The following is a 56386-nucleotide window of genomic DNA, read 5'->3' on the forward strand; positions in this document are numbered from 1 at the left end:
ACCTCAGCTTCGACACATACGCGGAGGGGCTGGCCGACGGGCTGGCCGAGGAGGACTATCGCGGACCTGAGGCGACATTGCTTTCCGGCGAGGTGCGGCTCAACTGCAGCCAGGCCATGCTGCAGTGCCTGGCCAGGGACGAGCGTGTCGCCTTCGTGCTCGGCGAGGTGTTCGACCTGAATTCCACCGAGGCGGCGTGGATCCTGGAGGTGACGCCCGCCGCGTATCGAAAGCGCCTGGAGCGGGCCAAGAAACGGATCGGCGCCTTCCTGACCGCCACCTGCGGAGTGGCGAATCCGCAAGCCTTCTGCCGCTGCCCGCGCCGGGTGGACAAGGCGGTGGCGCTCGGCCGGGTCGATCCGCGCAAGCCGCAATACATGTCGCATCCGGTCAGCCCCGGCGGGCGGACCGCCGCGGTAGCGGAGGAGCAGATGATCCGGCTGCACGACGCGGCCGCCGTCCTGCGCTCGCACCCGGACTATGCCGCGCCGCAAGCGAAAATGGACGCCATCGCTGGTCTGCTCCACTCCCATCGCTTCCCGCTCCTCGACTGACCTCGCCTGCGCCGTGATCGGGCCGAATTCGAGTGGCGCAGATCACAGTGCGGGCCTGTCGGAGTCGGCCGGGTTCGTGTGTCGAAACGGAATGAAGGCAACAAAGCCGGATCACCGAAGGGACACCTCATGGCCACCGTCGACGTGCTCGACTCGTTCATCAACTACCGCGATACCGGCGCGCGAACCAACCCGGTGGTTTTCCTGCACGGCAACCCCACCTCGTCGTACCTGTGGCGCACTGTGATTCCGCACGTCAGCGAGCATGCCCGCTGCGTGGCACCGGATCTCATCGGTATGGGTGAATCCGGTAAGCCCGACAGCGCCTACCGCTTCGCCGACCACGCCCGCTACCTGGACGCGTGGTTCGACGCGCTCGGCTTGGACGACGTCGTCCTGGTCGGCCACGACTGGGGCGGCGCACTCGCCATGGACTGGGCGGCAAGGCATTCCGGCCGGGTGCGCGGTATCGCGATCATCGAGACCTTCCTGCGCCCGATGCGCTGGGACGAACTTCCCGAGGGGTCGGCCGCCATGTTCCGTAAGTTCCGCTCCCCGGAGGGCGAACAGGCTGTTCTCCAGGACAACCTCTTCATCGAATTCAACCTCCCCGAACTCATCACCGGCCTGCGCGATGCCGACCTCGACGCCTACCGAGCGCCCTTCCCGACCCCGGACTCGCGCAAGCCGATGCTGGCCTGGGCCCGCGAATTCCCGCTCGACGGCGCGCCCGCCGATGTCGCCCAGCGAGTCACCGACTACGGCACCTGGATGACCGAAAGCGCCGACACGCCGAAACTCCTGATGCACGTCGAACCCGGCGCCGTCCTCGGCTCCCCGGAGCTGATCTCCTGGGCCGCAGCCACATTCAGCAACATCGATATCGAATCCGTCGGCCCCGGCAACCACCACAGCCCCGAAGACCAACCCGAAGCCATCGGCAAATCCATCGCCACCTGGCTCCACCGCCACGACCTAGTCGCCGCCCCGAACTGAGCAGAGAGCATCGGGCGGGTGCGGGCGACAATGTGCTGATGAGCGGTGGTGGCCATGCGGACGGCGGTGCGGAATTCGCGCAGGGCGCGGGGGCGGCCGACGAGGTAGGCGTTGCCGTCGCGGCGGCGGAAGCGGAGCTGGTTGCTCGGGCCGTGGACGGGGATGCGGGGGCCGTGGCCGAGGTGGTGCGGCGGTTGCAGGATCCGCTGTATCGGCTGGCGTTGCGGATGGTGAGCATGCCCGCCGATGCCGAGGATGCGGTGCAGGAGATCATGATTCGGGTGATCACCCGGTTGTCGACCTGGCGTGGCGAGGCGAAGCTGCTGACCTGGGCGTACCGGGTCGGGGTGAACTATCTGCTCAACCTGCGCAGGCGGTCACCGCAGGAGCGGCAGCAGGTGAGCCTGGACGACTTCCGTGCCGATCTCGCGGATGGTCTTGCCGCCGAGGACTATCGGGGCCCCGAAGCCACCGTCATGGCGGAGGAGGTGCGGCTCGGCTGCACCCAGGCGATGCTGCAATGTCTCAGCCGCGACGAGCGGGTCGCCTTCGTACTCGGCGACCTCTTCGACCTGAAAGCCGCCGACGCCGCCTGGATACTCGACATCTCACCGGCCGCCTTCCAGAAGCGTGCCGAGCGAGCCAAGCATCGCCTCGCCACCTTCATGCGCTCCACCTGCGGCCTCGCCGACCCGAAAGCCTTCTGCCACTGCCCACGTCGCGTCGAGAAGGCCATCGCCCTCGGCCGTGTCGACCCCGCCCGCCCGGCCTTCACCGCGCACCCGATCACCCCCACCGGCCGCACCATCGCCGAAGCCGCGGCCGAGATGCTCCGCCTCGACGACGCCGCCGCCATCCTGCGCGCCCACCCCGATTACGCCGCGCCCCAAGCGAAAATGGACGCCATCACCGGCCTGCTCCACTCCGGCCGCTTCCCGATCCTGGATTGAGCGGGCGCGGTACCGCAGCGGCCGCCGGCACCGGCCTGCTCGGTTGCGGCAGCCTCGCGTCGATTCACTCCGCCGGGACGGCGCTGGATCGAGCGAACGAGAGCTTGACGGCTCCGGGTAGTCGCCGAGCAGGCCGATCAGTTGGTGACGGGCGCAATGCTGTACCGCGGCTGCCTCGAGGGTCGCGAACAGCCACGGCGATCCAGGTGGAGGTGCTGTGGCCGCAGCGTGTTTCGGTTCAGTTGGGGACAGGGGCGGGTGCCGGGCGGAGGAGGGTGCCTGCGGCCAGGCCGCGGGCGGTGCGGACGGCGACGGTGGCCCACAGGCTGACCAGCAGGATGTACAGCGCCACCGCGGCGGCGGCGAAAAGGTAGGCGCCGGTGTGGGTGTAGAGGACGGTGCTGCCGGTGATGCAGGTGCCGAGGGGGAAGGTGAAGCCCCACCAGGTGAGGTTGAACTTCAGTTCGCCTGCGCGGTAGGTCTTTACGGTGACCGCACCGGCCAGCGCCAGCCACAGCATGGCGAAGCCCCAGGCGACGATGCCGAAGATGACGGCGAAGACGCTCATCCCCTTGGCGTAGAGATCGGGCAGCGCCTCGGGTGCGACGTTCGCGAGCAGCCCTGCGGCGGTGACGGATTGGCCGAGTGGGCCGAGCACGATCCACAGGGTGGGCACCATGCCCGAAGGGGGAGTGCCGTGGTGGACGAGCCGCGACCAGATCAGGGTGGTGGTGATCAGCGCGGCGATCAGGCTGATGCCGAACATGGCCAAGCACAGCAGGGTCATGGTGAGCCGCCACTGGCCCGCGGGGGTGTGGGGGATGAGCAGCGCGCCCATCGCGGCCGAGACCATCGGGGGCACCACCGGCATCAGCCAGCCACCGAAGGCGGCGTCCGGAGCGACGCGGTGCTTGGTGAACATCTGGTAGGGCACGGCGAAGGCGGTCATCAGGCCGAGCACGGTTCCGGCCGACCACAGCACCCAGTCGATGGCGACGGCGGCGGACAGGCCGATCACGTCGCGGCCGAGCAGCAGGGTGCCCGCGCCGACGGTCATCAGCGCCATCGGGGGTGCGCCGAGGAACTGCGACATCACCGGATGGGTGCGGTGGTCGCGGGCATTCTCGGGGAAGCGCACCCACTGCACGGCCCATGCGGTGCTCAGCGCGACCAGCATCAGCGCGGCCAGCGCCCACACACCGGTCGCGGCGCCGCGCAGGCCGGGGAACTGCAGCGGCAGGGTGGCGGCCGCGTTGGCGACGATGCCGGTGCCCATCACCGCGGCGAACCAGTTCGGCCCGAGGTGGCGAAGCGCGTCGAAGTCGCCGAAGAGACGCCGCGAGTTGCTCGCGGGGCGGAAGGTCACTGTGGCGGTCATGAATTCAGCATCGCGGCGGACTGGCGTGTGGAGTAGCCCACATCCGCCTATGCATGCATAGACTCATCCTATGACTTTGTCGCCGCGGGTCCCCGACCTGGCCGCGCTGGATCTGCTCCTCTCGGTCATCGAGCTCGGCAGCCTCGGTCGCGCCGCGGAAGCGCACGGGATCAGCCAACCGTCGGCCTCTTCGCGCATCAGGTATCTGGAGAAGCTGGTCGGCATGCCGGTGCTGGAGCGCACCACCCTCGGTTCGAAGGCGACACCCGCCGGGGCATTGATCGCCGAATGGGCCCGCGCGGTAGTCGACGCGGCCGAGCAGTTGGACGCCGGGATCGACACGTTGCGCGCCGAGCGCGATTCGCACCTGCGGGTGGCGGCGAGTCAGACCATCGCCGAATACCTCTTCCCCGGCTGGCTGATGACCCTGCGCGCGATGGTGCCCGAGGCGGCCATCGCGCTGGAGTCCGGCAATTCGGTGCTGGTGGCCCGCGAGGTGCTCGACGGCAAGGCGACCATCGGTTTCATCGAGAGCCCGCAGAACTTCCGTGGCTTGGAGAGTCACGCGGTCGCCAAGGACAAGCTGGTCGTCGTTGTCGCGCCGCAACACAAATGGGCCCGCCGTGGCCGGGTCACCCTCGACGAGCTCGCGAAAACCCCACTGATCCAACGTGAAACGGGCTCCGGCACCCGAAACTGGTTCGAGCACGCCGTCTCTCGCCAACTCCCCGGCTGGCACGCCGAGGTAGCCCTCGAGCTGTCCTCCACCACCGCCATCAAAACCGCGGTGGCCAACGACGTCGCCCCCGCCGTCCTGAGCTCCCTGGCCGTCGCCGCCGAAGTGGCCGCGGGCACCCTCGCCTCCCCCGACGTCACCGGCCTCGACCTCGACCGCACGCTGCGCGCCGTCTGGCCCACCGGCCAACGCCTCACCGGGCCAGCCCGCGACCTCTACTCCATCGCCCGCCGCACCCCGACCCCCTGACACCTGCTGCCCAACTGTCGAGCGCAGTCAACTGGCCCCTCCCAACGGCGTGTCGCAGGGCCATTTGACTGCGCTCGGCGTTATCGCTGCCGCCCACCGGCGATCCGAGCGGCTACTCGGTCAGGTGTTTTCGGCCGGTTGGGCGGTTGGGGGGATTCCGGTGTCCAGGAAGCGGATCAGGCGATCTATGCGGTCGGTGTGGTCGATGCAGCGTTCCAGGTGACTGCCGAGCAGTGCGATGTCGATCGCGGCGTCGGTCGGTTCGGTCCAGGCGCCGAGTGCGTTGTGTAATCGCTGGTGCAGCTCGTCCATTGCCCGGGAGGGGAATCCGTGTTCCTGGCCGTGCTGCCCGGTGGCCACGCCCTCGCCCGCGATGGACGTCCGATGCGCCGCGAGCCTGCCCATATCGGTCAGAATGGTCAGAATCGGCTGGGGCGCGACATGTTCGGGATGACTCTTGTAGACCTGATCCGCCGCCCGGCTGATGAGCCACCCGATCCGGGACAGTTCGCTGGCGATCTGGATCGCCGTCACCACGTGGCGCAGGTCCCGTGCCACCGGCGCCTGCAGCGCGAGCAGCACCACGGTGCGCGCCTCGCACGCCCCATACATCTTCTGTAGTTGCTCGTCCAGTGCGAATACCTCATAGGTCGCGGTGAGATCGGCGCCGACGAGCGCATCGGTGACCCGCTCGGCCGCGTCGTGCGCGAGCCGGCACATCAGCGTCAAGTCGTTGGTCAACGCGATGAGCTCGCGAGTGAACTGAGTCCGCACCTGCCAAATTCTCGCCCATATTCGGCCCGGCGGGTACTCGAATCCGGCTGGGACAGTGGATTCGCGTGGGGCGCTCCGCCGCACGGCTGGCAATATTGTGTGGTGAAGCGCGATCTTTCGGCTCAGCTAGATATCGCGGTCACGGGGCCGACCACGCTCGAGTTCCAGATCGCCGCCGCCAGGCAACCGGGCCTGGATGTGCGCGAATCGCTGACGTTCGCGCTGGACGGCCGGGCGATCACCCCGCAGGAGATCATCGGCCCGCACGGCAGCCGCATCCACAAATTCGCCTGTGGCACCGGCAATTTGCAGGTCAGCTACGGCGCGACCGTATTCGGCAACGCCATGAGGGAACTCGTCTCCGACTACGATCTCGCCGTCTATCTCCGCCCGAGCCGCTTCGCCGAATCCGACAAGCTGCTCGGTTACGTGATGACCGAATTCCCCACCGGCGCTTCCCATGCCGAGTTGGCCGCACAGGTGTCGTCCTGGGTGGGCAGGCGGTTACGCTACGTGACGGGCAGCAGCGATCCCACCGACGGCGCGGTGGAGACGCTCCTGTCCGGCACCGGCGTCTGCCGCGATTTCGCACATCTGGTCGTCGCACTGCTGCGCGCGGTCAAGGTGCCTGCGCGCCTCGCCTCGGTGTACGCGCCGGGTTGTGTGCCGATGGATTTCCACACCGTCGTCGAGGCCTATGTCGAGGGGACTTGGCGGGCGTTCGACGCCACCCGCCTCGCCCCGCGTTCGACCATGGTCCGGATCGCCACCGGCCGCGACGCCTCCGATGTGGCCTTCCTGGACAACCACGGCGGCGACATCATCGTGAACAGCATGTGGGTCAACGCCATCGTCGAGGGACCGCTGCCGTTCGACGACCACCACTCGCCGCTGTCGGTCTGGTGATCGTCAGGAGATGTTCTTCAGGAACGACACCGCGTTCGCGCTGCCCGCGACCACGATGTCGGGCTTGCCGTCCTTGTCGAAGTCGGCGACCACCGGTGTCTGCGGCTGCGAGGTGACATCGAATTCGCCGTCCTTGGTGACGCTGCCGTCGCCCTTGCCGGTGAAGATCACCATCTTCGAGTTCAGCACCGCCGACATGCACGCGTCGAGCTTGCCGTCGGCGTTGAAATCGCCGACCGCGATGCTGGTCGGCCCGAGCCCGGACAGGTTGACCCGGTTGGTCTTCTTGAATCCGCCCTGACCGTCGGAAACCAGCAGCGTGGTGCTGAAGGAGAACGAGTCGGCGGTGATGATGTCGTCGATGCCGTCGCCGTCGAAGTCACCGGCCCTGATGTCCTCGGTGATCAAACCCGAAGTGCTGGAACCACGCTGGGTGAAGCTGCCGTCGCCGTCGCCGGTGAACACCTGCACCTGCTGCAGTGCGTCGTTGTTGATGGCGATGTCGATTTTGTTGTCGCCGTTGAACTTTCCGACGGTGAACGCGCCCGGCGTGCCGGGGATGGTGGTCGCCGCGCCGGCGGTGAGCGTGCCGTCGCCCTTGTTGATCCAGGTCTGCACGCCCGCGGGCAGCAGGCTGAGCGCATCAGGCTTACCGTCGCCGTTGACGTCGGCGACGATCACTTCCTGTTGTGCGCCTTCGATGGTCGGATAGGTCTTGGCGGCCTTGAAGGTGCCGTTGCCGTTGTTGAGGAAGACCGCGAGGAAGGTCCACGCCTGCGCGACGACGTCCGGCTTGCCGTCGCCGTTGAGATCACCGGCAGCCACCGCGCCGTAGCCGTTGCCGACATCGCCGACCCTGGTGCCCGCGTTGAAGGTGCCATCTCCCTTGCCGGTCATCAGGATCGGGCCCGCGCCGGAGAAATCGGCGGCGACGATATCGGCCTTGCCGTCGCCGTTGAAGTCGGCGGTGACGGTGCCGATGGGTGATGGCCCAGGCCCCCACGACGGAAATTGGCCGCCCGACGGTGAATCCACCTTCGGTGCGAAATTGATCGAGCCCGCCGCATGGGCGACGGACGGAATGGTCAGGCATAACGCGGCGGTGGCTGCGGCCAGGACGACGCCGCGAGGATGTAGTGAATTGCGCATGGGACTTCCTGAGGTCGGGCAGGTTTGATACCGAGGGCCAGGACTCTATGGCGCTCATCACAGGAAATCGTTGGCATTCATCGGAATTCGTGTGAGTGCCCAGCGCGGACGCGAATTGATCCGGCACAGTGCCAGTGGCATTTCCCGCCACCGGGCCGTCGCGGTGTTACCGTCGCCCCATGCCGAAGAAGGACGATGTGCAGCACCGGCTCGTCACCACATTGCAGCGCAGGGTCATCAACCCGATCCAGCGCCGACTGTCCACCCAGCAGTTGCTGGAAACCACCGGACGCAAGAGCGGGCAGCCGCGCATCACGCCGATCGGCGGACGCCTGGTCGGCAATCAGTTCTGGCTGGTTTCCGAATTCGGCGAGCGCTCGCAGTACATCCGCAATATCAAGGCGGACAACCGGGTTCGGCTGCGCCTGCGCGGCCACTGGCACGCAGGCACCGCCCATCCGGTGCCCGAGGACGACGCACTCGCCCGGCTGCGCGAACTGCCGCGCGGGAACAGCGCGGCAGTTCGCCTGTTCGGCACGAACCTGCTGACCGTCCGTATCGACCTGGACTAGACGGGCACCTTGTTCACGATCTTGATCAGCCGGTAGGACACCGAGGAGGCGTCGGCGGGTGGATTCGCCACCGGCGTTTCCTCCACCTCGAGCTGGTAGTGGTAGCCAGGCTGATACTCGAACCCGGCGATCTGGTTGTAGAACAGCTCCCACTCACTGTCCGGATTACGTTTGACCTGTAGGCACGTCATCGGCGCGACACCGGTGCACGGCTTGGTCTGATCCGCGACCCACAGCCCGATCACCTTCGAGTGAGCCGCGGAAGTGCTGCTGGGAGCGGCGGATTCGGCCGGTTTACCGCTACCGCACGCGGCGAGTGCCGGCGCGAGCAGCAGGCAGGCCAGTACCGCTCTACCACGTCGTAGCTGCATCACTCGAGCATACGTACGACGAATGCGGATCATTAGCTGACACGATGGAGGCATGATCCGCACCCTCACTACCCGATGGACCGTCATAGTTCCCTTACTAGCCGCCGTGGCGCTCGCCGTCACCTGGGGGCGGAGTTTGCCCTCGGTGGCGGTGGTCGTCGTGGTGGTCGCGCTGGCAGGCGCGGTGCTCGCGGCGGTCTATCACGCGGAGGTGGTCGCGCACCGGGTCGGCGAGCCGTTCGGGTCGCTGGTGCTCGCGGTCGCGGTCACGGTGATCGAGGTGGCGCTGATCGTGACACTGATGATTTCCGGCGGCGACAAGGCCGCGTCACTGGCCCGCGACACCGTCTTCGCCGCGGTGATGATCACCTGCAACGGCATCTTCGGGCTCTCGCTGCTTGTCGGCGCGCTGCGGCGCCGGGTGGCGGTGTTCAATGCCGAGGGCACCGGCGCGGCGCTCGCCACCGTCGCGACCCTGGCCACGCTCACGCTGGTGGTGCCGACCTTCACCTCGACCAAGCAGGGCCCCGAATTCACCCCGGGACAGCTCGCCTTCGCCGCGGTGGCCTCGCTGCTGCTCTACGGATTGTTCGTGATGGTGCAGACGGTGCGTCATCCGGACGACTTCCTGCCGGTCGAGGGCGACGGCGCCGTCGGCGAGGACGACGCGCACGACGAGCGCCCGACGGTGCGCGCCACGCTGATCAGCCTCGCGCTGCTGCTCGTCGCGCTGGTCGGTGTGGTCGGCCTGGCCAAGCAGGTGTCGCCCGCGATCGAATCCGGGATCGCCTCGGCGGGGCTGCCGCCCTCGGCGGTCGGCGTGGTGATCGCACTGCTCGTACTGCTGCCGGAGACGCTGGCCGCGGTGCGCGCCGCGCGCCGCGACCGCGTGCAGATCAGCCTCAACCTGGCGCTCGGCTCGGCCATGGCGAGTATCGGCCTGACCATCCCGGCCATCGCGGTGGCAACTATCTGGCTAAAGGGTCCGCTGGTGCTCGGATTGGGTGCGACGCAGATGGTTCTGCTCGCGCTGACGGTCGTCGTCGGCGTGCTCACAGTGGTACCCGGTCGAGCCACTTTGCTGCAGGGCGGTGTCCATTTGGCCGTGTTCTCGGCGTTTGTGTTCCTCGCCGCAAGTCCCTAATTGTCGTGATTCGGATCACGCATAACCAGCCGTCATGGTCGATTCGCCATGCGAGTGGCCGGGATCACAGCTGGCCGATTTTGTTGTGACGATTCGTAACGATTAGCTTGCAGTTAGTTGGCATCGACGCCGGATTCGGAGAGTGCGCCATGAATTTCGACACAACACGTGCCGTCGGTGCGCTGCGGGAAACCTGCCGATGACCCCGGATCTACAAGACTCGGCCGCCGCCGTTGTCCGCCAGAACTTCTCCGACACCGTTGTGTCCTCGCTGCGCACCTTCGGGCGTGCCGTCGGCCTCGCGCACGAAGCGGTGACCGGTGGCCTCGGCGATGTCGTGCGCGGCAAGTTCCAATGGCGCGAGGCGGTGCTGCAGGCCTGGCGGCTGGTGACCGTCACGACCATCCCGGCCATCCTGATGGCGATCCCGTTCGGCGTGATCGTCTCGGTGCAGGTGGGCAACCTCATCCACACCCTCGGCGCGGATTCGCTGCTCGGCGCGACCGGCGGCCTCGGCGTGATCAAACAGGGTGCGCCGATGGCCACCGGCTTCCTGCTCGGCGGCGCGGGCGCCGCGGCCATCGCGGCCGACCTCGGCGCGCGCACCATCCGCGAGGAGATCGACGCGCTCAACACCATGGGCATCAATCCGGTGCACCGGCTGGTGATCCCGCGGATGGCGGCCATGCTCGTGATCGCGCCGCTGCTGAACGTACTGATCATCTTCGTCGGCGTGCTCGCCGGATACGCGGTGGCGATCGCCGGGCAGGGCGTCACCCCGGGCAGCTACTGGGCGACCTTCGGATCGTTCACCACGACCGCCGATGTGTGGGTCTCGCTGGTGAAGGCGCTCATCTTCGGATTTCTCGTTGTCGTCATCGCCTGCCAGCGCGGGCTCGAGGCGAAGGGCGGCCCGCGTGGCGTCGCCGACGCGGTGAACGCGGCGGTTGTGCTCTCGGTGGTGTCGATCGTGCTGGTGAACCTGGTCGCCACCCAGATCACCGCGATGTTCCTGCCGACCAGGCTGGCCTGATGGCTACTTCGTACGCCCCCAAGGGGTTTCACTGGCTGCGGCGTTACTTCCGCAGGGGCAGCCGGGTTTTGCGCGCGGTCGACTCATTCGGGTTCGTCGCCGTGTTCGTCTGGCAGGTGCTCTCGGCGATTCCGTTGACGCTGAAGCGGTATCGCGGCGAGACCATGCGCGCCATCACCGATATGACCTGGGGCCGTGGCTCGGTCGTCGTCGGCGGCGGCACGGTGCCGATGATGATCGTGCTCGGGCTGGTGATGGGCGCCTCGGTCGCGGTGGAATCCTTCGCGACGCTGAGCATGCTCGGCATGGGCCCGGTCACCGGCATCGTCTCGGCCTACGCGACCACCCGCGAGCTCGCGCCGATCGCGGCCGCGGTCGGCTTCGCCGCGCAGGCCGGCTGCCGGATCACCGCGGAGATCGGCGCGATGCGTATCTCCGAGGAGATCGACGCGCTGGAGGCGCTCGGCCTGCGGTCGGTGCCGTTCGTGGTGACCACCCGCGTGGTCGCGGGCGCGCTGGCCATCATCCCGACCTTCCTGATCGCGCTGATCCTGTCCTACGCGGCATGCCGCGGGCTGATCACGCTGGTGCACGGCCAATCCGCCGGCGTCTACGACCACTACTTCTTCCAGTTCGTCTCCAGCTTCGACGTGATCGCCGCGGTGATCAAGGTTGCCATCTTCGGGACGGTGGTGATCCTCGTGCACAGCTATTACGGGTTCTTCGCCACCGGCGGGCCCGAGGGTGTCGGCATCGCGTCGGGCCGCGCGGTGCGCACCAGCTTCGTGGCGATCATCGCCATCGACATGGTGCTGTCCATCGCGCTGTGGGGTTTCAACGCGGCGATCAGTTTCACGGGGTAGGGGCGATGGCGAAGTACGGAATGCCGGGAGTCGCCGCCGACCAACGCAAGTCGCGCTTGGTCGGCGGGCTGATCCTGCTGCTCGTCGCGGTGGTGGCGCTGGCGACGACGATCTACCGCAACGCGCGTTCGGAGGACGGACTCCGCATCGCGTTGCACACCGAGCAGATCGGCGACGGCGTCGCGGAGGGCACCCAGGTGCGCCTGGACGGCGTGCTGGTCGGCAAGGTCGCGCGGATCACCCCCGACGCACGCGGCACGCAGCGAATCAGCTTGCAGCTGGACCAGTCCCGGCTCTACGGCATCGATGACAGCCTGCGCGTCGACTACGCGCCGGCGAACCTGTTCGGCATCAGCGAGCTCGAATTGCACCGCGGCGCAGGCGGATCCCCGCTGAAGAACGACGCCGTGATCGATCTGACCGGCAAGCGCTCCGACGCCGTGTACGACGCGACCATGGGCAGCCTGCTGCGCAGTCTGTCCCAGGTGGGCGCGAATGTGCTGACCCCGCAGATGGCCACGGTCATCGCGCAGGTGTCCGCGGACTTCCAGGCGTTCACGCCGCTGGTGCAGGCGCTGATCACGGTGGCGCGCACGGTCGCCGACAACCAGACCATGAAACCGTCCGAGCTGGTTGGCAATCTCGGCCCCGCCTTCGACGGCGGCGGTCAGTTCGCCGGCGCGGTGATCCAGCTGCTCGACCAGATCCATGACATCCGGATTCTGAAGGACGGCAAGGACCGCGAACGCTACGACGCGGGCGTCGCCGCGCTCACCGACCGCATCCTGCCGGAACTGGCCAAGACCGCGAGTACGGCGGGCGGCTACTTCAGCGAGACCACCGACATGCTCGCGCCGGTACTCGCCGTGCTCGCGCGGATGGTGCCGCGCCCGCAGCAGTCCGCCGTCGAACTGCGCGCGCTGCTGGAGCGGCTGCGCGCGGCCATGCCGGATTCGGCAGGCGGTCCGGTGCTCAACCTGGAGGTCGACCTGCGCGGCGTGCCCGCGCTCGCGGTACCGCTGCTCGGGCTACCCCCAGCACAGGGAGGTGGAAAGTGACAATCCGTGGCGCCGCTTGGCGGCTAGGTCTTTTCGCCGCCGTGATGGTGGTGGTGCTGTCGCTGGTGCTCACCGCGATCAAGCGGCCGGTGGCCGGTGACACCGAGGCGCACGACGCGCTGTTCACCGACGCGAACGGCCTCAAGGTCGGCGACGACGTGCGCATGTACGGCGTGCAGGTCGGCAAGGTGGAGCGCATCTCGCTCGATGGCGACAAGGCGAAAGTCCGTCTGACGGTGCGGACTTCGACGCCGATCTACGACAACAGCACGCTGGCCATCCGGTATCAGAACCTCACCGGCCAGCGCTATATCGATCTGCAGCAGCGGCCGAATCCGGGTACGCGGCTGGCGGCCGACGCACGCGTCGGCGCCGATATGACGATCCCGTCCTTCGATGTCACCAGCCTGTTCAACGGCCTGAAACCGGTGCTGGCCACCATGTCTCCCGAATCGGTCAACCAGTTCACCGAGAGCATGCTCGCGGTGATCGAGGGCGACGGTTCCGGGCTCGGGCCCGCGATGGACGCGATCGGCAAGCTCGCCAAGTACGCGGGGGATCGCCAACAAGTGATCGCCACCCTGGTGCGCAACATGTCCGAGATCTCCGACAAGGTCGGCGGGCGGGTGCACAATCTGGTGCCGTTGCTCGCCCGGCTCACCGATGTCTTCGAGGCGCTGCGCCAGAACATCGGCGGGCTGGCCGATTTCGCGATGTCGGCGCCCTCGGTGCTCGGTCCGATCGATCGGCTGCTCGGCACCGTCGGGCTCACCAAGGACAGCGGCCAGGACATCGACGCGCTGATCCGCAGCATCTTCCCGGATCCGAAGCAGGCGGTCGAGGTCTTCGGCAGGTTGCCAGGACTGCTCAGCGCGCTCGACGCGGCGATGCCGCGCGGGACGGCGGGCTGGCAGCCTGAATGCAGCAACGGCACCGCGCAGCTGCCCAAGCAGTTGCAGGTGCTGATCGCGGGACAGCGGGTGACACTGTGCAACGGATGATGTTCTGGCGCGGCTGGTTCGGTGACAAACCGGTGCTCGACGAGCCGTCGCGGCTGCGCAGGGAGGTGCGGCTCGGCATCGTCGGCGCGGTGCTCGTGGTGATCGGCCTGATCGTCGCCGGGCTGCTGTACGTGGTGCCGTTCGGCAAGACCACCTACACCGCCGAGCTGTCCGAGGCGCAGTCGGTGAAGCCGGGCGACGATGTGCGCCTGGCCGGTATCTCGGTGGGCACGGTGAAATCGCTGGAGCTGCAGCCGGATCGGGTGATCATGCGGTTCACCGTGAACTCGGACGTCTTCGTCGGCGATCAGTCCTCGCTGGACGTGCGGATGCTGACGGTGGTCGGCGGGCATTACGTCGCGCTGTTCCCCGCGGGCACGAAGCCGCTGGGGGACAAGCCGATTCCGCAGGACCGGGTGCGGCTGCCCTACAGCCTGGTGCAGACCTTCCAGGACGCGACGGCGCCGCTCAGCAAGATCGACGGCGATACCTTGCGCAAGAACCTTGCCGCACTGGACAAGTCGGTGAGCGGCGCGCCGGAGAGCCTGCGCACCACCCTGGATACCGTCGGCTCCTACATCGACGCGATCGATCGTCAGCGCACCCAGGTGTCCAATGCCATCGCGGTGGCCGACGAATACGTGTCGATGTACGACGGCGCCAAGAGCGATCTGCGCAGGCTGATGGACAACGCCAACCTGCTGGAGACCGTGCTCGTCGACAAGCGCGCCGAAATGCGCGAGGCCGTCGCCCTGCTCGCGAGCGTGGTGCAGCGGGTCGCCGCGCTCGCGCCGACGTGGGACCGCGAATTGAAGCCGAAGGCGCAGCAGCTTGCCGACGCGCTGCCGCGGCTCGAACAGCTCGGGCAGCAGCTCGAGCCGGTCATCGGCACGGTGCGCAGCCTCGAAGAGAAGCTGCGGCAGTTGGTGATTCCCGAGAGCGGCGTCGTGGTCGATCGCTCCGGCGACACGGTCACCGCGCCGGGTGGCGTCGACCTGAGCAAGATCTGTATCCCGCTGCCAGGAAGGCCGTGCTGATGCTGAAGAAGGTGCTCGGCTCGCAGGCGTTCATGTCGATCGCCGGTGCGGTGGTCATCGCTGTCGTCGCGGTCGCGGGCTATTTCATCGCGTTCGATCCGCTGAAGAAGACCGAATCGTATTGCGCCGTCATGTCCGACAGCATCGGGCTGTACCCGGGCAATCAGGTGACCATGCGCGGTATCGCCGTCGGCTCGGTGACCTCGGTGCGCAACCAGGGCAAGGATGTGCGCGTCGACTTCGAGGTCGACGCGAAATACCCGGTCTACGTGGACTCTTCGGCCACCACCGTCTCCGATACCGTGGTCGCCGACCGGAATCTCGCGGTGCTGGCCAGTGGTAAGAACACCCAGCGCTGGACCGGCGGATGCATCACCAAGACGCTGACGCCGAAGAGCCTCACCGAAACGCTCACCGCGCTCGCCGATCTGTCCGCGCAACTCAACGGACCCGATCCGGCACAACCGAATTCGCTGGCCGACGGCCTGGCCGCGCTGGACAAGGCGTCGGCGGGCACCGGGCCGCAGATCAACGACCTGGTACGCAAGCTCGGGTCGGCACTGCAGGCGCCGGACGCCGATATCGCCCATCTCGCGGGCATTTTCGACGCGTTCGCCTCGGTATCGAAGAAGGTCAACCAGTACTGGGGTGATCTGCGCAGCATGCTGGTGCGTATCGGCCCCGCGCTGGCGCAGGCCAGCGAGGAACTGCTCGGCCCGGCGGTCGAGGTGTTCGACGGGCTGCGCCAGGTGCTGCCGATGCTCAACGACATCACCACGCTCTTCGGCGACCCCATCCTGAAGGCGCTCGACGCCACCGTGCCGCTGGTGAAGCTGTTGCGCGCCAACATCGGTTCGCTGCGTGACGTGGTGCTGATGACACCGGCGCTCGCGTCCGCGTTCCGGACCGTCACCGACCCGTCGACCGGCGCGCCCGCGCTCACCTACGCGCCGCCGCGGGTGCGGATACCGCAGCAGAACGCCGATCAGGTGTGCGCGGCGATCAACGCGATCGCGCCGGGCCGCTGCGGCGGCGCGCAGAACGGCATGGTCGATGTCCAGCTGACCCAGCTGGTCCTGGGATTGGCAGGTGCTCGATGAAACGAATCTCGTTGCGGCACATTGCCGTCGCGCTGACCGCGGCGGCCACGCTCGCGGTCGGCGGCTGCGCGTTCGATCCGTCGTCCGTTCCGGTGCCAGGCACCTCGGTGGCCGGGCGCACCTACGACATCCGGATCGAATTCGCGAACGTGCTGAATCTGCCTGCCCGCGCCAAGGTGATCGCCAACGGCGCGCAGGTCGGCACCGTGAAGGCGGTGACGGTGGTGCCTGCGGCCGAGGCGCCGCCGGGCCGCGGCGGCTATGTCGTCGTCGACGCCGAGATTTCGGAGTCGGTGCGGCTGCCCACCACGACCATCGCCGAGCTGCGGCAGAACACCGTGCTCGGTGACATCCACATCGCGCTGACGACTCCACCGGACGGATTCGGCGCGCTGCTGCCGCGCGGCGGCACCATCGGGATCGACCGGACCAAGCCGCCGGTGCAACTCGAGGACACCATGGCCGCCATGGCCTTCTTCGTTCAGGGCGGCGCGGTCGGCCAGTTGCAGGACATCATTGCCCGGTTCAATTCGGTACTGCCGCAGGATCCCAAGGAGACCGCGCGCATCGCCAACGTGATGGGCGGCGACTTCACGGATCTGGCCGCCAATCTCGACCAGGTGGACAAGCTGCTCTACGGTCTCGGCACCAATGCCCAGGTGCTGCGCGATGTCCGGCCGGAGCTGGAGGACATCCTCAATCCCGAAGCGGTGCAGCAGGTTACCGCCGCGGTGAATTCGATCAAGGGCGTCACCAAGATTTTCGGCGTGCTCGGCCCTGTCGGCCAGTCGCTGGCCTGGCTCGCTCCGCTGCTGCAGTCCTCCGACGCGGCATTGCAGGCCTACGTACCGCTGCTGACCGGCGGTCCGCTCGATCTGCGGCAGCCGTCGAATATGGCGCTGCTCGTCGCGCTGTTGCGGGACAAGATCATTCCGTTCGCGGAGCACGGACCGAAGGTGAATATCACCGGCGTGCAGGTGAATTCGGGAGTGTCCGAACAGGAACAGGTGGATCGGATCGTGGCAACCCTGCGGATGATCGGAGCGGTGCGATGAAGCTGGGTCCGATGAAGCTGAGTTCGCTGGCCTCGCTCGGCGGTATCGCCGCCATCACCGTGCTCGGCGCGAGCTACCTGACCTTCGGCGTGATCCGCGCGGATCCGTTCGCCGAGTACACCAATGCCTCGATGGTGCTGAAGGATTCGGGCGGTCTCGGCGTCGGATCGCCGATCCTGCTCACCGGCATCCCGGTCGGCAAGGTCACCGCGGTGGACAACACCGCCGCGGGCGTCGAGGTGCGGTTCCGGGTGAACAGCACGCAGCGGGTGCCGACCGACAGCACCATCACCATCGAGCAGCTGTCCGCGCTCGGCGAGCCGTATGTGCAATTCGTGCCCAAGACGGGTGACGGGCCGTATCTGAAGGACGGTCAGCGGCTCGACACCAAGACGGTCACCTCGCCGCTGTCCATTCCCGAGGTGGCCAGGCTGGTCACCAAGACCATGAACCAGCTCGACCCCAAGGTGATCGGCTCGCTCGTCGACACACTGGGCCGGTCCATCTCGGGCACCCAGTCGGTGATGCCCGAGCTCGCGCGCTCCGGCGACCTGCTCGCCTCGACCATCATGACCAGGGCGCCGCGGATCGCCGACCTGCTCAACAGCTTCCAGCTGGCGGCGGGCGATATCGCCTGGGCCGGGCCCGCCACCGCGGCCGCCGCGCCCGACCTGGTGCAGTTCGGCAAGGCGCTCGACAACCTGGTTGAGGCGGTCGGCAGGCTGGCCGAGACCGGGAACAGCCCGCAGATGTACCTGGAGGGCAACGGGCTGGTGCCGTTCCTGCAGCAGGTGACCGAATGGATGGACAAGGTCGGTCCCGAGCTCAGGTCGCTGCTGCCCGGGTTGCGTCCGCTCACCGACGCCGTCGTCGGCGCGGCGCCGCAGATCGATCTGAGCGCGCTGATCTCGCAGGCGCTGCATCAGACCGGCGACGATGCGGTACGGGTGCGGGTCGGCATCAAATAGCTCGCTTGGTTACTTAATGGCATCCATTTCTGAATAGGCTTGAACTGGGCTTACGCCGGATGGAAATGTTGCTCTTCGGATCAGCAAACTCGATCGCGTCCATTGCGGATGTGCTTTTCGTGACGGTAGTTCTCTACTCGGAAGCGAGGGCCTGACGATGACGGAGCCGACCGATGGACCGAAGGGCGGCGGCGCGCCGACCAACACCCGCGTCCTGACCATCGCTGCCGTCCTCGTCGCCGCGCTCGCCCTCGTCGTCGCGATCGGCCTGACGCTGCGGTCCAACCAGGACTCGGTGGACAGGTACGCGCGGACCACCTACCCGACCGCCACCATCCCGACCACCGTCGCCCCGGCCGCGGCCTCGCCGCTGCCCGCCGCTACCTCCGGCCCCAACCGCCCGGTGCCGCCGCCGACACCGGCCCGCCGCATCGGCGACGACTGCTCCACCGTCGGCACCGTCGCGCAATGGCGCCTGCACAACGCGGAATGGGTCTGCGTCCCCCAGGGCCAGGGCGGCGATCACCAGATGGGCGAGGACTGCTCCCACGACGGCATAGTCGCGCAGTGGGGACAGGCACCGGACGGGAGCCGGATCTGCATCCCGCAGCAGCAGGGTGGAAGCGAACCTCAGGGCAACGAACCGCCGCCCGGAATTCCCGGCGCCGAACTCGTCCCGCCGAACCCGGGCGAGCCGCCATCCCTCCCCGCACCGCCCGGCTTCCCGTAGAAAACCGTTGGACACGGCTGAGATGCTCGGTCGGTGACCCTTGTCCCTGCGTATTTCGCCGAACGACTCGCCGATCAGGAGGGCGCGCCCGCGCGTGCCTGGCTCGATCAATTGCCCACGCTGGCAGCGCGATTCACCGATCGTTGGCGGCTGACCGTCGACGGTCCATCGATGCACGGCTACGGTGGCCTGGTCCTGCCGGTGCGCCGTGACGACGGTACCGCCGCCATCCTCAAGCTGAATTACCTGACACCCGAGACCCGCGATGAACCGGTCGCGCTGGCGGCCTGGGCCGGTGACGGCGCGGTGCTGCTGTTCGACAGCGACGCCGAACACGGTGCGCTGCTGATGGAACGCCTCGAATCCGATCGTTCGCTGGAGCACGAGCCGATCGATGACGCGGTGCGCATCACCGCGCAACTCATGCGCAGGCTCGCCATCGCCGCACCGCCGGGCATCTCCCGCGACCTGCGCGCCGAGTCGGCGGTCTGGGCCGGGGAACTGCCCGCGGACTGGGCGCGGCTCGGTGAACCGTTCCCGCGCAAGATGCTCGACGCCGCCGTCGAAGCCTGCGCGCACTTCGGCGCCACCGCCGATCGGCTGCTGGTGAGCGAGGACCTGCACTTCGAGAACGTACTCGCCGCGACGCGCGAACCGTGGCTTGCCATCGATCCCCAGCCGCTGGCGGGCGATCTCGAATTCACCACCCTGTCGCTGCTGTGGAGCCGCCGGACCGAATCGGCGCTCGACGATCGCTTCGCCGCCGTGGTCGACATCGCCGGTCTCGACGCCGACCGGGCGCGTGCCTGGACATTGGTGCAGGCGGTGCGGAACTGGCTGTGGTTCGTCGAGGACCAGGACAGCACCGACCCGGGCTATCCGTCGGTCCGCGAGATCGGCCCGTGGGCGATGCGCTGAAACCCCACCGGAAAATTGGTGTGCGTGGCACCGATTAATCGGCGCGGCAAGGGGAGTCGACACAGCGACAGAGTTCGACTCACGCTGGAGGATTTCCATGACCACGACCGTTCCCGTCACCGCAGGCACACTGGCCGCCGAGGGTGGCAGGCTGTACTACGAGGTGCGCGGCAGCGGCCCGCTGCTGGTGATCGTCGGAAACCCGATGCATTCGGCGCCGTTCGCGCCGCTGGCGGAGCTGATGGCCGCCGACCACACGGTGCTGACCACCGATCCGCGCGGGCACTTCGGCAGCGCGCTCGCCGACGCGGACACCGTCACCGTGCCGGAACAGCGCGCCGAGGATCTGGCCGCCCTCATCCGGCACGTCGACGCCGGACCCGCGGTGGTGTTCGGCTCCTCCGGCGGCGCGATCACGACAACGGCTCTCCTGCAGGCGCATCCGGACCTGGTGCACACCGCCGTCCTGCACGAGCCGCCGCTGGTTCAGCTGCTCGACGACCCTGACGTACAGCGCGCGACCATCGACGACCTGGTCGCCACCTTCGCGGGCGGTGACGAGCTCGGCGCCGTGCGCAAGTTCATGCGCTACATCGGGCTCGAGCTGCCCGAGGACATGTTCCTGCAGGTGTTCGGCGGGGAGAAGTCGCAGGAGGAGGCCGCGAGCGAGGCCTACTTCTACCGCAACGACCTGCCGCGCACCGCGCTCTGGCGGCCCGACACCGAGGGGCTGCGCGCCGTGCCGGCCCGGATCGTCATCGGCATCGGTGACACCTCCGCCGGTCAGCTCTGCGACCGCACCTCGCGGGCGCTCGGCCGGCTGCTCGATATCGAGCCGACGGCGTTCCCCGGCGGGCACGGCGGGTTCATGGAGGATCCGACCGCATTCGCCGCCCGCTTGCGCGCGATCCTCGTCTGATCGTCCGTCCCGCGCGGCCCGTCCCAGCTCAGGCGGTACGGGCCGCGCGGTACTCGACTGATATTCGTTGGACATGGCTGCGATGCTCGGAGTGTGACATTCGTACCGCAAGGTTTTGCCGAGCAATTGGTCGACCATGACGGCGACGCGGCGCGCGCCTGGCTCGACGGACTCCCCGAACTCGCCGCCCGCTATGCCGACCGCTGGCGACTGACCTTCGACGGCGCCCCGATGCACGGCTACGCCGGGCTGATCCTGCCCGCCGTGCGCGACGACGACACCCGCGTCGTGCTCAAACTCAGTTATCCGGGCCCGGAAACCAAGGATGAACCGGTCGCGCTCGCCGCATGGGACGGCGAGGGCGCGGTCCGCCTGCTCGACTGCGATCGCGCCGATGACGTGCTGCTGCTCGAGCGGTTGGATTCGACCAGATCGCTGGACGACGAACCGATCGATTCCGCCGTCCGCACCGCCGCCGCACTCCTGCGCAGGCTCGCCGTTCCCGCGCCGCCCGGACTGTCGCGTGACCTGCGCACCGAGGCCGCGGCCATGGTCGAGGAACTGCCCGCGGACTGGGCGAATCTCGGCGAGCCCTTCCCGCGCAAGCTGCTCGACGCCGCGGTCGACGCCTGCGCGCAGCTCGGCCCGACCGCCGACCGGCTGCTGGTCAACGAGGATCTGCACTACGAGAACGTGCTCGCGGGCGAGCGGGAACCATGGCTCGTCATCGATCCCAAACCGCTCATCGGCGACCTCGAGTTCACCACCTTGGCGCTGCTCTGGAATCGCATGCCCGAATCCGGCCTCGACGACCGCTTCGCCGCACTCGTCGATATCGCCTGCCTCGATCCGGACCGGGCCCGCGCCTGGACCCTGGTGCGCGCGGTCCGCAATTGGCTGTGGTTCCTCGACGACGAGGACACCGAAGACGACGGCTACCTCGCCGTCCAGACGATCGCCCCCTGGGCGCTGTGCTGAACGACCATGCGCCGCAAGCCAGGCCCACGCAGCCGCCGCCCCGCCCACGCCCCGTGGCGCGACCGGCTCCGCGCCACTCCCACGGCCACCAGGCCGCCCACCCGCCCCACCTTCCGATTCCGCCGCAAGCGCTGACGGCCACGCAGCGCCGGTGATCGGGCCGCGGCGGTGCACCAGCCCGTTCCACCGCCGCACCGGGCGCGGGCCAGTCGAGCGCGGAGTGTGAGCGACACGCGCGCTGCGGTGAAAGTGGCGCCGCGCGCGGCATCGATAGCGTGGGGGTATGTATCCCGGCGATTCGGAGCGATGGCGGATCTATGAGCTAGACGCGGTTCGCGGGTTCGCGCTGTGCGGGATTCTGGTGGTGAACATCTGGCAGCTGACCGACATGCGGGTCACCCGCGCGCCCGGTGTACTCGATCCGCAGCGGCATGTGCTTTCGGTGGTGTTCGAGGGGCGGTTCTTCCCGATCTTCTCGTTCTTGTTCGGGTTGAGCTTCGCGCTGTTCCTCGACAGCGCGGCGCGGCGCACCGCCCGGCCGCGACTGGTGCTGGTGCGCAGGCTGGTCGCGCTGGGGGTGCTCGGCCTCGTCCATCACCAGTTCCAGCCAGGTGAGGCGCTGTTGCCCTACGCCATCGTGGGATTGGTGATCCTGCTGCCCGCGGCCTGGCTGCCGCGCTGGGTGGTGCTGGCGGCCGGGCTGGCGGGCACGGTCGGCGTCGCGTTCGCGCTCGGCGGCGGATTCGGGTTGGTACCAGGGCTTTTCCTGCTCGGGCTCGCGACGGCCCGTTTCGGCATCGCCGACACGCTCGACGATCGGGGCTGGCAGATCACCCTGCTGTTCGCGATCGCCGTTCCCGCCGCGATCGTCGCCGGGATGTGGGAGTACCGCACGCCCTATCTGAATTTGCTGGCCAGCCCGGCACCCGCGATCGCCGGATTGCTCGGCGCGCTGGCCTATCTGACCGGTGTCCTGCTGTTGCTGCGCACCGAGGCGGGCGAGATCGCCGCGGAGCTGCTGGTGCCGCTCGGCAGGCTGGCCCTGACCAACTACGTCACCGCGACCGCGCTGATCCTCGCCCTGGCACCGCTCATCGGCCTGCGCGATTCGACCCGCTACGGGATGGTGCTCGCGCTGGCCGCCGCGATCATCGTGGTGCAGGCGGTGTTCAGTTATGCCTGGCTGACTTGGTTCCGCTACGGGCCGTTCGAATGGGTTTGGCGCTGTGTGACCTGGTGGCAGCTGGTGCCGAATCGGCGCTCCAAGGGGGAGCGGCGCTACCTCGCCTCGGCGAAGAACGCGAAGTCGCGGCGTCGCTGAGAAGTACCGCGCGGTCCGCGCGCCGTCACCACACCGGCGGGAACCCTATGCAGACTGGTCGGTCATGGACCAGTTGGTGTTGGTGTTCGTGATCCTGTTCGCCACGATCCTGGCCGAGCCGCTCGCCGACCGTCTCGGTGTGGCGTCCGCGGTGCTGATGACGCTGTTCGGCGGTGCGGTCGCGCTCATTCCGGCCACACCGAACATCCACATCCCGCCCGACCTGATCCTGCCGCTGGTCCTGCCGCCACTGCTGTACGCGGCCGCGCGGCGAACCTCGTGGCGGCAGTTCGCGGAGAACTGGGGCCCCATCGCACTGCGGGCCTTCGGACTGGTGATCGCCACCACCGCGGCGGTGGCCGCGGTGTTCCACGCGTGGTATCCCGGGCTGCCGATCGCGGCGGCGATCGCGCTCGGCGCGCTGGTCGCACCGCCGGATCCGGTGGCCGCCACCGCGATGGCGAGCAAGCTCGGGCTGCCGCGGCGCTTGGTGGTGGTGCTCGGCGGCGAGGGACTGTTCAACGACGTCACCGCCATCGTCGTCTACGGCGTTGCCATTCAGGCCGTGGTCACCGGTCGCTTCTCGGCCTGGCATGCCATGGGCGAATTCCTGCTGTCCGCGGTGGTCGCGATCGTCGTCGGGCTGGTACTCGGCTGGGCGGGGAGCAAGCTCACGCGGTATCTGGCCCAGCCGACACTGCAGGTGGCGCTGAGCCTGCTGCTGCCGTTCGCCGCCTACGGCCTCGCCGACTACTGGTCGGGTTCGGCGGTGCTCGCGGTGCTGGTGTGCGCGCTGTATCTCACCGACGCGGCCACCGACTTCGGTGACAGCGGCTATCGGCTGGTCGGCGACTCGTTCTGGGAGATCACCGAAATGTTGTTGAGCGGCTTCGCTTTCGGGTTGATCGGCCTGGAACTCGGTGTGGTGCTGGAGGAGTCGAACGACGACAGGCCGCGGCTGCTCGCCTGTACGGCCGTCGTGGTCGCGACGGTGGTCGGTGTGCGGTTGATCTGGCTGCTGAGTACCTGGGCGATCGGCCGATCGTGGTTCCGCAGGCGCGATGCCGATGAGCCCTACACCTGGCGCGAGACGATCGTGACCTGGTGGGCGGGCATGCGCGGGGTCGCCACCGTCGCACTGGCGCTTGCCATTCCGTTCACCACCGATGCGGGCCGGAACTTCCCGGGGCGCAGCGAGATCCTGTTCATCGCCTTCGTGGTCGTGCTGTTCACCCTGCTGCTACAGGGCCCGACGCTCCCGCTGGTCGTCACGCTCACCGGCGTGCAGGCAGACACCAAACACGAGCGCGAGGTGGAACGCCAGCTCTGGGAACGGGTGGTGCGCGCCGAATTGAACCGCCTGAAACAGCTTGCGGCAGAGGAGGATCTGCCCGACGAGGTCTACGAGCAACTGCGCGACCGGTTCCGCTACCGCCTCGACCGGGCCGACCCGCAGGCCGCCGACGCGGAGGCCAAGGCGCAGGCCGAGCGAGACCTGCGCTCGGCCAAAAAGATTCGGGAAATCCGCAACGAGGTGCTGGAGGCGGGCCGCCGCGAAGCGCTGGCCGCCCGCCACGAAGCGGGTATGCCCCCCGATGTCGTCGACCGGGTCACCCGGCGCCTCGACCTGGGGTCCGCCTGGCGTTAGCGCGGTCCGGCCGCACCGACCGGAGCCGACCAAACGCGGTCGACGTAGGTCTCGAAATCCGTTGCGGGGCGGCCGAGCAGGTGCCGCACGGTATCGGTCGGCGCGCTGGTGTGCCCCGCTCGCAGCAGCGCGAACAAGGCGTTCAGTTCGTGCGCACCCTCCTGCGGCCAGCCCTCGGCGAGCAACTCGTCGCGGTACTCGTCGGGCGTCAGTTCCTGGTAGGTGATGGTGCGTCCGGAGCAGGCCGCGATGGCGGCGGCGGCTTGCGCGAAGGTGAGCGCGCGCGGCCCGGACAGCTCGTACACCTTTCCGTCGTGGCCGTCGCGGGTCAGCAGCGCCGCCGCGACCTCGGCGATATCGGCCACATCGATGAACGGCTCACCGATCGCGCCGATCGGCAGCGCGAGCCGCCCGGCGAGCAGCGGTGCGTGCCACAGGTCCTCGTCGAAGTTCTGGTCGAAGTTGTTGGCCCGCATGATCGTCCACTCGGCGCCGGAGCCGCGCACGGTGTCCTCCGCCACCGCCATACCGCGCCCGAACTGCGTCGTGTGCTCGAGCCCGCGACCGGATAGCACGACGAATCGCCGTACACCGGCCGCCACCGCCCGCGCGACGAAAGGCGGGATCGGCGCGGGATCCTCGGGCGCCACGAGGTAGACCGCTCGCGCGCCGTCCAGTACGGCGCCCCAGCCCGCCGGCTCCGCCCAATCGAAGCGCACCTCACCCGAGCGGGATGCCGCCCGCACCTGTGCGCCGTCGGCACGCAGTCGTTCGACCACTCGCCGCCCGGTCTTGCCCGTCGCGCCCAACACTGAAATCGTCATGCTTCGAGTCAATCCCGGCGGTCCGCGCCCGGCCATGGGCGAGCGTCCGCGGCGCATGTCCGATCATCCGGGCGCGACCGTGGTCACGACCTGTCGCCCGCACCTTCTACCGTGGCGGGGTGGACCCGTTCGACGATCTGTTACGCAGTGTGCGCGCCGAGGGCGCCCTATTCGGCAGACCGGTGCTGACCGCGCCCTATGCGGTGCGCTTCACCGACGCCAGCGCGCTCACCCTGGTTGTGCCGCTGCGGGGCGCCGGCTGGTTGGTCGTCGATGGTGAGTCGCACCACGTCGGGGTCGGTGAGGCCGCGATCGTCCGTGGGCCCGAACCATTCGTCTTCACCGACGATCCGGCGCGACAGAGCGTCGTGGTGGACGTGTGCTGCGCGGCCGCCGGGGAACCGACCGGTGAGACCGTGTTGCTCGCCGGTGCGTACGGGATCGACCGTGCGGTGCCGCCCCGGCTGCTGCGGGTACTGCCGCGTGTACTCGTGCTGCCCGACGACGGGCCGGACTGCGCCCCGCTGCGCGGCTATCTCGAGGCGCAGCTGGCCGGTGATCACCCCGGCCGTCAGATCGTGCTCGACCGAATGCTGGACTGGCTGCTCGTGTGCACGCTGCGGACCTGGTTCGATCGAGAGGCGCCGTCGTGGTATCGCGCGCTGACCGACGACGTGGTCGGCCCCGTGCTGCAGGCGATGCACGAATCCCCGGGCACGCCATGGACTCTCGCGTCGCTCGCGGCGCGGTCGGGTGTCTCGCGGACCACCATGGCCAAACGCTTCGCCGAGGTGGTCGGCGAGCCGCCGCTGTCCTATCTGACCGACTGGCGGATGACCGTCGCCGCGGATCTGCTCGCCAGGCCGGGCGCCACCGTCGCGGCGGTGGCCAAGCGGGTCGGCTACGCGGACGCGTTCGGGTTCAGTTCCGCGTTCAAGCGGGTGCGTGGGCTCAGCCCGAGCGAATACACCCGCAGCGCTTGACGATTCGGCGCTCGCCGGTTCAGTTCGCCGGGATTCCGGACTGGCGGATCGCGTCGAGTACTTCGGCGTAGGTGAGAGTCGCTGTTACGGTGGCGGTTTCGGACGGTACGTCGATATCGACGTACTCGACGCCGTTGAGTCCGCGCAGTTGCTGTTCGACGACGACCGCGCCCTCGCGCGTCACATTCGGCAGAGTGATTGTGTATGTCATGTTTCGCGCATACACGGAATCTGGAGTTCCAAACGGAATTACCGCCGCTGTTTGACCGAGATTCTTCCGGGAATAGCCGTCCTGTAATGCAACTCGACGCAACAGGAATGTCATGATCATCATCATCGGTCTCGTCGTTTTGATCGCCTCGGTGATCGTCGGAGTCGCCGGAGTGGTCGCCAACAGTGGCGAAACGCATACCCTGCCACAGGGTTTCACCGTGTTCGATTATCACTTCGCCGGATCGACCGCACTGCTGTTCGTCGGCGGTATCGTGCTCGGCGCCATCGGCATGTTCGGCCTGACACTGCTGCTGAGCGGTGTGTGGCAGCAGTCGCGGCGCAGCACCGCGGCGCGGCGGGAGTTGCGCAGGTCGCGCCGGGAGATGGCCGCCACGCGGCGTGACCTCGCCAAGGCCCCCGCACCGGCTTCGACCCCACCGGCTTCGACCGCCGCTCCGCGGGAGCGCGGCTGGAATCGGTTCATCGGCAAGCCGTCCGGTCCGGCCACGACATAAGTACAGAAAAGGATATGACCATGATTGTTCTCGGCCTGATTCTCCTCGTCCTCGGATATCTCCTCGGTATTCCGCTGCTCACCACGGCAGGCATCATCCTGCTGATCATCGGCGCGGTGCTGTTCCTCATCGGCTCGGTCGGCCATCCGGTCGGCGGCCGCAGGCACTATTACTGATGATCGTGTGACGCTCCGGCCGGTGTCGTAAACAGATCCGGCCGGAGCGTTTCGCGGCCTGCGCCGCAACACCTTTCGCTCGAGCGACGCAACTGCGCACCGCGCTCGCGCACCATGGCACGCCGGACCTCGCTGGTCGGGTATGCCGCAGAATCCGCCGGAAACGGTCGGTTCGTCAGACGCCGGCGACGCCGGCCAGCTGTCCGATGCCGTAGGTGACCGCCATGGCAAGTGCACCGCCGATGATCACCCGCAACACCGCGCGGCCGCGTTCGCTACCGCCGAGCCGCGCGCTCACCGAGCCGGTGATCGCCAGGGCAACCAGCACCGCGGCGAAGGTCACCGGAATGCGCGCCGGTGTCGGCGGAAGCAGGATGGCGAGCAAGGGTAGTAGCGCGCCGAGGGTGAACGAGATGGCGGAGGAGAAGGCCGCCTGCCACGGGTTGGTCAATTCGTGCGGATTCAAACCCAATTCGGCCTCGGCGTGTGCGGTGAAGGCATCGTGCGCGGTCAGCTCCTCGGCGACCTGGCGCGCGGTGTGTTCCGAAAGTCCTTTGGCCCGATAGATATCCGCGAGCTCGGCCAGTTCGTAATCCGGCTCTTCGCGTAATTCCTTGCGTTCCTTGGCGAGTAGCGCGCGTTCGGAATCGCGCTGGGTGCTCACCGAAACGTATTCGCCGACCGCCATCGAGATCGCGCCCGCGGTCAGGCCCGCGATGCCCGCGGTGAAGATGGCGTTGGTGCTCGTTGTCGCCGCGGCGACGCCGACGACCAGGCCCGCGGTCGAGACGATGCCGTCGTTCGCGCCGAGTACGCCGGCGCGCAACCAGTTCAGCCTGGTGGCCAGATTGTCGCCGTGCGGTTCGTGTGGATGCGGTGTGCCGAGATCGCTGTCCATGAGCTGGAGACTATGTCAACGTCCGGACAAAATCGGCCAGGCGGACCGCGAGCGCGACGATGGTCAGGGTCGGATTCGCGTGCCCGGTGGTCGGGAACACCGAGCTACCGGCGATGAACAGGTTGGCGATCCCATGTACCCGGCAGTCGGTGTCGACCACGCCGGAGCGCGGATCCGCCGACATGCGGGTCGTCCCGGTCGGATGCGCCCAGTCGGTCAATTCCGGCGGCAGGTCGCTGCCGGGCCGGGCCCACGCGTGCAGGGCGGGGGCCGGATAGCCGAGCCTGGCGAATTCGGCGACCGCGAGCGCGGAGGCCCGGCGCACGGTGCGGTCCTCCTGCTCGTGCACCTGCCAGTCGACCATGGCCAGTGGAACCCCGAGCCGATCGGTGCGTTCGGTGAGCGTCACCCGGCTGGCCGGGTCCGGCGCTTGTTCGACCATGCAGCGCAATTCGATGCGCGCCAGCTTGTGCGGCAGCCCGGTGCGCCGGATCAGCCTGCGGCGCACGCCGGCCAGCAGCAGGCCCGAATTCGCCAGCGCCACCCGCGCGTCGTGCCGATCGCCGCGGCCGCGCAGCAGTTGCTTCACCGAATCCCACGGATCGTCCTCGGCAGGCACCTCCTGTAGCCAGAGCGCGCAGTTGAGCAGGCCCTCCGCCTCCTGCACGGCCCGGGAGAGCGCGACGCCGTGCAGGAACGTGTGGTTGCCGTTGGGCGTTTTGACGACGTACTTGCCGAAGCGGGTGAGTGCGCCGTCGGCGATCGCGGGATCGAGCGTGCCGACCGCGCCGCAGCGGTGATCCATCAGGTAGCGCCCGACCACATCGTGCCGGTTGCCGACCCCGTGTGGCTGAATTCGATTGGAGGCCAGCAATAGTCGCGGATTCTCGATGCCGCCGGTGGCCAGCACGAACCAGCGGGCGCGCACGGTTCTGCGGCGCTGTTCGGCATCGGCGACCTCGAGCGATTCGACGACGGTGCAGGCCCGGTCGGTGGTGAGATGGGTGACCGTCGCCTCGATGACGACCCGGACATTGTGCGCGGCAATGTCTTTCACGTGCTCGCCGAATCGCTTGCAGTCGAACGGATCCACCGGATCGCGGCTGATCTGCCAGAAGTACGGGCGCAGGTTGGCGGTATCCATGGCGTCGCGCGGGTGCGGCCGCCCGGCCAGTTTCCAGAACGCGTCGTCGGTGAAACCGGCGCCGTAGCCGAGGCCGAGGTGATCGGCGGCCCGTGCCAGATACGGTGCGAGCGTCTCCGGTGTGATCGGCCAGCCGGAATGGGGAACCCAACCGCGGTGCGCGAAGTCGAGGTCGTCGAGCGGTGCGCATCGGCCGCTCCACGTGTGCGAACTGCCGCCGAGTACCCGATCGCCGGGTACCCGTTGCGGCTGCGCCCGGCGCGCCCCCACATTCTCGATCTCGCCGAGCTCGCCGGTCAGCTCGCGCGGCCGCAGGCCGCCGCTTTCCAGCACCAATACCCGCAGTGCGGTGCCGGCGAGTTCGGTCGCGATCGTCAATCCCGCCGGGCCGGAGCCGATCACGCAGACGTCGGCGATCAGTGCTTCGTCCCCGATCTCGCGCAGATCATCGATACGCAACGACGGACCTCCCCGTTCGTCCCGCGACGCCCCCTTGCTCGCGATGCGTCCAGCCTATGCCGGTCGCCGCCGTCGCACCGTCGTTTCAGCAGCCCGCGGCCATGAACGCGCGCATATAGCCCGCGGATTGGCGAATGTACATCCACGTCCAGAACTTCGGCCCGGAGTCGCTCGGGCTGGCCACCATGGTCAGCTCACCGTCGAAGCAGCGGCCGATGATGTACCTGGCGCGGGACACGTGCGGGGTGTAGGTCACCACGATCAGGTGCCGCCAGCCGAATTCTGCTGCGCGGCGCTTGATTTCGTGCGCTTCACCCTCGGTCGACCACGGCTCGGGCACGAAACAGTCCACCCGGAAACTGAATTCGCCCGCGCAGTACTTGTCCATCTCCCTGTCGTCGGCGCCGGTGGAGCGCGAGATCAGCAGCCTGGGCGCGTATCCGCGCTGCGCCAGATCCAGCCCGACGTCGAAGCGTTCGTAGGCGGTGCCGCCGAGTACGACGATCGCGTCCGCCGGGCGCAGCGGGTCGACCTGTGGGTGCACGTACACCGGCAGCCCTGCCGCCCCCAGCACCACGACCAGGGCTAGCAGCGCGCCGAACAGGATTCCAGCTCGTCGTAGGCCGGGCACGCTCTCGACGATACCGGCCGCCCGTCAGCGGGCATCCCAGCTGATCCGATGGTCGAACATCCAGTTCAGCGAGCCGATGCCGGCCTTGGCGGCCCGCTTCAGGAAGAACGGCGTCAGCTGCCTGACCACCCAGCGGCCCGCGCCGTTCGTGGCTTTGTCCCCACTGGTGTCGGCGCCGTGCTTGACCACCCGCTCCACCCGGTCGCGTCGCCGGTTCTCGAAGGCCGCGAACGCGTCTGCCGTATCCGGGATGTCGCGCAGGCAGATCGCGAGCGTCACCGCGTCCTCGACGGCCATCGAAACACCCTGGCCCGACGAGGCGGCCACCGCGTGGGCGGCGTCGCCGACGATGACCATGGTGTCGTTGTGCCACGTGCGCACCGTCGGCATGTCGAACTGGTTGAAGCCGGGGACGAACGTCTCGTCGGGTGTGCCCGCCGCGATCCTGGCCGCAGGGCCCTTGTCCGCGGACAGCAGTTCGACCAACTGCTCGCGGAACCGCGCGGGCGTGGTCGTCGCGGATTCCTCCGGCGTCAGTGCCTGCGGGCGTGGCACATTCGCGAACCACCAGATCTCGCCCTCGGGGGAGACCAGATAACCGAAGAACACCTTCTTGCCGAAGATCATGTTGTAAATGCCCGGCCGCAGCCCGAGTTCGGCGTGCAGCGCCCGATCGGTGACGAAGCCGCCGAGCCCGTACATGCCGAGATAGTGCGCCTTCGGCGCCGTCGGATCGATGATCTCCCTTGTCCTGGAACGGATTCCGTCGGCGCCGATGAGCAGGTCCGCCGTCATGGTGCTGCCGTCGGCGAACGAGGCGAGTACGCCGCCGTCCGGTGTCGGCGCCGCGTCGACCAGTCGCTTGCCGTACTCGTAGCGCACGCCGCGGCGGGCCGCTTCGAGATTGAAGGCCCGGTACAGGTCGCGGCGCTTCGCGCTGTGCGTGATGGTGCCGTCGGGCAGGACGCCGCCGAGCGGCAGATCGGTGATGTGCTTGCCCGCGCTGGTCGCGAACGCCATCGTGCCGGTCGGATGGCCGGTCTCGGTCACCACGTGGTGCGCGTCGATCAGCGACAGTGCCGACAGGCCGTTCACCGCCACCGTCAGGTAGGCGCCGATCTGCTCGGCCGCCGCCTCCTGGTACGCCTCGCAGACGATCGGCTCCAGGCCGGCCCGCTGCAGTGCCATCGCGGTCACCGGCCCGGCGATCCCGCCGCCGATGATCAGTGCCTTCTTCATGGTCGTGTCTCCCATCGAATATCTCGACTGTGCTGTATCTTGATGTTCAAGACATTAGTAGTTTGACTATCAAGAGGTTTGAATGTCAAGAGAAGATGTGGAAGCACTCCGTGCGCGCGTAGGGCACGAATCGCAGGCGCTACAGGCCGCGGTCGACAACATCGACCAGGCCGCATCCGTCTTTCTGGGGATCAACCGCACCGACCTGCGCTGCCTGGAAGTGCTCATGCAAGGGGAGTCGACACCCGGCGCACTCGCCGCCGAACTCGGCCTCACCAGCGGCAGCGTCACCACGATGCTCGACCGCCTCGCCAAACTCGACTACGTCACCCGGCATCCGGAGCCGGGGGATCGCCGCAAGACCGTCATCCGGATCACCCCGGAAGCCATGAACAGGGCGATGCAGATCTACGGTCCCATCGCCGAGGAGGGCTTCGGCGAGATCTCCACCTACACCGCCGCCGAACTGAACCTGATCCTCGACTTCCTGACCCGCAGCCGCCAACTCCAAGAGCGCCACCGCGCCCGCATCGCCGCCCTCCCACGGCCGTGAGACCACCCGGTTCGTGGCCGCCACTCCGGATCGGGGTAGTACACACCCTTTATGGCAGCTGCACACCCTTTGTGCTGGGTGTGCAGCTGCTACAGAGGGTGTGTGCACTATGCGTCGTTATGCCTCATGCGAGGAGGACGGGGAGGGTGGTGAGGCCGTGCGAGCGCCAGGAGGCGCGGTATTCGAGATCGGTTGCGGGGATGGCGAGTTGGGCTTTGGGGTAGCGGGTGAAGAATTCGGGGACCACTGCGTCGATGATCAGGTCGGTGGCCTGGGCGCCGAGGCAGTAGTGGGGGCCGCGGCCGAACATCAGGCTGGGGCGGCCTGCGCGAGCGGGATCGGAGTCTGCGCCGAATATCGACAGCAGGACGGTGTCGCCCTTCGGGATGGTGGTGTCGCCGATGACTACGTCCACCGTGGAGAATCGGCGGATCGCGAAAGGGAGAGGGTCGGCGCGCTCGATCAGCTCGCTACGCTGGATCGGCCATGCGGAGACGGCTTGCTCGGCGCCATCGGCAAGGAGCAGCTCGGCAATCACGTTGCCGCACAGGTAGGTCGTGTTTTCGAGCCCTGCCATCATCAGTAGGAAGGCCAGTGAGACGAGCTCGTCCTCGGACAGAGCGCCCTCGCCGTCCCGGGCTCGCACCCACCCGCTGATCAGATCGTCGCCGGGCTCGGCACGTTTGGCCAGCACCAGCTCCGTGAATGTTGTTGTCAGCCAGCCGACGGCCGTCACCAGACGTGCCGCGGATTCTTTCGACGTGGGATCGAAGGTGAACATCGCCATCGCCGCATCCCGCAGTCGGGGCAGCAGAGCGCCCGATACTCCGAGCATCTCGCCGATTACGAGCGCGGGCATCGGCGCACAGAGGTGCTCGATCAGATCGACTGGGCCACTGGTCTTCTCATCCAACGATGCGAACACCACCCCGGCGATCCGCGTAACCGCGGCGCGCAGACCGTCGGCTGACCGCCGCGAGAACGCGGGCGCGGCCAGCCGCCTTATCCGCCCGTGCTCATCGCCGTCCATATTCAACAGGTTCCGGTCCAGTGCGGGCGGTAGCGCGAACCCTGTGTATCCGGTGCCTGAGTGCCGCTTGTCGAGGCTCAGCCGTGGATCGGCGAGCATGGCCGCGACATCGTCATATCCGGCGATCACCCAAACCTGGTGTCCGCCCGGGAGTTCGGCCTTCTGAACTGATCCGCGCCATTCCGCGTGATCGTCCCAACGCGTGCTCGCCGACATCCCGATCGTCACCATATCCACCCTCATCAGTTCCGCCGCCACGCCACCCCGCAGCCTACTGGCTTCGCGGGAACGGGCAGCTCGACCGTCATCAGGCGAATCGCCCTCATCCGATCGCCGCGACATCGACTCTCTGCCGCCTACCGCCCGTCGAATAACCGGAGTTCGGCTGCCACCGCGCGAAAGACCGTCATCGCACCCGTGATCAGGTCTGCGGGCGGGGCGCGCCGACTTATCGATCGGTGGCGGCGGATTGCTTGCGGGGTGGTTTCGCCGGCGGCGGATGGTCGTGTCGACCTCGGTGACGGCGGTGTGGGCGAGTGTGCCGTAGGCGTCGTGGGGCGAGGTGGCAGGCAAGGCGTGCATTGTCGATGGGGGTTCATCGGCCGCGCGATCGATAGCGGCATGGAGCGTCAGCGAATTCGGGTGTCCGGTAGGGGCCCGCCGACGGCGTGGTGGCCTGGCGATTGTGTGGTGCTCGGGAGCGTCGGCGGGTTCGATGACCTCAGCGGGCGGTCGGCGCCGTCTGTCTGGGTGTGGTGTCGCCGGCGCGGATGGCTGCGTGTACCTCGGGGATCGCGGTGCGGATGAGGGTGCCGTAGGGGTTGTCGGGCAGCGTGTCCGAGCAGGCGCGTGCCTTGTCGATGTGGTGTTCGGCGGCGTCGAAGGAGCGCAGTCTGCGGTAATTGTCGGCGAGGTTGAGGTGTAGTGAGGGGTAGAAGGCGCGGACGTCGAGGCCCGAATGGTAGTGCGCTAGACGGTCGTTGGTGAGGGTGTCGGCGGCGTCGAGTGCGCGGAGGTCCCAGGTGAGTGCCTGTGCCGCATCGTCGTACAGGTCGGCCAGGTAGTGGGCGAGCGTGCACCGGTGCATCGGATCTCCGTGCGGCCCTAGGGTTTCCCAGATCGCCAGCAGCTCCGCCCGTGCCGTAGCCGGATCGCCTTCGCGGCCGAGCACGACGGCTCGGGTGATGGCGGCCATCGTGTCATCGGTTGGCGTCGTGGTCATGGTCGGCTCCATTTCGGTTGGTGGCGTGCGGGTTACGCATGGGCATGGCGAGCGTGGTGAGGGATCCATCGGTTGCGGAGCGGACGACGACCGGTTGATCGGGTGCGGCGATGTCGACCATGATTTCCGGGCCGACCGCCGTGTCGATGGCCGCATGCAGGAGTGCGGGATCGAAGCAGATCTCGACGCTCGCTCCGGTTACCCGCGCAGGGATGCTGCTGTGCGCGTGGCCATCCGGGGCAGTGACAGTGAGTCCCGCCGAGTCGATGGAAAGCGACAGTGCCACTGCGGTTTCGCCGATCGCATCGAGCAGCCGCCGCCGATCCACCACCACGCGGGTGCGGACCCGTGGCACACCGGTGAGAACCGCCCGATAGTCCGGAAACGACTCATCGAGCGTGCCGCAGCGCCGCGCGCCGCCCGCGCCGGTCAGTACGAGTTCCCGCTCCGCCGCGGCGAGCGCGACCTCGTCCAGGTCGCGCAGCCACTCGGTGAGGTGCGTCAATTCGCCCGCGTCGACCACCACCGACCAGTCGGGGCCCGCGTGGTCGTGCGGCACCAGGGTCCGCGTGGACAGCCGGTAGCGGTCGGTCGCCGTCAACGTCAGCGCAGTGGCGTTCGCCTCGACGAGCACACCGGCGAGCACCGGGATCTCGCGGTCGAGCGCCGCCGCGTGCCGCACCTGGTCGATGGCCTCCGCCAGCGTCGCCGTCGACAGCGTCAGCTGTCCGGCCCGGCCGAACTCCTTCTTGATCGCCTCGGCCACCGCGGCCGCCTCCCGTGCCCGCCGGGAAAGATCGTCGACGTGCTCGTCGAGCAACCGCCCCGCCTGGCCCGTGTCGCCCGACAAGATCGCCGACACGGCCTCCAGCGGCATATCGATCGCCCGCAGTCGGCGAATCAGCGTCGCCCGCGCGCACTGCGCCTCGGCGTAGTACCGATAGCCGGTCACCTCGTCGACGCTCGCGGGTACCAGCAGCCCGCAATCGTCGTAGAACCGCAGTGCGCTCGCGGTGAGCCCACTCGCTCTGGCCAGCGCGCCGATCGTGATCAACCCATCGGTATCGGAATCTGTCACGCACCCCATCCTGGAGCTTCGACCTACCTGAAGGTCAAGCGGCGGGGACCCGGCCGACGTACGCGCTGACAGGACGCACGCTCATGTTCCGCTCGGCGTGCCCTCCTGGTCGACGAATCCCTCCCAGAGGTAGTCGCGGGCGCGGGTCAGTGCGACGTGGCGATGGTGGGGCTGATCGTCGTCGGCGTCGACGAAGCGGAAGACGGCGAGAAAGTTGAGGCCCTTGGCGCGGTGCACGGTGCCGACCTTGACGGCTTCGTGGTGGCTGCCGTCGAATTTGTCCAATGGCATCGTCGCGATGCCCGCCGCGTTCAGCGCGGCGCTCAGCCGGTCGCAGGTGCGGTTGGTGCGCGTCAGCACCGCGATATCGGAAAGTGCTGCGCCACAATGATGTATCGCACGCACCAGCGCCTCGATCAGATGCGCGTCCGCCCCGTGTTCGACCTCGATGCGCCCGCCGGGCAGTATGGCGTCGGCGTCCGACAGCGGCACGGCGGGCACGCCCTCGGTGCCGTCGACCGCGTTCACCGCCCCGGCTTCGACCGCGTACCGGTGGATATTGGCCCGGTTCCGGTAGTTGACGCGCAGGGTGACGCTGCGCCCGACGACATCGATGCCCGCATCGCGCAGCCGCCAGCCACCCGGATACATCTGCTGCTGGAAGTCGTCGACGACCAAGAGTGGCGCGGCCGACCCGCCACCGGCGATGCTGTGCGCCAGCCGGATCGAGTTCAGCGTGAGATCCTGTGCCTCGTCGACGACGACGAGGCCGTAGGGCTGCTCGATCGGTGTGGCGCGCACCGAATCCAGTGCGACGGCGATCACGTCGTTGAAGTCGAGATCCCCGGACTCGCTCATGTACTCCTGATACGGCAGATACAGCTCGTGCCACACTCGGCTGAGCTGCTCACGGTCCAGCCGGTGGCGCGCGATGCGCCGATTCCGCTGGTATTCGGCGAGTTCGGTGAGGCCGTTGCCCTTGATGACGCGGTGGATCTCGTCCTGCCAATAGCCGCGGTCGGGGTGCCACTGCTCGAACGAGGTCGTCCGGCGGGCCCAGGCGCGGCGAAAAGCGGTCTCCGTCTGCGTCGTCGACGCCGGGTGGAACTCGATGCCGCGCTGTTTGAGCAGCCGCCTGGCGTACGCGTGCAAGCTGGTGAACTCCGCGCGCTCGCCGACCTCGGGCGCCAGCCGGTGGAAGTCGTTCTGCATGCACGCCGCCAGCGAGCGCACATGGGTGAGGAACAGCAGCCGTCCTGGACGCTGGCGCGCGTAGCGGACCATCCGGTGCAGCGCGATGAGCGACTTCCCGGTTCCCGCAGGACCATTGATCCGCGCGCACCCGTTGAACGTGCGGTTCACCAGTGCCCGCTGGTCGGGGTCGAGATAGATCCGCCAGGTTTCCAGCGGCCGGGCCAGCGTCGCCGCGCGCTGCCCGCCGAGCACCTCGGACTTTTCGAACAATCCCTGTGTCACACCGATTTCCGCGGCATCGCTGTCCGGGACGACGAGCGGCATGTAGTCGGTGCGCGAGATCACCTGCCCGATCACGGCGCGCACCTGTTCGGGTGAGAACTGCTGCTCGGCCTCCATGAGCAGGCGCTGGAAGCGGCCGATCCCGATGATCTCGAATCGGCCGTCGGCTTGGCGCCGGGTCGACTCCGAGACCAGCAGTGCGACCCGGATCCGTTGTGACACAGGCGAACCCTGACGGAATCGCAGCCCGGCCAGCACCCCTTCGAGGTTGCCGCGAATCCTGTTCAACTCGATGACCGGCGGTATCGCGCCCGCGAAAACCAGCGCGAACAGTCCGTGCTCGCCGACCAGTATCGCGTCGGCGTGCCCGCGCGGCGTATGCGGTATGCGCGGATGAACGAGTAACCGCCAACCGCGCTCGACCAGTGGGACGGATAGGAAGTTGCGATGCTCCGATGTCAGATCGGGAAGTGCCGCAAGGGTTTTCAATGCACGATGGCGACGACGTTCTCGGCGGATGTCGGTCACGATCGACCCCCCTCTTCCGGCCCGCGATCGTTCAACGTTACGGAGGGCGGAATTGGGTTGGCGGCGAAGTTATCTCGTCGATTCCGAACCTTCACCGGGCACCTGCGGCCGGTTACCCGGCGTGGTCGGCCCGTTGCCGGTCGGTGATCCGCCGGTGGCCCGAACGAGATGTGATGGGCAGGAGATTGGAGGAATGGGGCGGCCGGGCGCGTCGGTAACCCTCGCGCACCCCTCGAACGCAAGTCGACACTATCGCCGGCCGTTGGTGCGGCCTCGTTCCCGGTGCGGTTTCCGCACGACTGATCTCCTGTCCCACCACTGGCGATGGTGTTCACATCGAGAGTGCACTGTGCCAGACGCCGATAATCGGTGAATAAACGCTCGCCGTTAGCTGGTCGCGGAGGAGCCGTACAGGGTGCCGAGGGTCGGCGGTGTCAGCCCGGCGCGCTCGAAGATGTCGGCGGCCTCGCGCAAGGCCAGCTCGGCGGCGCGCTGCCGGCCTTGTGCGCCGAGCGCGGCGGCGCGCAGCGCCATGGCCCTGGCTCGGTCGATCGGGTCGGCGGCGGTGCTGAGCAGGTGTAGTGCCTCGTCCGCGTGGGTTTCGGCATCGACCACTTTGCCCGCATGCAGATGGATCTGCGCCAGCCGGGTGCGCGCCCACCCCTCCCACAGCCGGACGCCGTTGCGCTGCGCCGCGCGCAGGGCCTCGGTGCCGAGTTCGATCGCCCTCGCGTGCTCGCCGCGCATCGACAGGGTTGCCGCGAGTTCGTGCATCGCCCAGCCGAGCGCCACCGGATTGTGCGAGTCGTGCGCGAGGTCGATCGCCCGCTCCGCCATCTCCACCGCCGCGTCGTATTGTCCTGCCTCGCAATAGGTTCGGGTGACCAGTGCGAGACACCACGCCTCGATCGAGCGATCGCCGAGCAGGCGCGCGTAGCGGGTCGCGTTGTCGAAATGCCCGCGCGAGGCTTCCGGGTCGCCCAGCCGTCGCGCCGCGATGCCGAGCAGCACCTGTGCGAGCACCGACAGCCTGCGGTCGGCATCGGTCTCGGCCGCGATGGATACCGCGCGCAGATGTTCGAGGCTCGCCGCCACCTCGCCGAGCCCGACCTGCAGTATGGCGCCCAGCGCGACCCTGAGCCGCCGCTGCGCCGCCGGGTTGCCGACGCGAATCGCGGTGTCCAGCAGGGCCTCGAACGCCTGAGACAGCTCGCGCGCTGCCGTACCGGCATCCATCAGCTCGGCCATCACCCAGGCCAGATCGGCGGCCACCTCGAGTGCGGGGCCGCCGACGCGGGCCGCCTGATGGTGCAGCGCGATGACCACCGGCCGCTCGGTGTCGTTCCACTCCTGACCGTCCGCGCCGCCGCCGAACGCGCGGCCGGGCACGGTGGTCGGCACGAGCAGCCTGGTGTTGTTGCTGTAATCGATCGCGCACAACAGGTTCTTGGCGCTGGCCAGGTAGTAGTCGAGCAGCCGCACCAGCACGGCGGATTCGTCCTCGTCGGCGAGGGTCTGCGCGTACAGCCGCAGCAGATCGTGGAATCGGTAGCGGCCGGGCGCGGTGGTCTCCAGCAGGCTCAGATCGACCAGTGATTCGCACACCCGCTCCGCCGCGCCCGCGGGGATGCCGAGCATCGCGGCGGCGCCGTCGAGCGGCAGATCCGGCACGTCGGCGAGCGCGATCGTGCGAAAAGCCTTGGCCTGCTCGGCATTCAGCTGACCGTAGCCGATGCGGAAGGCGGCCGCGACCGCCAGTTCACCGGTCTCCAGTTCGGCGAGGCGGCCGGTCTCGTCGGCCAGCCGTGCGGCGAACGAGGCGATCGTCCACCGCGGCCGCACCGCGAGCCTGGCACCGACGATCCGCACCGCGAGCGGCAGGTAACCGCAGTGCTCGACCACCCGGCGCGCTTGATCCGCTTCGGCGGCAACACGTTCGGCGCCGAGGATGTGGACGAGCAGTCGCATCGCCTCGTCGGCCCGCAGCACGTCGAGCCTGGTGCGGCGGATCGCGGGCAGCTCGGTGAGCGCCGAGCGGCTGGTGATCAGCACCGAGGTGCCCGGTGTGCCCGCGAGCAGCGGGGTGAGTTGCGCACTGTCGCGGGCATTGTCGAGCACGATCAGCATGCGCCTGCCGGACAGGCGGGTGCGCAGTTGCGCGGCGCGGTCGTCGACCGTCGGCGCGATATCGCCCTCCGGAATGCCGAGTGCGCGCAGGAATCCGCCGAGTGCGTCGCCAGGGGGAGTCGGCACGGCGTCGGCGCCGTGCAGGTTCACGTACAGCTGCCCGTCCGGGAAGTGCTTGCGCACTCGATGCGCGACATGCAGTGCGAGCGTGGTCTTTCCGATGCCGCCCATGCCGCCGACCGCCGAAATCGCCACCGCGCTCGCGCCATCGGTGAGCTGCGCGGCCAGTTCGCCGACCAGCCGCTCGCGGCCGGTGAAATCGGCGATGTCGGGCGGCAATTGGGCGGGCACGATCTCGACGGCGGCCGGGCGAACCGCGCGCGGCGGCGGCATCTCGGCGCGCAGGATCCGCTCGTGCACCTCGGTCAGTTCGGGACCGGGTTCGACGCCGACGCCGTCGACGAGCGCGCGCCTGGCCCGCGCGTAGGCGTCGAGTGCCTCGGCCTGCCGTCCGCAGTGGTAGAGCGCGGTCATCAGCAGCGCGCGCAACTTCTCCCGCAGGGGGTGCTCGCCGATCAGCGCGCCGAGTTCGGCCACCGCCTGCGCACTGCGGCCGGTTTCGATGTCGAGGCGGAGCCGGTCCTCCAGGATCGCCAGCCGCCACTGTTCGAGCCTGGCGCGCTGCCGCTCGGCGAACGGGCCTGGCAGCCCGCTCAACGCGGGGCCGCGCCAGCAGGCAAGCGCGGCGATCAACGCGTCGCGCGCGGCGGCGGAATCGCTGTCGCGTATCCGCGCCGCGGTCGCGACGAGCTGTTCGACCTGTGCCACGTCGACCGACTCCGGTGCGACCCGCAGCACGTATCCGTCGCCGACCGACACCAGCACCGAGGACGGCCCGCGCGCCACCCGCCCCGGTTCCAGCGCGCGCCGCAGCTGCGCGACATGGGTGCGCAGCGCGGGAATCGCGCGCGGCACCGGGTGTTCGCCCCAGATCGCCTCGACGAGTTCGGCCGCGGTCACCGACTTTCCGGCGCGCAGCAGTAGCGCCGCCAGCACCGCACGACGCTGCGGCGGTCCCAGTTCCAGCGGCGCCTCCCCGCGCCAGCCTTGAACCTCGCCCAAAACCACGAATTGCACTTACCCGACCTCCCGGACCCCGGCAGTTTACGCGGATGTCGATTGTCCGGCTCGTTCATTGGTCGACTATTCGTCACTGATTCGCGCGACGGCGCTTGTAAATATTGCCATTCCACATTCGGGTCGGATTCGATGCGGTGGCGAAATGGGTTGTTCGCACAGGCCGATTATCTGTCGGCCGACCGGTCACTTGCGAGTGATGAGCTCCAGGGCGATGTTGTCCGGATCGCGGAATTCGAGGATGTAGCTGTAGCCGATATCCTTGATCGGCTCGTGTGCGATGCCGCATTCGTCGAGATGTGCTGCGGCCGCTTCGAGTTCGGTCAGCGACGCGACCGAGAAGGCGAGATGGTCGAGGCCGACCCGGTTTTCGTCGAATCCGTCCGCGCCGACGGGACGCAGCCCGAGCAATCCGTGCTCCAGCCGGTAGATCACCCCGCCGAACAGGAACCAGAACTTCTCCCGCGTCGCCTCGTCCGCGCCTTCCGGCACCTCGAGGGCGACCGGCCACCCGAACACCTTGTCGTAGAAGGCCCGTGACCGTGCGATATCGCACACGGTCAGTCGGATATGCGCAATGGAACTCGCTGAGATCGACACGTACTCCATGCTGGCACGCCGAACCGCTACCCGCCGGTCTTGTCGCGGCCGTGCGCGGACCGGCGGCGCACGGCGGTCGGTGTTGTGCCCCACCACCTTCGGCAACAGCGGGTGAGGGTGGCTTGCTCGGCCAGGCCGAGCAGCGAGGCCACCTGGCTCATCGGCATATCGGTGGTGGTCAGGTAGCGGCGGGCGGCGTCGCGGCGCGCGTCGTCGAGTATCGCGGCGAAGGAGCTGCCCTCGGTGGCGAGGCGTCGCTGCAGCGTGCGTGGGTGAACGGTCAAAAGCCTTGCCACCGAGGCAATATCGGGTGCCGCGGTGCCGAGCAGCTGCTGCACCGCCGCCCGCACCTTCGGCGCGATGGCGGCATCGGCGCCGCCCGACTGTTCGGCGAGGAACGCCATCGCCAGCCGGTGCAGGTTCCGATCCCCGCCGGTCAGCGGCCGGGTGTTCAGCGTCCTCGGCACCCGCAACGCCGCCGCGGGCTGGTCGACGCGCACCGGCGCGCCGAAGAATTCCTCGTAGACCGCGATCGGTGCCTCCGGCCGGTACGGCAGCTCTACCGAGCGCAACCCGTAGCGATCCTCGGCCAGGCGCTGAATCGTGCGGTGCACGAACGCCAATCCCAGATCCGTGCCCTGAATCGGAACCGGCAGGCCGGACGGCGGGCCGTAGCGCAGGGCGATCACGCCGCGGTCGCCGTACGGATCCGGCTCCAGCGACAGGCTCAGCGAGCGCGCGTGCAAAAACAGGTAGCGCGACGAGCATTCGAGGACATCGGCCAGCGTGGAGGAGTTGCGGATGGCCATGGCGAGCGGGCCGAGCATGTCCAGGTCCTGCCGGTGCGAGATGCGCAGGCCGAGATCGGGGCAGGCGAGGCGGTGCGCGGCCAGCTCCAGCACCGCGGCCACCGCCTGATCGGGGACGAGCATGTCGTCGGCGTCGAGCGCGGCGATCGGCAGGCCGCAGGCGGCGGCGAACTCCTCGGCATTGCCGCCGAGCTCCGCGACCGTCGCCCGGAAGCCGCGCAATCCCGCGGACCTGATCACCGACATGTCGTTCAGAATCAAATAGTTGTCGCGTAAAGTCAAGAACCGGGCGCAGTGCGCTTACAGACTGGAAGGTATGAGCCAGACCGCCACCGAACACCTCGACGTCGTCATCGTTGGCGCTGGCCTCTCGGGCATCGGCGCCGCCTATCGGCTGCAGACCGAATGCCGGGGCAAGTCCTACGCGATACTCGAGGCGCGGGCCGCGATGGGTGGCACCTGGGACCTGTTCCGGTATCCCGGCATCCGCTCCGACTCGGATATGTTCACCCTCGGCTACCCGTTCAAGCCGTGGCGCGACGCCAAGTCGATCGCCGACGGGCCGTCGATCCTGCGCTATATCGAGGAAACCGCCGCGGAGCACCGGATCGATCGGCACATCCGCTACTCGACGAAGGTGGTCTCGGCCGACTGGTCCACCAAATCCGCCCGCTGGACACTGACTCTCGAAGAGCGTGACGCGCACGGTGCCGCGACGCGACGCGAACTCACCTGTGGCTTCCTCTACGCGTGCGCGGGCTACTTCAACTACGACCAGGGGCACGCTCCCGAATTCCCTGGCGCCGCAGCGTTTTCCGGCCGGATCGTGCATCCCCAGTTCTGGCCGGACGACCTCGACTACGCGGGCAAGCGGGTGGTGGTGATCGGCAGCGGCGCCACCGCGGTCACCCTGGTCCCGTCGATGGCGGGCGAGGCCGAGCGGGTGACGATGCTGCAGCGCAGCCCGACCTGGATCAGCGCCGTGCCCGGCCGGGACAAGACCGCGGACCGCATCCGCTCCTACCTGCCCGCCAATCTCGCCCACCGCCTGATCCGCACCAAGAACATCCTCTTCAACATCGGGTTCTACCAGTACTGCCAGCGACGGCCCGAGGCCGCGAAGAAGCTGCTCCTCGGGCTGACCACGCGCATTCTGAAGGATGAGCAGGCCGTCGCCGAACACTTCACCCCGAGCTACAACCCGTGGGATCAGCGCCTGTGCGCCGTCCCGAATGCCGATTTCTTCAAGGCGATGAAGAAAGGTAAGGCCGAGGTCGTCACCGACCACATCGAAACCTTTGTGCCCGAAGGTATTCGGCTGAAGTCCAGCCGAATTCTGGAGGCGGACATCATCGTGACCGCCACCGGTCTGCAAATGCTGGCCTTCGGCGGTATCGCCCCGCATGTCGACGGTGCGCCGGTCACGCTCGCCGACCAATTCGTGTGGCAGGGCGCGATGCTCACCGGCGTGCCCAACTTCGCCGTCTGCATCGGCTACACCAACGCCTCATGGACCCTGCGCGCCGACCTCAGCTCCCGCCTGGTCTGCAAGGTCATCAACCACATGGACCGCAACGACTACGCCGCCGTCGTCCCCCAACCCGAGGGCGCACTCGTCGAACAACCCCTGCTCACACTGGCTTCCGGCTACATCCAGCGCTCCATAGCCGACTTCCCCCGCCAGGGCGATCGCCACCCATGGCGGATCAGGCAGAACTACCTCCTCGACTCCGCCACCATCATGCGCACCGATCTAGCCAAGACCCTCGCCGCAACACCACGCTCCACGGTACGGAAAACCACTGTGCCGGTGACCGTTTAGCACGGCCACTCACTCGAGCTCGGGCGTTGCGTACCGCGCGCTCGAACTCCGATCCCGCTACTTCCGGGGATCGTGCACCAGCCGAAAGTCGTGCAACTCGTTCTCGTCCCCGACCGCCGTGAACTCCCGGCCGACCACCTCGTTGGCCGGCATCTCACAGTCCCGCGCGATCTCGCCCGCCGACAATCGCATCGGATTGTCATACCCATGCCACGGCGTCACCGCCAGCGCTTCATCCCCCACACTGAGTAGCACCCACAGCGGAATCCGCCCATCGGCAAGCGGCACATACCGACGCCCGGACGCATCATCCCAGTTGCTCAACACGTCATCCTCGAAGCTTCTCTGCGCTCCAACCCGCTGAATACCGCAGGTTAACCATGATGATCCGCTCGCCAGGTGGACACAACAACCTCGGGAGGCGACTGTGGGTCGCATGCGTGTTGCGGTGTATTTGGCACATCCTCGGATGGACAGTTTCAATCGGGCGATTTTTGATGGGGTGGTCGAGGAGTTGGTGGGGAGGGGGGTCGAGGTGGTTGCGCATGATTTGTATGCGGAGGGGTTCGGGGCGGTGGTTTCGGCGACGGAGACGGGGACGGTCGAGGGTGGGGGGAGTGCGGACGAGGTGGTGCGGCGGCATCAGGGGGAGTTGGGTGGGTTGGATGGGATGGTGTTCGTGCATCCGAATTGGTGGGGGATGCCGCCCGCGGTGATGGTGGGGTGGGTGCAGCGGGTGCTTGCTCCCGGGGTGGCGTACCAGTTGGATACGGCGGCGGGGGCGCCGGTGGGTTTGCTGAAGGTGCGGCGGGCGTTGGTGCTCAATACGTCCGACACCACCGTGGAGCGTGAGCGGGATGTGTTCGGGGATCCGCTCCAGCGGATCTGGGCGGCGTGCGTTATGCCGTTCATCGGGGTGGATGATGTGCGGCGCAAGGTGTTTCGGACGGTCGGCGATTCGAGCGCGGACGATCGCGCGGCCTGGTTGCGTGAGGCGCGCGAGCTGGCCGCCGCGCTCGTCGACGAAAGCTAGTTGCGCACAGCAGGGTTGATATCCGTCGAGCGCGGGCGAATGGCCGTGGTGTTCGGCGTGTTGCGCGGCCATTTGACTGCGCTCGACGGAATCAGGGTGCAGGACGCGGTGCCGGTCCGCCGGTGGTGGTGGTTCGTGGGATCTGCTCGGTCCAGTTGTGGGGCGGGGTGTGATAGCCGCCATGTCGTGAGTGTCGTTGCGAGTATTGACTCTGGGGGCGAGCGGGCTACGATTTGAGTTATACGGCACCGTATAGAAACGAAAGCCGTTGGGTCATAAGGGAATTGCGGGGACAGTGCTGTCCTTGTCGTCGAGAGGAGACCGTGATGACGGTCGGGTTTGTCGCGTTCCATTACCCGGAGCCCGCGTATTTCGAGGAGTTCGTCGAGCGGGTGCACAGGGTCAGGGATGTGCTGGAATCGGCGCCGGGGTGTTTGTCCGTCGAATGCTGGGTGACCAGCGAGGGCGATGCCGTGGTCTCGACAGGGCAGTGGGATTCGGCGGACGCCTATGCCGCGTCGTTCGCCGCGGTGGCGCGGGCCGACGTGGATGTCGCCTTCGACGAGCGGGAATGCCGTCCGCGCCAGATCTTCACGCTCAGCTCGCGGTAGGGAGCGTCACCGATGCGACTTCCGAAGACCGCGCACACCGAGCGGCCGTGGCGAATCCATGAAATAGCACCGGATTTCACCCTCGAGGACGTGTGGGCGCTGCCGACGCCGGGTGGTCCCGACGAACTTCCCCGACTGGTAAGGCAATTCGTTTCCGAGCACAGCGATGTCGAACCGCCCGTCGTCTACCGATTCCTGTTCGCGCTCCGCTGGAAGCTCGGCGGCCTGCTCGGCTGGGACAAGCCGGAGAACGGCATCGGCGCCAGGGTGACCTCGCTGCGCGAGCGGCTGCCCGACGATCTTCTTGCGGGTCCGCGTGGACCCGAGATCGCTACGGTGCCGTTCACCTCGCTCTATCAAACCGACACGGAATGGGCGGCGGAGATGGGCAACCAGACTTGCCACGGCGTGATGCACATCAGCTGGGTGCCCGATGAAAACGGCGGCTACCGCGGCCAGATGGCCGTGCTGGTCAAGCCGAACGGTGTCTTCGGTCAGGTGTACATGCTCGGCATCAAATCGTGCCGGTACCTGGCCGTGTATCCGGCGCTCATGCGGATGATCGGCCGCGAATGGCGGCAGGGCGCCCCCGCGACCTGACATTCGCCTGAGAAATCGGGCATGTCGGGCACTTTCCGATCGGTCGGCCGCGTTGATACTGGTAGGGCGACCAGCGTGGCCGCCGCGAAGGAGCAAGGCATGGGCATTATCGGGGCCGTCATCGGATTAGCCTTGACGGCGTTCATGTTGCTGTTGCTGGCCAGGGTGATCCTGGACTGGATCGGCGTGCTGTCCACCGGCACCCCGCCGCCCTGGGTGAGCAAATCCCGCGAGGTGACGCAGGCGCTCACGGAACCGGTGATCGCGCCGGTGCGCAAGGTGCTCAAGCCGATCCGGGTCGGCGGATTGTCGATCGACCTGGCTTTCACCGTGGTGTTCATCGCGGTCATCGTCCTGCGCTCGATCGCCTTCAGCCTGTAGTAGACGACCTGTAGTAGACGACCAAGGGGCCGCCTTCCTCGGAAGGTGGCCCCTTGTGCTGTCCGGGACCGGTCGGGCGACCAGGCACTTCCGCCGCCCGTGTCGTGATTGTTATGTCGAACAACAAATTAATGCCCTGAACTGGTTGTGCGCCAGGTCACAAACGCATATGTTGCATCGAACAACATTCGCTCGACCTCAACCGCACCCGGCTCGCGCCGGGCGCGGTGGTTCCACGAAAGGCCCCCTCATGCGTAAGGGCATTCTCAGCGTCGCGGCTGTCTCGGTCGCGCTGATCGGCTCGTTGACCGCCTGCGGCAACGACAGCAAGGATTCCGGCGGTGGCGCGCAGGTCGGCGTGATCCTGCCGGACAGCAAGACCTCCGCGCGATGGGAGACCGCGGACCGCAAGTTCTTGAAGGAGGCCTTCGATTCGGCGGGGGTCAAGGCGGACATCCAGAACGCGCAGGGGGACAAGGGGGCGTTCCAGACGATCGCCGATCAGATGATCACCAACGGGGCGAAGGTGCTGCTGATCACGAACCTGGACAGCGGCACCGGCAAAGCGGTGATCCAGAAGGCGAAATCGCAAGGTGTTACGGTCATCGACTACGACAGGCTGACGCTCGGCGGCGGCGCGCAGTACTACGTGTCCTTCGACAACGTGAAGGTCGGCAAGTTGATGGGCGACGGCCTGGTCAAATGCCTCACCGAGAAGAACATCGTGAAACCCGTTGTGGCATACCTGAACGGCGGCCCGACGGACAACAACGCGACGCTGTTCAAGAACGGCTACGACGGCGCGGTCAAGCCGAAGTTCGACTCGGGCGACTACGTGAAGGGCCCGGACCAGGCGGTGCCGGAGTGGGATAACACCAAGGCGGGCACCATCTTCGAGCAGATGCTGACCGGCACGCCGAATATCGGCGGCGTGGTCGCGGCCAACGACGGCCTCGGCAACGCGGCCATCGCGGTGCTGAAGAAGCAGAAGCTCAACGGTCAGGTGCCGGTCACCGGTCAGGACGCGACGGTGCAGGGCCTGCAGAACGTGCTCGCCGGCGATCAGTGCCTCACCGTCTACAAGGCGATCAAGAAGGAGTCGCAGGCCGCGGCCGAACTGGCGATCGCGCTGGTGAAGGGCACCCAGGGGCAGCCGAACGGCAAAGTGACCGACCCGGAGTCGAAGGCCGACGTGCCCTCGGTGCTGCTCGAGCCCAAGGCGATCTACAAGGAGAACGTCAAGGACGTCGTCGCCGACGGTTACGTGACCAAGGCCGAATTGTGCACCGGCGAGTTCGCGAAGCTCTGCGCGGACAACGGCGTCAGCTGACCTACCGCTGCCTTCCGCGGCCCGAATGAGGGGGCCGCGGAAGGGAGTTCGCTTCCCCCCAGGAGTTTGCACCCATGACCGATACGCCCGTGATCGAATTGCGCGGCATCGAAAAGAGTTTCGGCCCCGTCCACGTCCTGCACGAGGTGGCCTTCTCCGCCTACCGCGGCGAGGTGACGGCACTGGTCGGTGACAACGGCGCCGGTAAGTCCACGCTGGTGAAGTGCATCGGCGGCACCCATCCGATCGACGCGGGCGAATTCCTGTTCGAGGGCAACCCCGTTCAGGTGCACAACCCGCGCGACGCGGCCGCGCTCGGTATCGAGATCGTCTATCAGGATCTGGCGCTCTGCGACAACCTCGACATCGTGCAGAACATGTTCCTCGGCCGCGAGAAGAAGCACGGGCTGGTACTCGACGAGTACGCGATGGAGGAGCTGGCCGGAAAGACCTTGGCGAGCCTGTCGGTTCGCACGGTCAAGTCGGTGCGCCAGCAGGTGGCGAGCCTGTCCGGCGGCCAGCGGCAGACGGTGGCGATCGCGAAAGCCGTGTTGTGGAACAGCAAGGTGGTGATCCTGGACGAGCCGACCGCCGCGCTCGGCGTCGCGCAGACCCAGCAGGTGCTCGAGTTGGTCCGCAGGCTGGCCGACAAAGGCCTTGCGGTGGTGCTGATCTCGCACAATATGAACGACGTCTTCGCGGTGTCCGACCGGATCGCCGCGCTCTACCTGGGCCGGATGGCGGCGCAGGTGCGGACCTCCGACGTGACGCACGCGCAGATCGTCGAACTGATCACCGCGGGCCGCAGCGGGAACCTCGGCCTCGACGGAAACGGAGTCAAGGCATGAGCGAGCGCAGCGAGCGAACGGCAGGCACTGTGGTTCTCGACAAGCCAACGGCGGCACCGGTTTCCGAGCTGGTCACCAGCTACGTCGGGCGGGTGCGCGGCGGCGACATGGGGGCGCTGCCCTCGGTCATCGCGCTGATCGTGCTCTCGGTGGTGTTCTGGATCGCGCGCCCGGTGTTCATGTCCCAGGCCAATTTCGCGAATCTGTTCACCCAGGGCGCGGCCATCGCGGTGATCGCGATGGGGTTGATCTTCGTGCTGCTGCTCGGCGAGATCGACCTGTCCGCGGGCTTCGCCAGCGGTGTCTGCGCGGCGGTCTTGGCGGTGCTGCTCACCGACAAGGGCTGGCCCTGGTATCTGGCGGTGCTGGTTTCGCTGCTCACCGGCGTGGTGATCGGGCTGACCATCGGCGCGATCGTGGTGAAGATCGGCATACCGTCGTTCGTGGTGACGCTGGCGGCTTTCCTTGCGCTGCAAGGCGTCGCGCTGAAGATCATGGACAACGGCCGCAACATCTCCATCCACGACGACACCATTCTGGCCATCGCCAACAAGAATGTGCCGCCGCTGCTCGGCTGGCTGATGTGCATCGCGCTCATCGCGGGCTTCGCGATCGTGCAGTATCGAAAGTACCGGGCCCGCACCAAACTCGGGCTCACCGGCGAGAGCGGTTCGGTGGTCGCCGTGCGGATCGCGCTCGTCGCGATCATCGCCGCGGCGGCGGTCTTCGTGCTGAACGGGGAGCGCAGCCGCAATCCGGATATCAACTCACTCAAGGGCATGCCGATCGTCGTCCCGCTGATCATCGCGCTGCTGCTGGTCTGGACGTTCGTGCTCACCCGCACCTCGTTCGGCAGGCATATCTACGCGGTCGGCGGCAATGTCGAGGCGGCCAGGCGCGCGGGTATCGCGGTGGACCGGGTGAAGATCAGTGCGTTCGTGCTGTGTTCGACGATGGCCGCGGTCGGCGGGCTCATCGCGGCCTCGCGGGCCAATTCCGTCGACCCGAACACCGGCGGCAGCGATGTGCTGCTCACCGCGGTCGGCGCGGCGGTCATCGGCGGCACCAGCCTGTTCGGCGGGCGCGGCCGGATGCTGGACGCGGTGCTCGGTGCGGCGGTGGTCGCGGTCATCAACAACGGCATGGGCCTGATGGGCTACAGCGCGGGCACGAAATTCGTTGTGACAGGATTCGTCTTGCTGCTCGCGGCGGGCGTGGACGCCCTGTCCCGCAAACGCGCGCTGGCGACCTGAGCGGTCGGGTGCTCATGCAGATGAGTGCCCGGCACTCGTTCGAAACGGCTAGTGCCCCGGAGAAAGATCAACGCAACAACTGATTTCGTAAGTACATGGGTAACTCGTCGGGCACACCCAGAACGTGCGCGGCACCCAACCGCAGGCCCGCGACGCGACTTGGATGCACACACGACCGGCAAAATCCGCGGAGAGGCGGGGGAGGGAGGACTCACTGATTTTGCGGGCTGCACCGTCCCCTGAGGAGATCCGCAGGCAGAATCTTGCCGTGCTGCTGCGGCACGTCCATCTCGGCGGCCCGGTGTCACGGACCACCCTCGCCGAGCGAATGGGCTTGAACCGCAGCACCATTCTCGCGCTCACCGCCGATCTGGCCGCCGCAGGTCTGGTCACCGAGGAACTGCCGGGACAAACCGGAAAAGCGGGTCGTCCCTCGCTGGTGGTGCGCCCCGAATCCGATCGCGTCTATGTCATCGCGCTCGATGTCGGCGCCGACCGCCTGGCCGCGGCACGGGTCGGCCTCGGCGGGCAGATCCTGGATCGCGCCGAAACCGCAAGGCCGATAGGCACATTCGACCCGGCCGACGTGCTGTCCGTGCTGTCCGCCATGGCGCGCGACATGATCGGCACCGCGGAAAAGAGTGCGGTGTGCGTCGGTGTCGGCGTCGCCTTCTGCGGCATGGTGCGTGAACACGACGGCGTCGTCCGGTACGGCCCGAATATCGGCTGGGTCGATGTCCCGTTCGGTGAATTGCTCACCGGACAACTCGATCTCGGCCTGCGCGTCGCGGTCGGCAACAACGCCAATCTCGGCGCGCTCGCCGAACGCGAACGCGGCGTCGGCGCGGGACTGGAGAACCTGATCTATCTGCACGGCGATGTCGGCATCGGCGGCGGCATCATCATGGGCGGCAGGCTGCTCGGCGGCGAGGGCGGTTACGCGGGCGAGGTCGGCCACATGGTGGTGAACCCGGACGGCCGGTCCTGCGGCTGCGGTTCCCGCGGCTGCCTGGAGGCCGAGGCGGGTGAGCTCGCGCTGATCGCCGCCGCGGGCCGCAGCGAGCTCGCGGGCCGCGACGCGGTGGAAGCCATCATCGATGCGGCGGCCCGCGGCGATGCGGCGGCCCGCGACGCGCTGCATCAGGTCGGCATCTGGCTCGGCCATGGCGTGGCGAACCTGGTGAACATCTTCAACCCGTCGATGGTCGTCTTCGGCGGGGTACTGCGCGAGATCTACCTGGCCTCGGCCGCGCAGGTGCGCAGCAAACTCGCGGTGCACGGCCTGCTCGCGGTCAGGGAGAGCGTCAAACTGCGCACCTCGGCCCTGGCGGGCGACGCCACCCTGGTCGGCGCCGCCGAGCTGGCCTTCGCCGAGGTGCTGACCGATCCGCTGCAGACGCTGGCCAGGATCGGCGGAAGTTGATCGTGATCGAACGCAACCGGTCTGTCCCGACTACCATGCGAACTGCACCGTTCGGGTGATCTGGAGCACGTGACCCGGGCGGGCGGTTCGAGCGAGCGCAGAGGGGTTTTGATGGATAGGCCGGCATGGGCGCCCGAAGGTGTCGACATGCAGCAGGCGAGCCCGGCACGGATGTATGACGCCCTCCTCGGCGGCTCGCACAATTTCGAGATCGACCGCAAAGCCGCCGAAATGGGCAAACAGCTGGTGCCGGATCTGCCGCGGCTGGCGCTGAGCAACCGGGCGTTCCTGCGCAGGGCGGCGCGATTCCTGGTGGACCAGGGGGTGCGCCAGATTCTCGACATCGGCTCCGGCATTCCGACCGCGGGCAATGTGCACGAGGTGGTGCATGCGCTCGACGCGGATGTGCGGGTGCTCTACGTGGACATCGATCCGGTCGCGGTCGCGCATTCGAAGGCGATCCTGCACGGCAACGCCAACGCGGGCGCGATCGAGGCGGACCTGCGTAAGCCCGCCGATCTCCTGGCCAAGGTCGAGGCGACGGGTCTCATCGACTTCACCGAGCCGGTCGGCCTGCTGCTCGTCGCGGTGCTGCACCTGCTCGCGGACGAGGACTCGCCGCGCGAGAAGGTCGCCGAACTCCGCGCCGCGGTCCCGGCGGGCAGCTATGTCGCCATCTCCCATCTGACCTCCGAGCTGCGCCCCGAGGACGCGGCGCGGCTCGGCGCCAACGCGGCGAACACGAACCGGATCGGGATCCACTTCCGTGACCGCGACGGCATCGCGGCGATGTTCGACGGCTGGCGGCTCGTCGAGCCCGGCGTCGTCGAGCTGCCCGCCTGGCGGCCCGAATCCGAGCGCGATCTGCACGAGGCGCCCGGGCGCTCGCTCGGCTTGGCGGGGGTCGGCCGAAAGGACTGAGTAGGTCGATCACGCTGAGCGGACGAGCACCAGTAGGGGGTGCCTGAGTTTGGGGTCGTACGAGGTGGCGGTGCGCTGGGCCGACGCGCTCGACGGCGTGGTGGCCCCGACTCTCACGCGGTCCCAGATCGAGGCGCTGCTCGCCGGACTCTGCGAGGCGCTGTTCGCCGCGCTGCGTGGCACCGCCGATCTGGTGGTGGCCAGGGATGCGGCGAGCGTGCTCGTCGCGGCGAACTATCGCGATCCGGTGGCGGTCAGCCGCTCGATGCACGTCATCTGTCACGACATGGTGCGTGACCTGTGCCAGGACCGCGGCCGTTCGGATGACGAGTTCATCAGGGAGCGGGCGCTGGCGGTGGCCGCCGAGTTCGCGGCCGGGTTCACCGCCGCGCTGCGCTCGGCGGCACTGGCCGAACAGGAGACGACGCTGGTCGCGACGCTCGCGGCCGCGCAGGAGTCCGATGCGCGCCGCCAGCTGTCCGAGGCCAGGTTCGAGGCGGTGTTCGCCGGCGCCTCGGTGGGCATCGGCACCATCGACGTCACCGGCCGGGTGCTCGACGTGAACGCGGCGATGGCCGAAATGCTCGGCCTGCCCGCCGAACTCATGCCAGGCCGATCGGTGGCCGAGCTGCTCGGCCCGGACAATATCGGCCACGCCTACGCGCAGCTGGAGCTGTTGCTGACCGGGCAGGTCGACCGGTTCCGGCTGGAGACCGACCATCTGCGGCCGGACGGCACGATCACCGTCATCGACCTGTCGATGTCGGCGGTCCGCGATGCCACCGGCCGGGTCCGGTTCCTGATCGGTGTCGCCGTCGACGTGACCGAGCGCAAGGAGCTGGCCGACCGGCTCTGGCACGACGCCAATCACGACAGCCTCACCGGCCTGCCCAATCGCGGGCTGTTCTTCGATCGGCTCGCCCGCGCCACCCCGCCGGTCGGCGTGTGCTACCTGGATCTCGACGGTTTCAAGGAGATCAACGACGTGTGGGGGCATACGGTCGGTGACCGGGTGCTGCGCATCGTCGCCGAGCGACTAGATCGGGCCGTCGAACCGTACGACGGACTCGTCGCCCGCATCGGTGGCGACGAGTTCATCGTGCTCATCGAAAGGTGCGCGGGGGAGGTGCAATTGGCGGCCGTCTCGGCGCGGCTGCTCGGTGCGCTCACCGCGCCGATGTCGCTGGCCACCGCGACGATCACCGTCGGCGCCAGTATCGGCGCGGTCTATGTGGAGGAAAGACCCACTGCGGTCGACCAACTCATGCACGAGGTGGATTCGGCCATGTACCGCAACAAATCTCAGCAGCGCAGGGCGCGGTTCCGGCAGGCATGACCGCCGATTGGCCGGATCTGCGCGAAAGTTGGCCATGGCGGGCTCGCCCGCGCGGCGGCCCGCTGCCAGTGTGAAGCCATGAGTGAAAACCCTTGGCCTGTAGTCGAACTCAGGCAGTACATGCTCCATCCCGGTACGCGCGACGAGATGATCGAGCTGTTCGACCGGGAACTCGTCGAGACCCAGGAGGACGTCGGCATCCGGGTACTCGCGCAGTTCCGTGACGAGGACGCGCCGGACCGCTTCGTATGGATGCGCGCGTTCCCCGATATGGCGGCCCGTGGCGCGTCGCTGACCGCCTTCTATGTCGACGGCGAGGCATGGCGAACCCACGCGCCCGCCGCGCGGGCCACCATGGTCGACACCACCAACGCCCTGCTGCTACGCCCGGCGACCCCGGCATCGCACTTCGGCATGCCCGCCGCGCGACCCGCGCCGGGGGCGACCGCGCTGCCGGATTCCCGCGTGCTGGCCACGATCTACTACCTCGATACCGATGCGGACGAATTCACCGCCTTCTTCGAAAGCCAGGTCAGGCCGGTGCTTGCCGCCGCGGGCGCGGAGCCGATCGGCTACTACGTCACCGATCCGGCGCCGAACACCTTCACCATGCTGCCGGTGCGCGAGGAGCGGGTGTTCGTCTGGTTCGCGCTGTTCGACAGCGCGGGCAGCCGTGGCGCGCACCGGGATACGCTGGCCTCCTCGCTGATCTGGACCGATGAGGTGCTGCCGGAATTGGCCGAGCGGCTCGCGGCCCCGGCCGAGGTGCTGCGGCTCGCGCCGACAGCGCGCTCGCTGCTGCGCTGAGTCGGGTGAACCATGAAGCAGACTGGGCGGCAGTTCAATTAGTCGCCGCGAGCGGGGCGAGCAGGTGCCGGGTGAGCAGTCGCACCCGCCGCTGATGCTGGTGCGTATTGGATTCGGGGTGATGGATCTCGATGCTCAGCCGGTCCAGGAATCCACTGATGATGCAGGTGCCTTCGTCGGGCTTCTCGGGGCGGCGCCCGGTCCGGTCGGGTTTGGCGATCATGGTGGAGCGAAAGTCGGTGACCCGCAGCCCCGGCGGCATCATCGGCGCGGCCACCCGGCCCCAGTTGGTGGCGAGCACGATACCGGGAATCCGCGGCGGGCCCGCCGCGGCGATATCGGGGATGTGCAGCGGGGTCTGCTGGACGAATCCGGTGGCGAGCCCGACGCGCAACGTATCGTGCACGCCGTGGGCCAGGCCGAGCATGGTGATCGAGGTGAGCGCGGTCGGCGCGTAGCTGGCGAACCCGATGACGTTGGTGCCGCCGGAGAATCCGACCTTCGGGCTGAGCCGGGAGCGCAGGTCGACCGAATAGGTGTAGAGCAGCTCGCTCAGCGGGAGATTCCGGATCTCGGCCTCGGTCAGCAGGATCGCGGCCGAGGCGAGCGCGTTGATGGTCACGTGTTCGCGGTGGCCGAGTTCGATCAGCGCCGTGGTCTGCTCGACGGTCAGATGACATCGGGTGGTGCGCTGTGGCCGGTACCGGTGCGAATCCGGGTTCCCCGTCGTTTTCTCGCCGGGGGCGCGCGGTGGTGCGGCCATGGGGTTGGGCACCTTGGTGATATCGCGGGCGGCGAGCAGCTCCTCGACCGGCTGCGGATAGCCGTGTTCGGGTAGGTCGGGGACGCGATGCTGGGTGAGACCGGTGTAGTACGCCCACAGCTCGCGCAGCACCGACAGCGAGTGGTAGGCGTCGGCGACGCAGTGATGAGTCAGCAGCGTCACGCTCGCGGTGTCGCCGTCGCGGACCACGCACAGCCCGCTCAGCGCCGTTCGCTGGTCGGGTGCCGCACCGGTGAGCAACAGCTCCGGATCGCCGTCGGTGACCGCGATTTCGGGTGGCGCACCGGCGGGTTCGAGTAGGACGAAGCTCTCGCCCGACGGCTCCAGACGGGCGCCGAGAATAGGGTGGGCACGCACGACGGCGTCGAATGCGGCGGACAAAGCTCCCAGGTCCAGGCGTCCCGACACCCGGACCGAATACCCCACATACACCTCACCGGGCGCGAATATTTCCTCGCTCGGAGCCAATGCACGGATGACTGTCGCAGTCGTCATGTCGATCCTCCACTGTGAGATCGTCCCGGTGGGGCCCGTGCGTTAGCCACAGATCTATTTCGAATCTAGCTCGAATCCGCTGCGCTCCTGCGGCTTTCGAAAAGGTCGGTTTTTGTGAAGGCCGACGCGCCAGCGATGGCGACCAGCGTGTCGCGTTCCTCGATCAGCCATTGACCGCAGACGCAGCGCAGATAGCGAACGCATCCGTGCGAAGACAGCAGCGTCGGAGTTGGCCAGGAGCAAGAAGGGCAGGCGGCGGACATGGCCTCAGCCTGATGTAATGCTCTAGTGCATTTCAACCCTTACGGCGGCGCCGCGGCGGAACTGGCCGTGCGGCTGGTGAACTCGGCGCCGGACCACAACCTCCAGCAACTGCTCGCCGAATCCGATTACAAACCGCTCGGCTCACTTGACGCGGCACAGGAGGCCGAGCTGCGCCGCTGGGTTTGCGAACTGGACGCCGTGTTCACCGATCCGACGGTCGAGCGGCTCAACGCCCTGCTCGCGAAAACCGCCAGCCAGCCCTACATCTCGACGCACGACGACCGGCTCCCGCACCTGCACTTCTCCCGGCTGGAGGCGCCGGTCGACGAGCGGGTCAAGGCGTATACCGCGATGGGGCTCGCGACGCTGTTCTGCGAGGATCCGGACCGGATCGGGCGCTGCGCGCGGGATGGCTGCACGGAGGTCTT

The 56386-nt window shown here is 67.9% G+C and carries 57 protein-coding genes (2 of these 57 only partly in view); 38 read left to right on the forward strand and 19 right to left on the reverse strand.

What is annotated here, in order from left to right:
- The 3 genes from ACIG5A_RS07640 to ACIG5A_RS07650 all read left to right on the forward strand — a co-directional run.
- Positions 1-554, forward strand: the 3' portion of a protein-coding gene (locus ACIG5A_RS07640) for an RNA polymerase sigma factor (protein ID WP_397238977.1). 331 nt of this gene lie to the left of the window's left edge; the window shows 554 of its 885 coding nt (coding positions 332-885); its start codon lies off the left edge, out of view; the stop codon is at positions 552-554.
- A 129-nt stretch (positions 555-683) separates the two neighbouring features.
- Positions 684-1550, forward strand: coding sequence for a haloalkane dehalogenase (locus tag ACIG5A_RS07645; protein WP_397238979.1), 867 nt, complete (start codon positions 684-686; stop codon positions 1548-1550).
- Positions 1551-1588: 38 nt separating this feature from the next.
- A complete protein-coding gene (locus tag ACIG5A_RS07650; RefSeq protein WP_397238981.1) occupies positions 1589-2500 on the forward strand; it encodes an RNA polymerase sigma factor in 912 nt (303 codons plus the stop codon).
- A gap of 238 nt (positions 2501-2738) precedes the next feature.
- Here ACIG5A_RS07650 and ACIG5A_RS07655 read toward each other — a convergent pair whose 3' ends face one another.
- On the reverse strand, positions 2739-3878 hold the full coding sequence (locus ACIG5A_RS07655) for a TDT family transporter (protein ID WP_397238983.1): 1140 nt from the start codon (positions 3876-3878) through the stop codon (positions 2739-2741).
- 70 nt (positions 3879-3948) lie between these two features.
- Between ACIG5A_RS07655 and ACIG5A_RS07660 the strand changes: the two genes are divergently transcribed.
- Positions 3949-4863, forward strand: a complete 915-nt coding sequence (locus ACIG5A_RS07660; protein WP_397238985.1) for a LysR family transcriptional regulator — start codon at positions 3949-3951, stop codon at positions 4861-4863.
- Positions 4864-4983: 120 nt separating this feature from the next.
- Here ACIG5A_RS07660 and ACIG5A_RS07665 read toward each other — a convergent pair whose 3' ends face one another.
- Entirely contained in the window at positions 4984-5637 is a 654-nt protein-coding gene (locus tag ACIG5A_RS07665; RefSeq protein WP_397238987.1) for a phosphate signaling complex PhoU family protein, read from the reverse strand.
- Positions 5638-5739: 102 nt separating this feature from the next.
- Here ACIG5A_RS07665 and ACIG5A_RS07670 point away from each other — a divergent pair, with 102 nt between their 5' ends.
- Positions 5740-6543 (forward strand): transglutaminase family protein, encoded by an 804-nt coding sequence (locus tag ACIG5A_RS07670; RefSeq protein ID WP_397238989.1) that lies wholly within the window; start codon positions 5740-5742, stop codon positions 6541-6543.
- Positions 6544-6546: 3 nt separating this feature from the next.
- On the opposite strand, the gene ACIG5A_RS07675 is transcribed toward ACIG5A_RS07670, so the two are convergent.
- Positions 6547-7692 carry an FG-GAP repeat domain-containing protein gene (locus ACIG5A_RS07675; protein WP_397238991.1) on the reverse strand — a complete coding sequence of 382 codons (1146 nt, stop codon included), beginning with the start codon at positions 7690-7692 and terminating at the stop codon, positions 6547-6549.
- A 179-nt stretch (positions 7693-7871) separates the two neighbouring features.
- Between ACIG5A_RS07675 and ACIG5A_RS07680 the strand changes: the two genes are divergently transcribed.
- Positions 7872-8264 (forward strand): nitroreductase/quinone reductase family protein, encoded by a 393-nt coding sequence (locus ACIG5A_RS07680; RefSeq protein ID WP_397238993.1) that lies wholly within the window; start codon positions 7872-7874, stop codon positions 8262-8264.
- Here the strand turns inward: ACIG5A_RS07680 and ACIG5A_RS07685 are convergent.
- Entirely contained in the window at positions 8261-8635 is a 375-nt protein-coding gene (locus tag ACIG5A_RS07685; RefSeq protein WP_397238995.1) for a DUF4377 domain-containing protein, read from the reverse strand. The two genes, ACIG5A_RS07680 and ACIG5A_RS07685, sit on opposite strands and share 4 nt — an antisense overlap.
- 52 nt (positions 8636-8687) lie before the next feature.
- On the opposite strand from ACIG5A_RS07685, the gene ACIG5A_RS07690 reads away from it, so the two are divergent.
- From ACIG5A_RS07690 to ACIG5A_RS07760, 15 genes are all read left to right on the forward strand, one after another.
- Positions 8688-9779, forward strand: coding sequence for a calcium:proton antiporter (locus tag ACIG5A_RS07690; protein WP_397238997.1), 1092 nt, complete (start codon positions 8688-8690; stop codon positions 9777-9779).
- 199 nt (positions 9780-9978) lie between these two features.
- Complete coding sequence (locus ACIG5A_RS07695; protein ID WP_397238999.1) at positions 9979-10812, forward strand: MlaE family ABC transporter permease; 834 nt, start codon at positions 9979-9981, stop codon at positions 10810-10812.
- A complete protein-coding gene (locus ACIG5A_RS07700; protein WP_397239001.1) occupies positions 10812-11675 on the forward strand; it encodes an MlaE family ABC transporter permease in 864 nt (287 codons plus the stop codon). The genes ACIG5A_RS07695 and ACIG5A_RS07700 overlap by 1 nt, the downstream gene beginning before the upstream one ends.
- Positions 11676-11680: 5 nt before the next feature.
- On the forward strand, positions 11681-12733 hold the full coding sequence (locus tag ACIG5A_RS07705) for an MlaD family protein (RefSeq protein WP_397239003.1): 1053 nt from the start codon (positions 11681-11683) through the stop codon (positions 12731-12733).
- Positions 12730-13734 (forward strand): MlaD family protein, encoded by a 1005-nt coding sequence (locus tag ACIG5A_RS07710; protein ID WP_397239005.1) that lies wholly within the window; start codon positions 12730-12732, stop codon positions 13732-13734. Before ACIG5A_RS07705 ends, ACIG5A_RS07710 begins: the two co-directional genes overlap by 4 nt.
- On the forward strand, positions 13731-14771 hold the full coding sequence (locus ACIG5A_RS07715) for an MlaD family protein (RefSeq protein ID WP_397239007.1): 1041 nt from the start codon (positions 13731-13733) through the stop codon (positions 14769-14771). Before ACIG5A_RS07710 ends, ACIG5A_RS07715 begins: the two co-directional genes overlap by 4 nt.
- Complete coding sequence (locus tag ACIG5A_RS07720) at positions 14771-15871, forward strand: MlaD family protein (RefSeq protein ID WP_397240570.1); 1101 nt, start codon at positions 14771-14773, stop codon at positions 15869-15871. The genes ACIG5A_RS07715 and ACIG5A_RS07720 overlap by 1 nt, the downstream gene beginning before the upstream one ends.
- Positions 15868-16926, forward strand: a complete 1059-nt coding sequence (locus tag ACIG5A_RS07725; RefSeq protein WP_397239009.1) for an MlaD family protein — start codon at positions 15868-15870, stop codon at positions 16924-16926. The genes ACIG5A_RS07720 and ACIG5A_RS07725 overlap by 4 nt, the downstream gene beginning before the upstream one ends.
- Positions 16923-17894, forward strand: a complete 972-nt coding sequence (locus ACIG5A_RS07730; protein WP_397239011.1) for an MlaD family protein — start codon at positions 16923-16925, stop codon at positions 17892-17894. The genes ACIG5A_RS07725 and ACIG5A_RS07730 overlap by 4 nt, the downstream gene beginning before the upstream one ends.
- 157 nt (positions 17895-18051) lie before the next feature.
- Complete coding sequence (locus ACIG5A_RS07735) at positions 18052-18624, forward strand: hypothetical protein (protein ID WP_397239013.1); 573 nt, start codon at positions 18052-18054, stop codon at positions 18622-18624.
- 33 nt (positions 18625-18657) lie between these two features.
- Entirely contained in the window at positions 18658-19542 is an 885-nt protein-coding gene (locus ACIG5A_RS07740) for an aminoglycoside phosphotransferase family protein (protein ID WP_397239015.1), read from the forward strand.
- A 97-nt stretch (positions 19543-19639) separates the two neighbouring features.
- Positions 19640-20461 (forward strand): alpha/beta fold hydrolase, encoded by an 822-nt coding sequence (locus ACIG5A_RS07745; RefSeq protein ID WP_397239017.1) that lies wholly within the window; start codon positions 19640-19642, stop codon positions 20459-20461.
- A 93-nt stretch (positions 20462-20554) separates the two neighbouring features.
- Positions 20555-21439, forward strand: coding sequence for an aminoglycoside phosphotransferase family protein (locus ACIG5A_RS07750; RefSeq protein ID WP_397239019.1), 885 nt, complete (start codon positions 20555-20557; stop codon positions 21437-21439).
- A 283-nt stretch (positions 21440-21722) separates the two neighbouring features.
- Positions 21723-22760, forward strand: a complete 1038-nt coding sequence (locus ACIG5A_RS07755) for a DUF418 domain-containing protein (protein WP_397239021.1) — start codon at positions 21723-21725, stop codon at positions 22758-22760.
- Between the two features lie 64 nt (positions 22761-22824).
- Positions 22825-24408, forward strand: coding sequence for a Na+/H+ antiporter (locus ACIG5A_RS07760; RefSeq protein WP_397239023.1), 1584 nt, complete (start codon positions 22825-22827; stop codon positions 24406-24408).
- Here ACIG5A_RS07760 and ACIG5A_RS07765 read toward each other — a convergent pair.
- On the reverse strand, positions 24405-25232 hold the full coding sequence (locus ACIG5A_RS07765; protein ID WP_397239025.1) for an NAD(P)H-binding protein: 828 nt from the start codon (positions 25230-25232) through the stop codon (positions 24405-24407). The genes ACIG5A_RS07760 and ACIG5A_RS07765 overlap by 4 nt on opposite strands.
- A 119-nt stretch (positions 25233-25351) precedes the next feature.
- On the opposite strand from ACIG5A_RS07765, the gene ACIG5A_RS07770 reads away from it, so the two are divergent.
- Positions 25352-26215: an AraC family transcriptional regulator gene (locus ACIG5A_RS07770; protein ID WP_397239027.1), complete on the forward strand. Its 864-nt coding sequence runs from the start codon at positions 25352-25354 to the stop codon at positions 26213-26215.
- Positions 26216-26234: 19 nt separating this feature from the next.
- On the opposite strand, the gene ACIG5A_RS07775 is transcribed toward ACIG5A_RS07770, so the two are convergent.
- Positions 26235-26426 (reverse strand): heavy-metal-associated domain-containing protein, encoded by a 192-nt coding sequence (locus ACIG5A_RS07775; RefSeq protein ID WP_397239029.1) that lies wholly within the window; start codon positions 26424-26426, stop codon positions 26235-26237.
- 112 nt (positions 26427-26538) lie between these two features.
- On the opposite strand from ACIG5A_RS07775, the gene ACIG5A_RS07780 reads away from it, so the two are divergent.
- Positions 26539-26943, forward strand: a complete 405-nt coding sequence (locus ACIG5A_RS07780) for a hypothetical protein (RefSeq protein WP_397239031.1) — start codon at positions 26539-26541, stop codon at positions 26941-26943.
- A gap of 20 nt (positions 26944-26963) precedes the next feature.
- Complete coding sequence (locus ACIG5A_RS07785; RefSeq protein WP_397240571.1) at positions 26964-27119, forward strand: DUF6131 family protein; 156 nt, start codon at positions 26964-26966, stop codon at positions 27117-27119.
- Between the two features lie 175 nt (positions 27120-27294).
- Here ACIG5A_RS07785 and ACIG5A_RS07790 read toward each other — a convergent pair whose 3' ends face one another.
- The 4 genes from ACIG5A_RS07790 to ACIG5A_RS07805 form a co-directional block, all read right to left on the reverse strand.
- On the reverse strand, positions 27295-28017 hold the full coding sequence (locus ACIG5A_RS07790) for a VIT family protein (RefSeq protein ID WP_397239033.1): 723 nt from the start codon (positions 28015-28017) through the stop codon (positions 27295-27297).
- 10 nt (positions 28018-28027) lie between these two features.
- Positions 28028-29620: a GMC oxidoreductase gene (locus tag ACIG5A_RS07795; RefSeq protein WP_397239035.1), complete on the reverse strand. Its 1593-nt coding sequence runs from the start codon at positions 29618-29620 to the stop codon at positions 28028-28030.
- Positions 29621-29705: 85 nt separating this feature from the next.
- Positions 29706-30251: a YdcF family protein gene (locus ACIG5A_RS07800; protein ID WP_397239037.1), complete on the reverse strand. Its 546-nt coding sequence runs from the start codon at positions 30249-30251 to the stop codon at positions 29706-29708.
- A 24-nt stretch (positions 30252-30275) separates the two neighbouring features.
- Complete coding sequence (locus ACIG5A_RS07805; protein WP_397239039.1) at positions 30276-31505, reverse strand: FAD-dependent monooxygenase; 1230 nt, start codon at positions 31503-31505, stop codon at positions 30276-30278.
- Positions 31506-31572: 67 nt separating this feature from the next.
- Here ACIG5A_RS07805 and ACIG5A_RS07810 point away from each other — a divergent pair, with 67 nt between their 5' ends.
- On the forward strand, positions 31573-32043 hold the full coding sequence (locus ACIG5A_RS07810) for a MarR family winged helix-turn-helix transcriptional regulator (RefSeq protein WP_397239041.1): 471 nt from the start codon (positions 31573-31575) through the stop codon (positions 32041-32043).
- 124 nt (positions 32044-32167) lie between these two features.
- On the opposite strand, the gene ACIG5A_RS07815 is transcribed toward ACIG5A_RS07810, so the two are convergent.
- The 7 genes from ACIG5A_RS07815 to ACIG5A_RS07845 form a co-directional block, all read right to left on the reverse strand.
- Entirely contained in the window at positions 32168-33304 is a 1137-nt protein-coding gene (locus tag ACIG5A_RS07815; RefSeq protein WP_397239043.1) for a cytochrome P450, read from the reverse strand.
- A gap of 490 nt (positions 33305-33794) precedes the next feature.
- Entirely contained in the window at positions 33795-34295 is a 501-nt protein-coding gene (locus ACIG5A_RS07820; RefSeq protein ID WP_397239045.1) for a hypothetical protein, read from the reverse strand.
- Positions 34273-35373, reverse strand: coding sequence for a MerR family transcriptional regulator (locus ACIG5A_RS07825; protein ID WP_397239047.1), 1101 nt, complete (start codon positions 35371-35373; stop codon positions 34273-34275). Before ACIG5A_RS07825 ends, ACIG5A_RS07820 begins: the two co-directional genes overlap by 23 nt.
- An 81-nt stretch (positions 35374-35454) precedes the next feature.
- Positions 35455-37377, reverse strand: coding sequence for a UvrD-helicase domain-containing protein (locus ACIG5A_RS07830; RefSeq protein WP_397239049.1), 1923 nt, complete (start codon positions 37375-37377; stop codon positions 35455-35457).
- Between the two features lie 387 nt (positions 37378-37764).
- Positions 37765-40641, reverse strand: coding sequence for a BTAD domain-containing putative transcriptional regulator (locus ACIG5A_RS07835; protein ID WP_397239051.1), 2877 nt, complete (start codon positions 40639-40641; stop codon positions 37765-37767).
- A gap of 186 nt (positions 40642-40827) precedes the next feature.
- Positions 40828-41241 (reverse strand): VOC family protein, encoded by a 414-nt coding sequence (locus ACIG5A_RS07840; protein ID WP_397239053.1) that lies wholly within the window; start codon positions 41239-41241, stop codon positions 40828-40830.
- 26 nt (positions 41242-41267) lie between these two features.
- Positions 41268-42296 (reverse strand): AraC family transcriptional regulator ligand-binding domain-containing protein, encoded by a 1029-nt coding sequence (locus ACIG5A_RS07845; protein WP_397239055.1) that lies wholly within the window; start codon positions 42294-42296, stop codon positions 41268-41270.
- 70 nt (positions 42297-42366) lie between these two features.
- On the opposite strand from ACIG5A_RS07845, the gene ACIG5A_RS07850 reads away from it, so the two are divergent.
- Positions 42367-43872, forward strand: a complete 1506-nt coding sequence (locus ACIG5A_RS07850) for a flavin-containing monooxygenase (RefSeq protein ID WP_397239057.1) — start codon at positions 42367-42369, stop codon at positions 43870-43872.
- 57 nt (positions 43873-43929) lie between these two features.
- Here the strand turns inward: ACIG5A_RS07850 and ACIG5A_RS07855 are convergent, their stop codons facing one another.
- Positions 43930-44196: a hypothetical protein gene (locus ACIG5A_RS07855; protein WP_397239059.1), complete on the reverse strand. Its 267-nt coding sequence runs from the start codon at positions 44194-44196 to the stop codon at positions 43930-43932.
- 112 nt (positions 44197-44308) lie between these two features.
- On the opposite strand from ACIG5A_RS07855, the gene ACIG5A_RS07860 reads away from it, so the two are divergent.
- From ACIG5A_RS07860 to ACIG5A_RS07910, 11 genes are all read left to right on the forward strand, one after another.
- Positions 44309-44905, forward strand: a complete 597-nt coding sequence (locus ACIG5A_RS07860) for an NAD(P)H-dependent oxidoreductase (RefSeq protein ID WP_397239061.1) — start codon at positions 44309-44311, stop codon at positions 44903-44905.
- 326 nt (positions 44906-45231) lie between these two features.
- Positions 45232-45516, forward strand: a complete 285-nt coding sequence (locus ACIG5A_RS07865; protein WP_397239063.1) for an antibiotic biosynthesis monooxygenase — start codon at positions 45232-45234, stop codon at positions 45514-45516.
- Positions 45517-45528: 12 nt separating this feature from the next.
- A complete protein-coding gene (locus ACIG5A_RS07870; protein ID WP_397239065.1) occupies positions 45529-46116 on the forward strand; it encodes a DUF2867 domain-containing protein in 588 nt (195 codons plus the stop codon).
- Positions 46117-46215: 99 nt separating this feature from the next.
- Complete coding sequence (locus tag ACIG5A_RS07875) at positions 46216-46497, forward strand: YggT family protein (protein ID WP_397239067.1); 282 nt, start codon at positions 46216-46218, stop codon at positions 46495-46497.
- 250 nt (positions 46498-46747) lie between these two features.
- Positions 46748-47827 carry a sugar ABC transporter substrate-binding protein gene (locus tag ACIG5A_RS07880; protein WP_397239069.1) on the forward strand — a complete coding sequence of 360 codons (1080 nt, stop codon included), beginning with the start codon at positions 46748-46750 and terminating at the stop codon, positions 47825-47827.
- 74 nt (positions 47828-47901) lie between these two features.
- Positions 47902-48675 (forward strand): ATP-binding cassette domain-containing protein, encoded by a 774-nt coding sequence (locus ACIG5A_RS07885; protein ID WP_397239071.1) that lies wholly within the window; start codon positions 47902-47904, stop codon positions 48673-48675.
- On the forward strand, positions 48672-49928 hold the full coding sequence (locus ACIG5A_RS07890; protein WP_397239073.1) for a sugar ABC transporter permease: 1257 nt from the start codon (positions 48672-48674) through the stop codon (positions 49926-49928). Before ACIG5A_RS07885 ends, ACIG5A_RS07890 begins: the two co-directional genes overlap by 4 nt.
- A 268-nt stretch (positions 49929-50196) precedes the next feature.
- Positions 50197-51351: an ROK family protein gene (locus ACIG5A_RS07895; protein WP_397239075.1), complete on the forward strand. Its 1155-nt coding sequence runs from the start codon at positions 50197-50199 to the stop codon at positions 51349-51351.
- Positions 51352-51462: 111 nt separating this feature from the next.
- Positions 51463-52272, forward strand: coding sequence for an SAM-dependent methyltransferase (locus ACIG5A_RS07900; RefSeq protein ID WP_397239077.1), 810 nt, complete (start codon positions 51463-51465; stop codon positions 52270-52272).
- Between the two features lie 49 nt (positions 52273-52321).
- Positions 52322-53608, forward strand: a complete 1287-nt coding sequence (locus ACIG5A_RS07905; protein ID WP_397239079.1) for a diguanylate cyclase domain-containing protein — start codon at positions 52322-52324, stop codon at positions 53606-53608.
- Between the two features lie 78 nt (positions 53609-53686).
- Entirely contained in the window at positions 53687-54415 is a 729-nt protein-coding gene (locus tag ACIG5A_RS07910; protein ID WP_397239081.1) for an NIPSNAP family protein, read from the forward strand.
- A 34-nt stretch (positions 54416-54449) separates the two neighbouring features.
- Here the strand turns inward: ACIG5A_RS07910 and ACIG5A_RS07915 are convergent, their stop codons facing one another.
- Positions 54450-55694 carry a hypothetical protein gene (locus tag ACIG5A_RS07915; RefSeq protein WP_397239083.1) on the reverse strand — a complete coding sequence of 415 codons (1245 nt, stop codon included), beginning with the start codon at positions 55692-55694 and terminating at the stop codon, positions 54450-54452.
- Positions 55695-55982: 288 nt separating this feature from the next.
- Between ACIG5A_RS07915 and ACIG5A_RS07920 the strand changes: the two genes are divergently transcribed.
- Positions 55983-56386, forward strand: partial view of a CGNR zinc finger domain-containing protein gene (locus tag ACIG5A_RS07920; protein ID WP_397239085.1) — the 5' portion only. Its footprint extends 97 nt past the window's final position; the window shows 404 of its 501 coding nt (coding positions 1-404); its start codon is at positions 55983-55985; its stop codon lies off the right edge, out of view.

Source organism: Nocardia sp. NPDC052566, from assembly GCF_044547285.1.
In the GTDB taxonomy this organism is placed as follows: domain Bacteria; phylum Actinomycetota; class Actinomycetes; order Mycobacteriales; family Mycobacteriaceae; genus Nocardia.

Excerpts from the sequence above, each read along its gene's own strand:
- ACIG5A_RS07725 (WP_397239009.1), top strand. The coding sequence starts at position 15,868 with ATGAAACGAATCTCGTTGCGGCACATTGCCGTCGCGCTGACCGCGGCG.
- ACIG5A_RS07870 (WP_397239065.1), top strand. The coding sequence starts at position 45,529 with ATGCGACTTCCGAAGACCGCGCACACCGAGCGGCCGTGGCGAATCCAT.
- ACIG5A_RS07820 (WP_397239045.1), bottom strand. The coding sequence starts at position 34,295 with ATGACCACGACGCCAACCGATGACACGATGGCCGCCATCACCCGAGCC.
- ACIG5A_RS07745 (WP_397239017.1), top strand. The coding sequence starts at position 19,640 with ATGACCACGACCGTTCCCGTCACCGCAGGCACACTGGCCGCCGAGGGT.
- ACIG5A_RS07685 (WP_397238995.1), bottom strand. The coding sequence starts at position 8,635 with ATGCAGCTACGACGTGGTAGAGCGGTACTGGCCTGCCTGCTGCTCGCG.
- ACIG5A_RS07655 (WP_397238983.1), bottom strand. The coding sequence starts at position 3,878 with ATGACCGCCACAGTGACCTTCCGCCCCGCGAGCAACTCGCGGCGTCTC.
- ACIG5A_RS07735 (WP_397239013.1), top strand. The coding sequence starts at position 18,052 with ATGACGGAGCCGACCGATGGACCGAAGGGCGGCGGCGCGCCGACCAAC.
- ACIG5A_RS07915 (WP_397239083.1), bottom strand. The coding sequence starts at position 55,694 with ATGACGACTGCGACAGTCATCCGTGCATTGGCTCCGAGCGAGGAAATA.
- ACIG5A_RS07695 (WP_397238999.1), top strand. The coding sequence starts at position 9,979 with ATGACCCCGGATCTACAAGACTCGGCCGCCGCCGTTGTCCGCCAGAAC.
- ACIG5A_RS07775 (WP_397239029.1), bottom strand. The coding sequence starts at position 26,426 with ATGACATACACAATCACTCTGCCGAATGTGACGCGCGAGGGCGCGGTC.
- ACIG5A_RS07680 (WP_397238993.1), top strand. The coding sequence starts at position 7,872 with ATGCCGAAGAAGGACGATGTGCAGCACCGGCTCGTCACCACATTGCAG.
- ACIG5A_RS07900 (WP_397239077.1), top strand. The coding sequence starts at position 51,463 with ATGGATAGGCCGGCATGGGCGCCCGAAGGTGTCGACATGCAGCAGGCG.
- ACIG5A_RS07690 (WP_397238997.1), top strand. The coding sequence starts at position 8,688 with ATGATCCGCACCCTCACTACCCGATGGACCGTCATAGTTCCCTTACTA.
- ACIG5A_RS07755 (WP_397239021.1), top strand. The coding sequence starts at position 21,723 with ATGTATCCCGGCGATTCGGAGCGATGGCGGATCTATGAGCTAGACGCG.
- ACIG5A_RS07790 (WP_397239033.1), bottom strand. The coding sequence starts at position 28,017 with ATGGACAGCGATCTCGGCACACCGCATCCACACGAACCGCACGGCGAC.
- ACIG5A_RS07675 (WP_397238991.1), bottom strand. The coding sequence starts at position 7,692 with ATGCGCAATTCACTACATCCTCGCGGCGTCGTCCTGGCCGCAGCCACC.
- ACIG5A_RS07715 (WP_397239007.1), top strand. The coding sequence starts at position 13,731 with ATGATGTTCTGGCGCGGCTGGTTCGGTGACAAACCGGTGCTCGACGAG.
- ACIG5A_RS07860 (WP_397239061.1), top strand. The coding sequence starts at position 44,309 with ATGCGTGTTGCGGTGTATTTGGCACATCCTCGGATGGACAGTTTCAAT.
- ACIG5A_RS07810 (WP_397239041.1), top strand. The coding sequence starts at position 31,573 with ATGTCAAGAGAAGATGTGGAAGCACTCCGTGCGCGCGTAGGGCACGAA.
- ACIG5A_RS07880 (WP_397239069.1), top strand. The coding sequence starts at position 46,748 with ATGCGTAAGGGCATTCTCAGCGTCGCGGCTGTCTCGGTCGCGCTGATC.
- ACIG5A_RS07805 (WP_397239039.1), bottom strand. The coding sequence starts at position 31,505 with ATGGGAGACACGACCATGAAGAAGGCACTGATCATCGGCGGCGGGATC.
- ACIG5A_RS07780 (WP_397239031.1), top strand. The coding sequence starts at position 26,539 with ATGATCATCATCATCGGTCTCGTCGTTTTGATCGCCTCGGTGATCGTC.
- ACIG5A_RS07660 (WP_397238985.1), top strand. The coding sequence starts at position 3,949 with ATGACTTTGTCGCCGCGGGTCCCCGACCTGGCCGCGCTGGATCTGCTC.
- ACIG5A_RS07815 (WP_397239043.1), bottom strand. The coding sequence starts at position 33,304 with ATGGTGACGATCGGGATGTCGGCGAGCACGCGTTGGGACGATCACGCG.
- ACIG5A_RS07885 (WP_397239071.1), top strand. The coding sequence starts at position 47,902 with ATGACCGATACGCCCGTGATCGAATTGCGCGGCATCGAAAAGAGTTTC.
- ACIG5A_RS07845 (WP_397239055.1), bottom strand. The coding sequence starts at position 42,296 with ATGTCGGTGATCAGGTCCGCGGGATTGCGCGGCTTCCGGGCGACGGTC.
- ACIG5A_RS07890 (WP_397239073.1), top strand. The coding sequence starts at position 48,672 with ATGAGCGAGCGCAGCGAGCGAACGGCAGGCACTGTGGTTCTCGACAAG.
- ACIG5A_RS07875 (WP_397239067.1), top strand. The coding sequence starts at position 46,216 with ATGGGCATTATCGGGGCCGTCATCGGATTAGCCTTGACGGCGTTCATG.
- ACIG5A_RS07730 (WP_397239011.1), top strand. The coding sequence starts at position 16,923 with ATGAAGCTGGGTCCGATGAAGCTGAGTTCGCTGGCCTCGCTCGGCGGT.
- ACIG5A_RS07705 (WP_397239003.1), top strand. The coding sequence starts at position 11,681 with ATGGCGAAGTACGGAATGCCGGGAGTCGCCGCCGACCAACGCAAGTCG.
- ACIG5A_RS07850 (WP_397239057.1), top strand. The coding sequence starts at position 42,367 with ATGAGCCAGACCGCCACCGAACACCTCGACGTCGTCATCGTTGGCGCT.
- ACIG5A_RS07785 (WP_397240571.1), top strand. The coding sequence starts at position 26,964 with ATGATTGTTCTCGGCCTGATTCTCCTCGTCCTCGGATATCTCCTCGGT.
- ACIG5A_RS07645 (WP_397238979.1), top strand. The coding sequence starts at position 684 with ATGGCCACCGTCGACGTGCTCGACTCGTTCATCAACTACCGCGATACC.
- ACIG5A_RS07765 (WP_397239025.1), bottom strand. The coding sequence starts at position 25,232 with ATGACGATTTCAGTGTTGGGCGCGACGGGCAAGACCGGGCGGCGAGTG.
- ACIG5A_RS07865 (WP_397239063.1), top strand. The coding sequence starts at position 45,232 with ATGACGGTCGGGTTTGTCGCGTTCCATTACCCGGAGCCCGCGTATTTC.
- ACIG5A_RS07910 (WP_397239081.1), top strand. The coding sequence starts at position 53,687 with ATGAGTGAAAACCCTTGGCCTGTAGTCGAACTCAGGCAGTACATGCTC.
- ACIG5A_RS07720 (WP_397240570.1), top strand. The coding sequence starts at position 14,771 with ATGCTGAAGAAGGTGCTCGGCTCGCAGGCGTTCATGTCGATCGCCGGT.
- ACIG5A_RS07700 (WP_397239001.1), top strand. The coding sequence starts at position 10,812 with ATGGCTACTTCGTACGCCCCCAAGGGGTTTCACTGGCTGCGGCGTTAC.
- ACIG5A_RS07650 (WP_397238981.1), top strand. The coding sequence starts at position 1,589 with ATGAGCGGTGGTGGCCATGCGGACGGCGGTGCGGAATTCGCGCAGGGC.
- ACIG5A_RS07760 (WP_397239023.1), top strand. The coding sequence starts at position 22,825 with ATGGACCAGTTGGTGTTGGTGTTCGTGATCCTGTTCGCCACGATCCTG.